Annotated in this window: 53 protein-coding genes and 1 tRNA gene (1 of these 54 running past the window's edge); 22 read left to right on the forward strand and 32 right to left on the reverse strand. The window is 64.0% G+C overall.

The features are described from left to right. Positions 1-3,460, reverse strand: partial view of an NAD-glutamate dehydrogenase gene (locus A6B35_RS02635; protein ID WP_006201226.1) — the 5' portion only. The gene continues 1,340 nt to the left of window position 1, outside the view; only the first 3,460 of its 4,800 coding nucleotides appear in the window; the start codon lies at positions 3,458-3,460; its stop codon lies beyond the left edge, outside the window. Positions 3,461-3,597: 137 nt separating this feature from the next. Between A6B35_RS02635 and A6B35_RS02640 the strand changes: the two genes are divergently transcribed. Both A6B35_RS02640 and A6B35_RS02645 read left to right on the forward strand, forming a co-directional pair. After that, complete coding sequence (locus A6B35_RS02640) at positions 3,598-4,161, forward strand: peroxidase-related enzyme (RefSeq protein WP_006201225.1); 564 nt, start codon at positions 3,598-3,600, stop codon at positions 4,159-4,161. Positions 4,162-4,309: 148 nt separating this feature from the next. Next, positions 4,310-4,633 carry a YciI family protein gene (locus tag A6B35_RS02645; RefSeq protein ID WP_006201224.1) on the forward strand — a complete coding sequence of 108 codons (324 nt, stop codon included), beginning with the start codon at positions 4,310-4,312 and terminating at the stop codon, positions 4,631-4,633. 108 nt (positions 4,634-4,741) lie between these two features. On the opposite strand, the gene A6B35_RS02650 is transcribed toward A6B35_RS02645, so the two are convergent. Then, complete coding sequence (locus tag A6B35_RS02650) at positions 4,742-5,356, reverse strand: LysE family translocator (protein WP_006201223.1); 615 nt, start codon at positions 5,354-5,356, stop codon at positions 4,742-4,744. Between the two features lie 681 nt (positions 5,357-6,037). Between A6B35_RS02650 and A6B35_RS02655 the strand changes: the two genes are divergently transcribed. Beyond that, positions 6,038-6,664, forward strand: a complete 627-nt coding sequence (locus tag A6B35_RS02655) for a DUF1062 domain-containing protein (RefSeq protein ID WP_006201222.1) — start codon at positions 6,038-6,040, stop codon at positions 6,662-6,664. A 44-nt stretch (positions 6,665-6,708) separates the two neighbouring features. Here the strand turns inward: A6B35_RS02655 and A6B35_RS02660 are convergent, their stop codons facing one another. The 7 genes from A6B35_RS02660 to A6B35_RS02690 form a co-directional block, all read right to left on the reverse strand. Further along, the gene (locus tag A6B35_RS02660) at positions 6,709-7,044 is read right to left on the reverse strand and encodes an EthD domain-containing protein (RefSeq protein WP_006201221.1); all 336 of its coding nucleotides are present in this window, start codon (positions 7,042-7,044) and stop codon (positions 6,709-6,711) included. A gap of 119 nt (positions 7,045-7,163) precedes the next feature. Next, complete coding sequence (locus A6B35_RS02665; protein ID WP_006201220.1) at positions 7,164-8,279, reverse strand: ABC transporter substrate-binding protein; 1,116 nt, start codon at positions 8,277-8,279, stop codon at positions 7,164-7,166. A gap of 46 nt (positions 8,280-8,325) precedes the next feature. Continuing rightward, on the reverse strand, positions 8,326-9,375 hold the full coding sequence (locus A6B35_RS02670) for an ABC transporter permease (protein ID WP_006201219.1): 1,050 nt from the start codon (positions 9,373-9,375) through the stop codon (positions 8,326-8,328). 18 nt (positions 9,376-9,393) lie between these two features. Continuing rightward, entirely contained in the window at positions 9,394-10,890 is a 1,497-nt protein-coding gene (locus tag A6B35_RS02675; protein ID WP_006201218.1) for a sugar ABC transporter ATP-binding protein, read from the reverse strand. 80 nt (positions 10,891-10,970) lie between these two features. Next, entirely contained in the window at positions 10,971-11,858 is an 888-nt protein-coding gene (locus A6B35_RS02680; protein ID WP_006201217.1) for an NAD(P)-dependent oxidoreductase, read from the reverse strand. A gap of 1 nt (position 11,859) precedes the next feature. Next, complete coding sequence (locus A6B35_RS02685; protein ID WP_006201216.1) at positions 11,860-12,435, reverse strand: gluconokinase; 576 nt, start codon at positions 12,433-12,435, stop codon at positions 11,860-11,862. Next, entirely contained in the window at positions 12,404-13,141 is a 738-nt protein-coding gene (locus tag A6B35_RS02690; protein WP_244425902.1) for an SDR family oxidoreductase, read from the reverse strand. The genes A6B35_RS02685 and A6B35_RS02690 overlap by 32 nt, the downstream gene beginning before the upstream one ends. A 176-nt stretch (positions 13,142-13,317) precedes the next feature. On the opposite strand from A6B35_RS02690, the gene A6B35_RS02695 reads away from it, so the two are divergent. Both A6B35_RS02695 and A6B35_RS02700 read left to right on the forward strand, forming a co-directional pair. After that, positions 13,318-14,238, forward strand: a complete 921-nt coding sequence (locus tag A6B35_RS02695; protein WP_040582440.1) for a 2-hydroxyacid dehydrogenase — start codon at positions 13,318-13,320, stop codon at positions 14,236-14,238. A 15-nt stretch (positions 14,239-14,253) separates the two neighbouring features. Further along, the gene (locus A6B35_RS02700; RefSeq protein WP_006201213.1) at positions 14,254-15,285 is read left to right on the forward strand and encodes an L-idonate 5-dehydrogenase; all 1,032 of its coding nucleotides are present in this window, start codon (positions 14,254-14,256) and stop codon (positions 15,283-15,285) included. Between the two features lie 18 nt (positions 15,286-15,303). On the opposite strand, the gene A6B35_RS02705 is transcribed toward A6B35_RS02700, so the two are convergent. Beyond that, positions 15,304-16,344 (reverse strand): LacI family DNA-binding transcriptional regulator, encoded by a 1,041-nt coding sequence (locus A6B35_RS02705; protein WP_040582439.1) that lies wholly within the window; start codon positions 16,342-16,344, stop codon positions 15,304-15,306. Between the two features lie 233 nt (positions 16,345-16,577). Here A6B35_RS02705 and A6B35_RS02710 point away from each other — a divergent pair, with 233 nt between their 5' ends. After that, positions 16,578-17,504, forward strand: coding sequence for an SMP-30/gluconolactonase/LRE family protein (locus tag A6B35_RS02710; RefSeq protein WP_006201211.1), 927 nt, complete (start codon positions 16,578-16,580; stop codon positions 17,502-17,504). 66 nt (positions 17,505-17,570) lie between these two features. On the opposite strand, the gene typA is transcribed toward A6B35_RS02710, so the two are convergent. Further along, a complete protein-coding gene (gene typA / locus A6B35_RS02715) occupies positions 17,571-19,400 on the reverse strand; it encodes a translational GTPase TypA (RefSeq protein WP_006201210.1) in 1,830 nt (609 codons plus the stop codon). A gap of 196 nt (positions 19,401-19,596) precedes the next feature. Here typA and A6B35_RS02720 point away from each other — a divergent pair, with 196 nt between their 5' ends. Continuing rightward, positions 19,597-19,875, forward strand: coding sequence for a hypothetical protein (locus A6B35_RS02720; RefSeq protein WP_006201209.1), 279 nt, complete (start codon positions 19,597-19,599; stop codon positions 19,873-19,875). A 24-nt stretch (positions 19,876-19,899) separates the two neighbouring features. Here the strand turns inward: A6B35_RS02720 and A6B35_RS02725 are convergent, their stop codons facing one another. Together A6B35_RS02725 and A6B35_RS02730 are read right to left on the reverse strand one after the other, a co-directional pair. After that, positions 19,900-21,468 carry an alkaline phosphatase D family protein gene (locus A6B35_RS02725; RefSeq protein ID WP_006201208.1) on the reverse strand — a complete coding sequence of 523 codons (1,569 nt, stop codon included), beginning with the start codon at positions 21,466-21,468 and terminating at the stop codon, positions 19,900-19,902. Between the two features lie 140 nt (positions 21,469-21,608). Next, complete coding sequence (locus A6B35_RS02730; protein WP_040582437.1) at positions 21,609-22,892, reverse strand: MFS transporter; 1,284 nt, start codon at positions 22,890-22,892, stop codon at positions 21,609-21,611. A gap of 78 nt (positions 22,893-22,970) precedes the next feature. Here A6B35_RS02730 and A6B35_RS02735 point away from each other — a divergent pair, with 78 nt between their 5' ends. Both A6B35_RS02735 and A6B35_RS02740 read left to right on the forward strand, forming a co-directional pair. After that, positions 22,971-23,588 carry a TetR/AcrR family transcriptional regulator gene (locus A6B35_RS02735; RefSeq protein ID WP_006201206.1) on the forward strand — a complete coding sequence of 206 codons (618 nt, stop codon included), beginning with the start codon at positions 22,971-22,973 and terminating at the stop codon, positions 23,586-23,588. A gap of 43 nt (positions 23,589-23,631) precedes the next feature. After that, the gene (locus A6B35_RS02740) at positions 23,632-24,222 is read left to right on the forward strand and encodes a hypothetical protein (protein ID WP_006201205.1); all 591 of its coding nucleotides are present in this window, start codon (positions 23,632-23,634) and stop codon (positions 24,220-24,222) included. A 6-nt stretch (positions 24,223-24,228) separates the two neighbouring features. On the opposite strand, the gene ppa is transcribed toward A6B35_RS02740, so the two are convergent. The 6 genes from ppa to A6B35_RS02770 form a co-directional block, all read right to left on the reverse strand. After that, a complete protein-coding gene (gene ppa, locus A6B35_RS02745; protein WP_006201204.1) occupies positions 24,229-24,762 on the reverse strand; it encodes an inorganic diphosphatase in 534 nt (177 codons plus the stop codon). 99 nt (positions 24,763-24,861) lie between these two features. After that, positions 24,862-25,368, reverse strand: a complete 507-nt coding sequence (locus A6B35_RS02750) for a GNAT family N-acetyltransferase (RefSeq protein WP_006201203.1) — start codon at positions 25,366-25,368, stop codon at positions 24,862-24,864. 114 nt (positions 25,369-25,482) lie between these two features. Further along, entirely contained in the window at positions 25,483-26,121 is a 639-nt protein-coding gene (locus A6B35_RS02755) for a TPM domain-containing protein (RefSeq protein WP_006201202.1), read from the reverse strand. Between the two features lie 6 nt (positions 26,122-26,127). Continuing rightward, the gene (locus tag A6B35_RS02760; RefSeq protein ID WP_006201201.1) at positions 26,128-27,009 is read right to left on the reverse strand and encodes a TPM domain-containing protein; all 882 of its coding nucleotides are present in this window, start codon (positions 27,007-27,009) and stop codon (positions 26,128-26,130) included. Positions 27,010-27,013: 4 nt separating this feature from the next. Next, positions 27,014-27,820, reverse strand: a complete 807-nt coding sequence (locus A6B35_RS02765; protein ID WP_006201200.1) for a TPM domain-containing protein — start codon at positions 27,818-27,820, stop codon at positions 27,014-27,016. A gap of 195 nt (positions 27,821-28,015) precedes the next feature. Continuing rightward, positions 28,016-28,654, reverse strand: coding sequence for a LemA family protein (locus A6B35_RS02770; RefSeq protein ID WP_006201199.1), 639 nt, complete (start codon positions 28,652-28,654; stop codon positions 28,016-28,018). A gap of 164 nt (positions 28,655-28,818) precedes the next feature. Between A6B35_RS02770 and A6B35_RS02775 the strand changes: the two genes are divergently transcribed. The 6 genes from A6B35_RS02775 (at position 28,819) to A6B35_RS02800 (ending at position 34,253) form a co-directional block, all read left to right on the forward strand. Further along, on the forward strand, positions 28,819-29,064 hold the full coding sequence (locus A6B35_RS02775; RefSeq protein ID WP_006201198.1) for a hypothetical protein: 246 nt from the start codon (positions 28,819-28,821) through the stop codon (positions 29,062-29,064). A 12-nt stretch (positions 29,065-29,076) separates the two neighbouring features. Further along, positions 29,077-29,958 carry a pyridoxal kinase PdxY gene (pdxY, locus tag A6B35_RS02780; protein WP_006201197.1) on the forward strand — a complete coding sequence of 294 codons (882 nt, stop codon included), beginning with the start codon at positions 29,077-29,079 and terminating at the stop codon, positions 29,956-29,958. Further along, positions 29,955-30,710 carry a DUF429 domain-containing protein gene (locus A6B35_RS02785; RefSeq protein WP_006201196.1) on the forward strand — a complete coding sequence of 252 codons (756 nt, stop codon included), beginning with the start codon at positions 29,955-29,957 and terminating at the stop codon, positions 30,708-30,710. The genes pdxY and A6B35_RS02785 overlap by 4 nt, the downstream gene beginning before the upstream one ends. Positions 30,711-30,859: 149 nt before the next feature. Further along, positions 30,860-31,504: a carbonic anhydrase gene (locus tag A6B35_RS02790; protein ID WP_006201195.1), complete on the forward strand. Its 645-nt coding sequence runs from the start codon at positions 30,860-30,862 to the stop codon at positions 31,502-31,504. Positions 31,505-31,590: 86 nt separating this feature from the next. Continuing rightward, positions 31,591-32,004: a hypothetical protein gene (locus A6B35_RS02795; RefSeq protein WP_006201194.1), complete on the forward strand. Its 414-nt coding sequence runs from the start codon at positions 31,591-31,593 to the stop codon at positions 32,002-32,004. A 194-nt stretch (positions 32,005-32,198) separates the two neighbouring features. Beyond that, positions 32,199-34,253, forward strand: coding sequence for a M3 family metallopeptidase (locus A6B35_RS02800; protein ID WP_006201193.1), 2,055 nt, complete (start codon positions 32,199-32,201; stop codon positions 34,251-34,253). A 38-nt stretch (positions 34,254-34,291) separates the two neighbouring features. On the opposite strand, the gene A6B35_RS02805 is transcribed toward A6B35_RS02800, so the two are convergent. The 4 genes from A6B35_RS02805 to A6B35_RS02820 form a co-directional block, all read right to left on the reverse strand. Beyond that, positions 34,292-35,767, reverse strand: a complete 1,476-nt coding sequence (locus A6B35_RS02805; protein WP_006201192.1) for a M81 family metallopeptidase — start codon at positions 35,765-35,767, stop codon at positions 34,292-34,294. Between the two features lie 23 nt (positions 35,768-35,790). Continuing rightward, entirely contained in the window at positions 35,791-36,618 is an 828-nt protein-coding gene (locus A6B35_RS02810) for a carbohydrate ABC transporter permease (protein ID WP_006201191.1), read from the reverse strand. Further along, positions 36,615-37,484 (reverse strand): carbohydrate ABC transporter permease, encoded by an 870-nt coding sequence (locus A6B35_RS02815; protein WP_040582434.1) that lies wholly within the window; start codon positions 37,482-37,484, stop codon positions 36,615-36,617. The genes A6B35_RS02810 and A6B35_RS02815 overlap by 4 nt, the downstream gene beginning before the upstream one ends. Before the next feature lie 76 nt (positions 37,485-37,560). Then, complete coding sequence (locus A6B35_RS02820) at positions 37,561-38,796, reverse strand: ABC transporter substrate-binding protein (protein WP_006201189.1); 1,236 nt, start codon at positions 38,794-38,796, stop codon at positions 37,561-37,563. 179 nt (positions 38,797-38,975) lie between these two features. On the opposite strand from A6B35_RS02820, the gene A6B35_RS02825 reads away from it, so the two are divergent. Genes A6B35_RS02825 through A6B35_RS02835 form a run of 3 tightly spaced genes read left to right on the forward strand, consistent with a single transcriptional unit; the run spans position 38,976 to position 41,723 of the window. Further along, the gene (locus A6B35_RS02825; protein WP_006201188.1) at positions 38,976-39,746 is read left to right on the forward strand and encodes an SDR family NAD(P)-dependent oxidoreductase; all 771 of its coding nucleotides are present in this window, start codon (positions 38,976-38,978) and stop codon (positions 39,744-39,746) included. Positions 39,747-39,748: 2 nt separating this feature from the next. Beyond that, complete coding sequence (locus tag A6B35_RS02830; protein ID WP_006201187.1) at positions 39,749-40,831, forward strand: ABC transporter ATP-binding protein; 1,083 nt, start codon at positions 39,749-39,751, stop codon at positions 40,829-40,831. A gap of 10 nt (positions 40,832-40,841) precedes the next feature. Then, complete coding sequence (locus A6B35_RS02835; protein WP_006201186.1) at positions 40,842-41,723, forward strand: MurR/RpiR family transcriptional regulator; 882 nt, start codon at positions 40,842-40,844, stop codon at positions 41,721-41,723. A gap of 121 nt (positions 41,724-41,844) precedes the next feature. Here the strand turns inward: A6B35_RS02835 and A6B35_RS02840 are convergent, their stop codons facing one another. Both A6B35_RS02840 and A6B35_RS02845 read right to left on the reverse strand, forming a co-directional pair. Then, positions 41,845-42,156 carry a DUF167 family protein gene (locus A6B35_RS02840; protein ID WP_006201185.1) on the reverse strand — a complete coding sequence of 104 codons (312 nt, stop codon included), beginning with the start codon at positions 42,154-42,156 and terminating at the stop codon, positions 41,845-41,847. A 12-nt stretch (positions 42,157-42,168) separates the two neighbouring features. Continuing rightward, the gene (locus A6B35_RS02845; protein ID WP_006201184.1) at positions 42,169-42,459 is read right to left on the reverse strand and encodes a YggT family protein; all 291 of its coding nucleotides are present in this window, start codon (positions 42,457-42,459) and stop codon (positions 42,169-42,171) included. A gap of 161 nt (positions 42,460-42,620) precedes the next feature. Here A6B35_RS02845 and A6B35_RS02850 point away from each other — a divergent pair. Continuing rightward, positions 42,621-42,696, forward strand: a tRNA-Ala gene (locus A6B35_RS02850). A 544-nt stretch (positions 42,697-43,240) separates the two neighbouring features. On the opposite strand, the gene A6B35_RS02855 is transcribed toward A6B35_RS02850, so the two are convergent. Both A6B35_RS02855 and rtcR read right to left on the reverse strand, forming a co-directional pair. Further along, complete coding sequence (locus A6B35_RS02855; RefSeq protein WP_040582424.1) at positions 43,241-44,635, reverse strand: multicopper oxidase family protein; 1,395 nt, start codon at positions 44,633-44,635, stop codon at positions 43,241-43,243. A 378-nt stretch (positions 44,636-45,013) separates the two neighbouring features. Continuing rightward, entirely contained in the window at positions 45,014-46,609 is a 1,596-nt protein-coding gene (gene rtcR, locus A6B35_RS02860) for an RNA repair transcriptional activator RtcR (RefSeq protein ID WP_006201182.1), read from the reverse strand. A 208-nt stretch (positions 46,610-46,817) separates the two neighbouring features. Between rtcR and A6B35_RS02865 the strand changes: the two genes are divergently transcribed. After that, entirely contained in the window at positions 46,818-48,377 is a 1,560-nt protein-coding gene (locus A6B35_RS02865; RefSeq protein ID WP_006201181.1) for a vWA domain-containing protein, read from the forward strand. Between the two features lie 1,086 nt (positions 48,378-49,463). Continuing rightward, a complete protein-coding gene (locus A6B35_RS02870; RefSeq protein WP_006201180.1) occupies positions 49,464-50,879 on the forward strand; it encodes an RtcB family protein in 1,416 nt (471 codons plus the stop codon). An 86-nt stretch (positions 50,880-50,965) separates the two neighbouring features. Here A6B35_RS02870 and A6B35_RS02875 read toward each other — a convergent pair whose 3' ends face one another. Genes A6B35_RS02875 through A6B35_RS02890 form a run of 4 tightly spaced genes read right to left on the reverse strand, consistent with a single transcriptional unit; the run spans position 50,966 to position 54,203 of the window. After that, on the reverse strand, positions 50,966-51,946 hold the full coding sequence (locus tag A6B35_RS02875) for an energy transducer TonB (RefSeq protein WP_006201179.1): 981 nt from the start codon (positions 51,944-51,946) through the stop codon (positions 50,966-50,968). Beyond that, positions 51,943-52,434 (reverse strand): TonB system transport protein ExbD, encoded by a 492-nt coding sequence (gene exbD / locus A6B35_RS02880; RefSeq protein WP_006201178.1) that lies wholly within the window; start codon positions 52,432-52,434, stop codon positions 51,943-51,945. The genes A6B35_RS02875 and exbD overlap by 4 nt, the downstream gene beginning before the upstream one ends. A 6-nt stretch (positions 52,435-52,440) precedes the next feature. Further along, entirely contained in the window at positions 52,441-53,400 is a 960-nt protein-coding gene (gene exbB, locus A6B35_RS02885; RefSeq protein ID WP_006201177.1) for a tonB-system energizer ExbB, read from the reverse strand. A gap of 17 nt (positions 53,401-53,417) precedes the next feature. Beyond that, positions 53,418-54,203: an ATP-binding cassette domain-containing protein gene (locus tag A6B35_RS02890; RefSeq protein ID WP_006201176.1), complete on the reverse strand. Its 786-nt coding sequence runs from the start codon at positions 54,201-54,203 to the stop codon at positions 53,418-53,420. Between the two features lie 388 nt (positions 54,204-54,591). On the opposite strand from A6B35_RS02890, the gene A6B35_RS02895 reads away from it, so the two are divergent. Continuing rightward, complete coding sequence (locus A6B35_RS02895; protein WP_006201174.1) at positions 54,592-55,269, forward strand: cysteine hydrolase family protein; 678 nt, start codon at positions 54,592-54,594, stop codon at positions 55,267-55,269. A gap of 66 nt (positions 55,270-55,335) precedes the next feature. On the opposite strand, the gene A6B35_RS02900 is transcribed toward A6B35_RS02895, so the two are convergent. Beyond that, the gene (locus tag A6B35_RS02900) at positions 55,336-56,271 is read right to left on the reverse strand and encodes an LLM class flavin-dependent oxidoreductase (protein ID WP_006201173.1); all 936 of its coding nucleotides are present in this window, start codon (positions 56,269-56,271) and stop codon (positions 55,336-55,338) included. Positions 56,272-56,305 lie beyond the last annotated feature (34 nt).

Genomic DNA, 56,305 nt, shown 5'->3' on the forward strand with positions numbered 1-56,305 from the left:
TGGCGTCGGAATTGCAGCGGCCGCCGGCAAGCCCGAACTCGATGCGCGCCCGCTGCGTCACGCCAAGATTGGCGCCCTCGCCGATGACCTTGGCACGCACATCGAGCGCGGTGATGCGGATGGCGTCATTGGCGCGGTCGCCGACATCGGCATTGGTTTCGGTGGAGGCCCTGAGATAGGTGCCGATGCCGCCGAACCACAAAAGATCGACCGGCGCCTTGAGAATGGCGTTCATGATCTCGACCGGCGTCGCTGTGGTCTTGCCAAGGCCGATGGCCGCGGCAGCCGCCGCCGGCAGCGTGATCGACTTCTGGCTGCGCGAGACGATGACGCCGCCTTCCGACAGCTTGGTCTTGTCGTAGTCCTGCCAGCTCGAGCGCGGCAAAGCGAACATGCGCTGGCGTTCCGCCATCGAGGCTGCCATGTCCGGGTCGGGATCGATGAAGATGTCGCGATGGTCGAAGGCAGCGATCAGCCGCGTCTGCGGCGACAGCAGCATGCCGTTGCCGAACACGTCGCCCGACATGTCGCCGACACCGACGACGGTAAAGGGCGAGGTCTGGATGTCGCGGTTCATCTCGCGGAAATGCCGCTTGACCGCTTCCCAACCGCCCTTGGCGGTGATGCCCATCTTCTTGTGGTCGTAGCCGGCCGAACCACCGCTGGCGAAGGCATCGTCGAGCCAGAAGCCGTGCTTCTCCGAGATGGCATTGGCGGTGTCGGAGAAGGTCGCCGTGCCCTTGTCGGCGGCGACGACGAAATAGGGATCGTCCTGGTCGCGCCGGATCACCCCGGCCGGCGGAATGACCTCGTCGATGCCGATATTGTCGGTGATCGACAGCAGGCTGGAGACGTAGTTCTTGTAGGCTGAGGTTCCGGCCTCGAAGATGGCGTCGCGGCCGGCGCTCATCGGCAGCTTCTTCGGATAGAAGCCGCCCTTGGCGCCGACCGGCACGATGACGGCATTCTTGACCTGCTGCGCCTTGACCAGGCCGAGCACCTCGGTGCGGTAGTCCTGGGCGCGGTCCGACCAGCGCAGGCCGCCGCGCGCGACAGGGCCGAAGCGCAGATGCACGCCTTCGACCTCCGAGCCATAGACGAAGATCTCCCGCCACGGCCGTGGCGCCGGCAGCCCGTCGACCGCCTGCGAGTCGAGCTTGATCGCCAGCGACTGGCCCTTGGCTTTCGTATCGGCAACGAAATGATTGGTGCGCAGCGAAGCTTCGATCAGGTTGAGGTAGCGGCGGATGATGGTGTCGTCATCGATGTTGGGCACCTCTTCCAGCGCATCCCTGATCTTGGCCTTGAGGTGCTTGGCCGCCACCACGCCTTCCGTTTCGGCCGTTGGCCCGAGGCGGGCGACGAACAGCGCATGCAGGCCGCGCGCGATATCCGGATAGCGGTTGAGCGCTGCGGCGATGAAATCCTGGCTCTGCGGGATGCCGGCCTGCTGCAGATAGCGACCATAGGCGCGCAGGATGGTGACCTCGCCCGACCACAGGCCAGCGGTCTGCGCAAGGCCGTTATAGCCGTCATTGTCGATGTCGCCGCGCCAGACTGACAGAAATGCGTCCTCGAACAGCCCGCCGCCGTCGCCAAGGTCGATCGGCTTGCCGTAGCTGTTCTCCAGCTCCATGTCGTGGATGAAGACCTTGTCGGCGGCGTCCTCGCCGACCTCGAAGGTGCGCTCGCTGATGACGCGGAAGCCGATGTTTTCCAGCACCGGCACCCGCCGCGACAGCGCCACCGGGCTGCCGTGGTGATAGATCTTCAGCGCCGCCTGGTTCGGCTTCTGCTCGGCATGCCGGTAATAGTCGATGGCAATCGGATTGGCTGCGCTGATTTTGGCGATGCGCCCGGCATCGGCCAGCGCCACCGTCGGCGGGAAACTATCGCGATAGCTTTCCGAAAAGCGCGAGGCGATCGCGGTGAGCGCCGCTTCCGTGCCGGTCTCGGCCGCGGTTTCACGCAGCGCGTCGTCCCAGGTGCGCACGATGTCGCGGATCGCTGCTTCGATCGCCGCCTGCTCGACCTTCGGCGTCTTGCCGCCGGATCGGCCGATGATGAAATGCACGCGCGCCAGCCCGCCTTCCGGGAAGGCCGGGTAATAGGCCGACAGCCGGCCTTCAAACGCCGTCTTGAGGTACGCACCGACCTTCTCGCGCACGACGCTGTCATAGCGATCGCGCGGCACGAAGACGAGGATCGAGACGAAACGGTCGAACTGGTCGGCGCGCACCAGCGCCCTGACGCGCGGCCGCTCGATCAGTCCGAGGATCGCCTCGGCGTGCTTCCTGAGGATCGGAATCGGCACCTGGAACAGCTCGTCGCGCGGATAGCTTTCCAGCACGTTGATCAGCGCCTTGCCGGAGTGATCGCCGGGATTGAAGCCGGATTTGGTGATGACGGTCTCGGCCTTCGACCTGAGATAGGGGATTTTCATCACCGAGCGCGTGTAGGCGGTCGACGTGAACAGGCCGACGATGCGCAGTTCGCCCGAAAGCGTGCCCTTGGCTGTGTAGGTCTTGACGCCGATGTAATCGAGATAGATGCGCCGATGCACGGACGACTTGGCGTTGGCCTTGGTGACGATCAGCGGTTCCGGCCCATGCAGGAAGGCGCGGATCTCGGGCGTCGTCGTCACCGCTTCGGTGCCGCGCCTCAAAACCAGCACGTCCGGATCGGACAGGATGCCGAGGCCGGGCTTCTCGGCGCGCTCCAGCGTGCCGCTCTTCTCGCCGCCGGTATATTTGAACTCGCGCATGCCGAGGAAGGTGAAATTGTCGTCGCGCAGCCATTCGAGGAAGGCGATCGCCTCGGTGACATGCGCCTTGTCGAGCGGCACCGGCGCGTAGCGGAACTCCGAGATCGCCTGGTCGAGGCGGGCCAGCATCGGCTTCCAGTCGGTGACCGCGGCGCGCACCTGGCCCAGCAGCTTCCTCAGCCGTCCGGCCAAAGCCTCGGCCTGGTCAGCGGACATGCGACCGATATGGACATGGACGACGCTCAGCCGGTCATGGCTGAGATCGCCCTTGGCAAAACCGCCATCGCCGAGGATTTCTTCGACGCCGCTCTTACCGTGCCTGACGACGACGACCGGATGGGTGACCAGCAGCGGCTCGCCGGCGCCCTCGGTGATCTCGCCGAGGATCGAATCGAACAGGAACGGCATGTTGTCGTTGACGACGGTGATGACCGTCAGCGGCCGGCCCTGGCGCACAACCCCGGACTCGACGTCAATGGCAACGACGCAGTCGCCCTTCCTGTGTCTGGCGACGGCGCGGCCGGCCAGATCGGCGGCACGTTCGAGGTCGGCGGCATCATAGGCGGCGACGTCTTCGGCCGGTGCCCGGGCAAGCAGGTAATCGGCAAGCTTGCCGGCTTTTTCGCCCCCTCTTGCCGCGTCCTTCTTGGCCGGACTCGCCTTTTTCGACTGGCTTGCTGTTTTGAGGCTGGCCATGGTGTCAAATCCCTCCCGTCATATGCTTTTGCGACTATGGTAGCAGATGACCGGTATTTGGCGACAAAGGTTTGACGGCTTGCGAAGAAATATCGCAGCGCCGAAACTGACCGTCGAATGCATGAGGAGGAATGCCGATGACCGGCAAGATTATGGCGCTTGACCTTGCGCAGGCGGAGCTGAGCGAGACGACAAAAGCCTACTTCGCCAAATGCGAGGAGAAGCTCGGCCTCGTTCCCAATGTGCTCTTGTCCTATGCCTTCGACGAGAAGAAGCTGCGCGCCTTCACCGATACGTACAATGATCTGATGCTGGGCGACTCCGGCCTGTCGAAGCTGGACCGCGAGATGATCGCGGTCGTCGTCTCCTCCATCAACCATTGCTACTATTGTCTGACCGCGCATGGCGCGGCCGTGCGCCAGCTTTCCGGCGACCCGAAGCTCGGCGAGATGATGGTGATGAACTTCCGCGCCGCCGACCTGTCGGACCGGCAGCGCGCCATGCTCGAATTCGCGGTCAAGCTGACCGAAGAGCCGGCAAAGATCGTCGAGGCCGACCGGGCAGCGTTGCGCAAGGCCGGTTTCTCCGACCGCGACATCTGGGATATCGCTTCGACCGCCGCCTTCTTCAACATGTCGAACCGGGTGGCGGCGGCCATCGACATGCGGCCCAACGACGAATACCACGCCATGGCGCGGTAACGATCTCGCACCCGCACATTAGAAGTTACGCATTCTCGTTGCGTGTTCGCCGGTTTGGTCCGATGATCAAAGATTGCGGCATGGCCGCATATCAGGAGGCGGCATGGACCGCATGCCGGTTCGATGCCGCCGATCAAGGGAGGAGAACATGGCGAAGTTTCTCTATGTCTATCATGGCTCGGGCAAGATGCCGACCGACGAGGCCGAGCGGAAGGCCGCAACCGACGCCTGGACCGGCTGGTACGGCAAGCTCGGCTCGGCCGTGGTCGACGGCGGCAATCCGGTCGGCATGTCGAAGATGGTGCTGCCCGGCGGCAAGGTCGAGAACAATGGCGGCAGCAATCCGACTGCCGGTTACACGATCGTCGAAGCCAAGGACATCGACGATGCCGTCGCCAAGGCCAAGGATTGCCCGATCCTGATGGACCCGGCCTTCAGCGTCGAGATCGCACCGATCATCGAAATGATGTGACGCAAGGTTCAGGTCAGGCCGAGCCGAAAGTGGTGGTTTTCGAGAACCGGAGCGGAAGCGCAGAAAACTGCCATTTGCAGGCCGGCCTCACCTGAATATCAATACACCTCAGGAGCGCGCCGCGATCGCCGCGGCGGCGCCGGCCATGGTGCCGGCGCTGACGCGGTTGGCGATCTTCATCGCCCGCCTGCTCTTAAGCAGCTTGCGCGCCTGCGCCGCTGCCAGCACCCAGGCGAGGTCGATGGCGACCAAGACCACGGCCATGGTCGCCGTCAGCTCGACCCAGCCGACGACGCTGACCGAGGCAAGGTCGATGATGGTCGGCAACAGCGCCAGGTAGAACATCATGATCTTGGGGTTGCCCAATGTCACCGCCATACCGGCGAGGAAGAGCTTTGCCGGTGAATCCTCTCGCGGCATCTCGCCTTCCTTCGCCTCGACCGGTGCGGTCCACATCTTCCAGGCCAGATAGACGAGATAGGCGACGCCGATCCATTTCACGATGACGAAAGCGAAATGGAAGGTCTGCGCCACCACCGCCAGCCCGAACACCGCCAGCGACAGCCAGATGCCTTCGCCGATCCACATGGCGAGCAGAAACGGGAACACATCGCGAAACCCCTTGGCGATCACCCGCGCCACAAGGGCGGCGATCGACGGTCCGGGCGAGCCGGCAGCGACGAATAGAGCGGCGGCAAAGATCAGGAGCGACGTGAGCTGCATGGCGGGATCTCTGTTCCGAGGTTTGACTGTTACACTAACCAGCACAGCAGCATTGGCAAAGACAAGAAAAACGCATTGGTCAGCGCTGCCCCTCATTGCCCTGCCGGGCATTTCTCCCCGTATAGTGACGGGGAGAAAAAGCGCCGTCACGAATGGTTTCGCCAATCTCGAGCGTTGCAGATCAGGCGCGGCGTTGCGGCCAGCCCTCTTCTCCCCGTCACTATACGCGGAGGTAAGAAGTGGTCCGCGCAGCGGACGAAAAGCCAATTGCTTGGCTTTTCGAACGACGAACGCCGGCAGGCGGACGAGGGGCGGCACCGACGTCCGCGACTCGAGCCCGATGCGCCCTGCCGGCCGAGCAGGCCCCTTGCCGGCCCGGCGCAGCGCGGCTAGAAATGCCGCCCCGACACGATTTTCGAGTTTCACTTTGCCTACGTAACCGCCGGTCTCGTCAACTCCCCCGACACAGTGCATGGCACCGCATTCGCGGCGCCTGTTTTCATTTCATGTGTTCCTCAGGGTGGCGGTTCGAGACCGGTTTGGCACTGCTGAACCGCTGTCGCGCGCAAGCCGCCCGTGACGCCTGTTTTCCAATCGCCGCAGCCTCTCGCCACGCCGTGCCCGCATGGGCTCTCGACATCGCCGGTCTGACGAACTTCCCGACGGGAAGGGCTTATCGGCATGTCCGGACTATTGCGTATCCGCTGGGCGATCGCGCCCAAATTCGCGCCTCGACCTCTCATCAACTGCAACCGCTGCGGCGGCACCAGGCCGTATCAATGCAGCGGCAAATTCCGCGTCAACGCCAACGGCAAACGCATCGACGCCTGGCTGATCTATCGCTGCATCGATTGCGACAATTCCTGGAATTTCGGCATTCTGGAGCGCTGCAATCGCCGCGACATCGAACCGGCCGTGCTGCAGGGTTTCGAAAGCAACGATCCGGCACTGGCGCACCGCCATGCCTTCGATATCGTGGCGCTGCGCAGCCGAACTGGGCATGTCGAGGAGTTTGCCGAGGTCGCCGTCGACAAGCGGAGGCTCGGCGACGCGCCCGAAACGCCATCTGCTCTCGAGCTTCGGCTCGCGCTCGAAACGCCAACGTCGTTGCGGCTTGACCGCCTGCTCGCCGGCGAGCTCGGCATCTCCAGGTCGCGCCTTCAGGCGCTGGAGGAGCGGCGCTCGCTGAGCGTCGACCCGGGCGGCGCAAAGGCTCTGCGCAAGCCGGTCCGAACCGGAACGGTTGTCCGTATCGATCTGTCCAGCGAACCCGACCGGCAAGCCATCATGACAGCCGCAGGCGGATGAGCCGGCAAGCACACGGGAGTACGCGGCCGCATCGCCCGGCAGGGTCATCCCGCCGGCGCGTATTCGTTCATCTCGAAGACATGGTGGTGAACGCGGCCGGTGAACATCTTCAGCAGCTCGCCGGTCACTTCGCGGCTCTCGAACCGAACCGGGGATTGAAGCGCCTGTTCGCACGTGGCCATGTCGGGATAGCGGATCGCGAGCACCATTGCGTAAACCGGCGCGCCTTCGTCGCGGGCCATGCCGTCGAGGACGCGGATTTCCTGCGCGCCGGGAAACTGCGTCCACAGCGGCACCAACCTCTCCTTCACGAAGCGACGAAACGCGGCCTCGCTGCCCGGATGAATCTCGCCCTCGAACAGGGCATAGCGGACGATCATGGTCTCTCCTTGCACGACAGAATTCCGCGGCCGTACGGCGAACAACCGTACGGCCTGCAGGACCGGTTGGATTTGGGCAGGGACGCGGGCACCTGTGATGCGCCCGCTTCGGTGGAAGCCTACTTGCCCCAGATCTTCTTGTACTGGTCGCGATAGCCGTTGTCGGGGTCGAAGGCGTTCTTCGGTCCGCCGTCGAATTCGACATTGTCGGCCGTCACGACATGCAGCGGCGACAGATAGCCGGACCATTTTTCCCCGGCGATAGCGCGGTTCAGCTCGTCGACCAATTGCCAGCCCTGCAGGTTGAGCGGTTCGGCGACCGTGACCTTCTGGAACTGGCCGGCGCGGATGCGCTGATAGGCCGATTCCGAACCGTCGCCGGCGGCGACATTGATCGGCGCGTCGGTGCCGGCTTTGCCCGCCGCGGCGAGCGAGGGTCCCATGAAGTCGAAATAGAGGTCGTTGATCGCCAGCGAATGCGTCCAGGCATCGCCGTATTTCTGCAGCAGCGAGGTGGTGAGCTGTGGCATGCGCTGCGAGGTCTCGGCGATCGGCGTGTCGACATATTCGAGCACCTTGCCGCCCAGCCGCTCGATCTCGGCCTTCATCTTGTCGGCCTTGGCGATGGCGATGGCATAGGTGGAATCGGTGAAGATGATCACGCCCGGCTTGCCCTTGGCATCGGCATAGGCCCAGTCGGCCGCGGCCGTGGAAACCTGCATCGCGTCGGTCGAGACGTTGGCGAACACGCCGTTCTTGTCGTCGGGCCCGATCACCGGCCCGGCATGCCAGGAAACCAGCGGAATGCCGGCCGCCTTCGCCTGTTCCAGCGCCGGCGCCTGCTCGACCGCGTCGAAGCCGTTGATGACGATGCCGCTCGGCTTCAGTGCCATCGCCTGGCCGAAGGCCGCGGTGCGGCCGCCGATCGAGCCGGCACCGTCGATGACCTTGACCTCCCAGCCGATCGCCTTTGCGGCCTCCTCCACGCCGGTGGTGACGCCGAGAATGCCGCCATTCTTGAGATCGCCGGCGAGCACGACGATGGTCTTGCCTTCCTGCGCCTTCGGACCGGTGGTCGGACCGTCCCACGACGTGACCTTCTGGGCGTATTTCTGCACCACCGCCATGGCGTCTGCCATCGCGTCTGCCCGTGCCTGGCCGGCGAACAGGGCCGGTGCGGCGATGGCCACCGCCATCAGGGCGGCGGACGATTTCAGGAATGTTCTGCGCTGCATGTTGGGTTCCTCCCTTGGTTTTTGAAACAGATTGACCGTCCGGTATTCAGCCTCCGGACGGATCTGGTTTGCGGACAATTCTGGCCGCGCCGCGCTTGCGCTGGGCGTAGCCGGCGATGCCGATGGCAACCAGCAGCGTCACGCCGTTGAACAGCGGCTCGACGAAGAATGAGCCGCCGAATTGCTGGATGCCGGAAATGCCAACGGCCAGGATGATGACGCCGGTCATCGTGCCCCAGACGTTGACGCGCCCGGGCTTGATGGTGGTCGAACCGAGAAAGGCGCCGACCAGTGCCGGCAATAGATATTCCAGCCCGACGCTGGCCTGGCCGATGCGCAACTTGGAGGCCAGCAGCACGCCTGTCAGCGCCGTCAGGAAGCCGGACGAGACGAAAGCTCCTATGACGAAGCGGCGCACCGGAATGCCGTTCAGCGCAGCCGCCTTCGGATTGGCGCCGATGGCATAGACGTAGCGGCCGATCGGCAGATATTCGAGGATGACCCACAGCGCGACGGCGATTGCCAGCACATAAAGGCCGGTGACCGGCAGCCCGAACACCATCGTGCCGTTGAGCGCATAAAAACCTTCCGGCAGCACGCCGACGACCTGCCGGCCACCCGTGTGCCAAAGCGCCAGCGCATAGAGCACGGTGCCAGTACCCAGCGTGGCGATGAAGGAGTCGATACGGGCGACTTCGACCAACAGGCCGTTAAGGAAGCCGGTGGCGGCCCCGAGCGTGAGCACGATCAGCACCGCCAGCGGCCACGGAATGCCGAACATGGTCTGCAGGCTGATTGCCAGGATGTGCCACAGCACGATGCCGTAGCCGACGGTCAGATCAATGCGACCTGAGGCCATCGGGATCATGGCGGCCAGCGACAGCAGCGCGATGATCGCCTTGTCGGAGATGATCGAGCGCAAATTGAGCAGCGTCGGAAATGTATTCGGCAGCAGGATGGAGAACAGCAGGATCAGCAGGACGGTCAGGATCACGAGGCCGTAGACCGGCAGCAGCCGGGTGATCTTCTGTCGTGCCGGCAGGCTGGCCATTTCACCGCGGGTCGGCTCGAGTGCGCTGGATTCGATCGATGGCATGGAAATCCTCCGGGACGGTCAGGCGGCTTCGGAAGCCGATGCCGCGGTGATCACCGCGGACGTGGTCAGTTCGGGTCCGGCGAGTTCACGCACGATCCGGCCGCGCGAAAACACCAAAGCGCGATGGCAGATATGGGCGATCTCCTCGAAGTCGGTCGAAACGACGACGACGGCGAGGCCGGCTTCAAGGGCGCGGCCGATCAGCCGGTAGATCTCGGCCTTGGCGCCGACATCGACGCCGGCGGTCGGGTCTTCGGCGATCAGCAGCTTGCGGCCGGTATGCAGCCAGCGTCCGACCACCACCTTCTGCTGGTTGCCGCCCGACAGCGCCTCGATCGGAAGGCCCGGATCATTGGGACGCAGCCCGACCGATCCGCCGATCTCGCGCGCCAGCGCGGCCTCCTTGTAGGGCGCCAGGAACGAGAACAGGCCGCGCTTGCCGGCGCCGGGATTGAGAAAGCTGTTCTCGCGGATCGACAGCGAGGCCGCGATCGATTCCTCGGTCCGGTCGCGGGCTATCAGGCCGACGCCCGAGCCCATGGCGGCGATCGGGCTCGACAAATCCGGCACGACGCCGTTGATCGTCACCGAGCCGGAAAAGCCCTGACAGCCGAACAGCGCCCGGCCGACCAGTTCCTGCCCGGCGCCGCGCAGTCCGACCAGGCCGAGCAGTTCGCCCTTGCGCACGTCGAACGACACCGGCCCGGCCCCGGCACAGACCAGGTCGCGGACAGCACACACCGTCTCGCCGGCCTGCGTCTCTGCCTTGGTGAAGACCTGGCTGACCGGGCGGCCGACGATCATCTCGACCAGCTGGTCCGGCCTGGTGTCGGCGACCTGCTTCTGGCCGACCAGCCGGCCGTCGCGCAGCACGGCAACGCGATCGGCGATGCGAAAAATCTCGTCGAGGCGATGCGAGACATAGATCATGCCGACGCCGCGCTGCTTGAGCGGGCGGATGGCGTCGAACAGGCGATCGACCTCGTCGGCCGGCAGGCTGGCAGTCGGCTCGTCGAGCACCAGCACATCGGCTTCGGTGGCCAAGGCGCGCGCGATGGCGACCAGCGATTTCTCGGTGCGGGTCAGGTCCTGGACCCGCGTCGTCGGATCAAAATCGCAGCCGACCAGCTTCAGCGCCTCGCGGGCCCGCCCTTCGGTTGAGCGCCAGTCGATCAGGCCGGAGCGCAGCGAAAATCCCTGGGCGAGGCCGACATTCTCGCCGACGGTCATCCATTCGATCAGGCCGAGATCCTGGTGAATGAAGGCGACGGGCTGGCGCTCGTTCGGCTGCGGCGGGCGATGGTGATAGGGCTCGCCGCGAAACAGGATGCTGCCGCCATCCGGCCGGTAGATGCCGGCAAGCGTCTTGATCAGCGTCGACTTGCCGGCGCCGTTCTCGCCGAGCAGGGCAAGGATCTCGCCTTTGCACAGATCGAGCGTTACGTCGGAGAGCGCGCGGGTGCCGCCGAACTCCTTGGTAATCGCCTTGAACTCGATCAGTTTCTCTTCGGTCAAGATGCGTTCCTCCCGAGATCGCCAAATGATGTTATCGATAACATTTCTGAGCGTCAAGCAACAAAATCAGGGGCGGCCAATCAGCCGATCTTGCCGTCGAGCAGGCGCATCATTTCGGCCGAATCCTTCGGCCCCAGGCCAGCCGCGCAAAGCAGGCGATGGATCTCGACCAACTGGCCGGTCATCGGCAACGGCGTCTTGGTCTTCAGCGCAAAGGACTGCAAAGAATCCAGGTCCTTCAGCATGTTGTCGATGCGGCCGGTCGGCGAGAAGTCGCGGGCGGCGAACTTCGCCATGAACTCCTGCATGATGCTGGAATCGGCACGCCCGCCCTTGAGGGCCGCGGGGATCGCCTTGGGATCGACGCCGCCGGCTTCGGCGAGCTTCACCGCTTCGGCAACCGCCTGGAACTGAACCGCGCAAAAAAGCTGGTTGATCAGCTTGGTCGTCTGCCCGGCGCCGCTTGGCCCCATCAGCGTGTAGTTGGCGCAAAGGTGCTGCATCACCGTGCGGGCGCGCTCGAAGTCTGCCGTTTCGCCGCCGGCCATGACCGTCAAGCGGCCGGCGAGCGCACCGGGAACGCCGCCAGAAAGCGGGCAGTCGACCCATTTCATGCCGGTCTCGGCCGCTAGTTTCTTGGCCATCTGTGCGGTGTCGGCTGGGTCGATCGACGACATGTCGATCAAGAGCTTCTCCGGCGAAGCAGCAATCGCGACACCGCCGTCGCCGAACACCACCGAACGCACGATATCGGCATGGTTGAGGCTGAGGATGACGAAATCGTTCGCCCGCACTGCTTCGGTGACCGACGCGGCAGCGGCAGCGCCTTTCGCGGCCAGCGCAGCAACCTTGGCCTTGTCGAGGTCGAACACCGTAACCGCTTGGCTTGTCTCGATCAGCCGGGTGGCGATTGCCGATCCCATGATACCGGCGCCGACAAGGGCGACCTTTGCTGGTGCTTCACTCATCTCAACGAGCCTCTTTCCTGGTTCTGGCAGCGGATGCGGCGCCGAGGTCGCCAAGCCCGTTCAGCGCCCGATCGACGATCCTGTCGACTGGAGCGTCGATGTCGACAGTGACCACCAATTCCTCGCCGGTCGGATTTTCGAGCGCCGCCAGCTGACTGTCGAGCAAGGCCGGCGGAAAGAAGTGCCCGCGACGATCGGCCATCCTGGACCGCAGGACACTGCGCGATCCCTCGAGGAACACGAAGAACACCGGCCCGCCCGCCGCATGGCGAAGCCGATCCCGATAGGATTTCTTCAGCGCCGAGCAGCTCACGACGAGCCCGCTTCTCTCCTCATGCGCCTGGCGCAAGGCGGCGCCCACCAGATCGAGCCAGGGCCATCGGTCGTCGTCGGTCAGCGGGATGCCCAGCGACATCTTCTCGACATTGCCGCGCGGGTGCAGCGTGTCGCCTTCGACGAAGGCAAAGCCAAGCCGTGCGGCGATATCGATGCCGACGCTGGTCTTGCCGCAGCCGCTGACGCCCATCACGACGATGAGCGAAGCCTCAAAGGCAGGTTGTGATGCCGCCATCGACATAGAGCGTGTGTCCGTTCACAAAGGATGAGGCCGGGCCGGCCAGGAACACCGCCGCGCCGACCAGTTCGCCGACATCGCCCCAGCGCCCGGCCGGCGTGCGGTTGGTCAGCCAGGCCGAGAACTCGGGATTGTCGACCAACGCCTGGTTGAGCGGCGTCTTGAAATAGCCCGGTGCGATGGCGTTGACCTGCAGCCCGTGCTTGGCCCAGTCCGCGCACATGCCGCGCGTCAGGTTGCGCACGGCGCCCTTGGTTGCCGTGTAGGGCGCAATGTTCGTACGCGCCAGTTCGCTTTGCACCGAAGCGATGTTGATGATCTTGCCGCGCTTGCGCGGGATCATATGCCGCGCCACCGCCTGGCCGACGAAGAACACGCTCGAAATGTTGGTGCGCAGCAATTCGTCCCATTTGTCGGCGGGAAAATCCTCGAGCGGCGTGCGGAATTGCATGCCGGCATTGTTGATGAGGATATCGATGGCACCGATGGTGGTTTCGATCTCCTCTACACCTTTGGCCACCGCCGCGTGATCGGTCACGTCGAAGACCGCGCTGTGCGCCTTGTGCCCCTTGGCGACCAGCGCTTCGGCTGCGGCCGCGACCTTTTCAGCGCTGCGGCCGTTGAGCACGATCTCGGCGCCGTGCTGCGCCAGCCCTTCCGCCAGAGCCAGGCCGATGCCTTGCCCCGAGCCGGTAACCAAAGCCCGCATGCCGGACAAATCGAACAAAGAACCGCTCACCTGCTCCTCCTGAGGACATGTCGCCCGAAGCGGATACGATTTCCGCCGCGCCACCGCCAGTGCCTATTGACATGAATGTTATCGATAACATAGTCAATGGAAAAATTGCCGCTGCTGGAGGAGACGACGCCGTGACCGAGATCTTGATGACCGGCCCCTACCCGGATTGGGACATGGCGGACCTGGAAGCGAGGTATCGCGTCCACAAACTGTGGCAGGTCGAGGACAAGGATGCGCTGATCGCAAGCCACGCCGATGAAATTCGCGCCATCGCGACACGCGGCGAGCTCGGCGCGAGTGCCGCGCTGATGGCAAAGCTGCCGAAGCTGGAGATCGTCTCCTGCTATGGCGTCGGCACCGATGCCATCGACCTTGCCTATGCCAGGGAAAACAGCATCCGCGTCACCAACACGCCCGACGTGCTGACCGAGGACGTGGCCGATATCGGCATCGGGCTGCTGCTCGCCGTGGCGCGCAAGATCCCGCAGGCCGACGCCCATGTGCGCAATGGCAGCTGGCGCAAGGGCAACATGCCGCTGGTCACACGCGTCTGCGGAAAAAAGCTTGGCATTGTCGGCATGGGCCGAGTCGGCGCCGCGGTGGCCAGGCGCGCGGCTGCGTTCGATTGCACTGTCGCCTATTTCGACCGGCAGGAGCGCGACGACCTGCCCTATGCCTTCGTCGGCGATCTGGCCGAGCTGGCGCGGCAGAACGAGTTCCTGATCGTGACGCTCGCCGGAGGCGACAGCACCAGGCACATAATCGACGCGGCGGTTCTGGCCGCGCTCGGAGCGGACGGCATCCTGATCAACATTTCGCGCGGCAGCACAGTCGACGAGACTGCTTTGCTCGCCGCCCTGGAAACCGGCGCCATCAAGGGCGCCGGGCTCGACGTGTTCTGGAACGAGCCGACCATCGACGAGCGCTTCCTGCAGCTTGCCAATGTCGTGCTACAACCGCACCACGCCAGCGGCACGGTGGAGACCCGCAAGGCGATGGGCCAGCTCGTGCGCGACAACCTTGCCGCCCATTTCAGCGGCCAGTCCTTGCTGACGCCGGTGGTTTGAGAAAGGATCGCGGCCATGAAGTCGATCGTCATCCACGCGGCAAAGGATCTGCGGATCGAAGAGACCGACCCGGGCATCGTTGACGCCGGACAGGTCGAGATATCAGTCGAGGCCGGAGGCATCTGCGGCTCGGACCTGCATTACTACAACCATGGCGGCTTCGGCGTGGTCCGCTTGCGCGAGCCGATGATCCTCGGCCACGAGGTCGCCGGCACGGTGAAGGCGCTTGGCGCCGGCGTCTCGAGCCTCGCCGTCGGCGACCGAGTCGCCATCTCGCCCAGCCGGCCTTGCAACGCCTGCCGCTACTGCCTGCAAGGCATGCAGAACCAATGCCTCAACATGCGCTTCTACGGCAGCGCCATGCCGATGCCACATATCCAGGGCGCGTTCCGCCAGCGTCTGGTCGCCGAGGCTTGGCAATGCCACAGAATCGCCGACCATGTTTCCATCAACGAGGCCGCCTTCGCCGAGCCTTTCGCGGTCACGCTGCATGCGGTGAACCGCGCCGGTTCGCTGCTTGGCAGACGGGTCCTGGTCACCGGCTGCGGCCCGATCGGCGCGCTGTGCATCCTCGCCGCACGCGCCCATGGCGCGCGCGAGATCGTCGCCACCGATGTCATGGACGGCGTGCTGGCCAAGGCTAGTGAGATCGGCGCCGACCGCACCATCAATGTCGCCACCGAGGCTGACAAGCTCGCCGCCTACAATGCCGACAAGGGTAGTTTCGACGTGATGTTCGAGGCCTCCGGCAACGAGCGCGCCGTGCGGGCGGGGCTCGATGTCCTGAAGCCGCGCGGCGTGCTCATGCAGCTCGGCCTTGGCGGCGATGTGTCGCTGCCGCAGAACCAGATCGTCGCCAAGGAAATCGAGATGCGCGGCAGCTTCCGCTTCCACGACGAATTCGCCCTTGCCGTCGACCTGATCAATCGCCGTCGCGTGGACGTCAAGGCGCTGCTGACCGGCATCTATCCGATGGACGAGGCGGTCGCGGCGTTCGAGATCGCCGGCGACCGCAACAAATCGATGAAAGTCCAGATCGCGTTCTGAAAGAGCATGATCCCGAAATCAGGTGCTCTCGCGCTCGACGATGCGATAACTGGTCAGGACGATCTCCTGCCCGCGCTGCTTCTCGCCGCCGCGGATAAGCTGGATGAGACGGCGCGCCGCTTCGCGGCCGATCCCATAACAATCCACATTCACGGTGGTGATGCCGGGATGGCAGAAGGCGGCAACCTCATAGTCGCCGAAGCCGGCAATGGCGATGTCTTGCGGCACCCGCATGCCCCGGCGCTTGCATTCCATCAGCGCGCCGAAGGCCGAAAGATCCGATACGCACAGCACCGCCTCGGTGTCGGGCCAGCGCTCGAGCATGGACACGACGGCCTGGCCGCCCTGCTCGATGGAGATGGGCGGCACGCCGAAGGAAACCAGCCGGCCCGGCGGCAGTCCAAGCTCCTCGATGGCCCTGACAAAACCCTCGCGCCGCTGGCTGCCGCGCGTATCGCGCGACGTCGTGCCGCCGATATAGCCGAACTTGCGGTAGCCCTTCCTGGCCAGCGTCTTGACCAGCAGCCCCATCGCTTCCTCGTTGGAGAACCCGACCACCTGGTCGATGGGCTTGGCCGGCAATTCCCAGGTTTCGACCACCGGGATGCCGGCGCTCTCCAGCAGCCGGCGGGCGCGGTCGGTATGGGCGCCACCGGTCAGGATGATGCCTTCCGGCCGCCGCCGCAGCATCGCCTCGATCAGTCTCTCTTCCTTCTCGACCGTATAGTCGGTGTAACCGAGCAGCAGTTGCAAACCGGTACTTTCCAACTCGTCCGTAATGCCACGCGCCGTATCGGCGAAGTTCGAATTGTTGATCGAGGGAACGATCGCGGCGACAAATCCGGTCTTGCGCGACGACAGGCTGCCGGCCGACTGGTCGAGCACGTAACCGAGCTCGTTGACGGCGGCCATGATCTTTTCGCGTGTCGCCTTGGACACCCGGCTGCCTTCCTTCAGCGCCCGTGAGACCGTCATGGCGGAAACACCCGCCCGCTCGGCCACATCGGCCATCGTCGGCGCCTGGTTCTCTCCTGGTCTCGGCGATGCTGCCCTGCCCATCAGTGTTCCTCGCAACCTGCCGGCGTCGCCCTGGTCCAGACGGACGCCACGCCACTGGACGGCAGTTGCATCGGGCGCCCGGCGTCGTTCATGCATCCCCCTTGGAAATCGAATTGTGTTAGATATGTTATCGATATCACATCGATCTGACAACAACCACGCCGCGAAGTTCGATCCCGGATTAGCAAAGCGCTCGGCGCCGGGAAGTGAAACGCGGCAGAGAGGCAATCGGAATGTTCGGAGAAATCGAGGGGACGGGATTCGAGGTGCTGGATCCGCGCTTCAGCAGCTGCTTCGTCGGCCATGCACGGGTCGAGCGGCTGTGGACGGGCGGACGCTGGCACGAAGGGCCGGCATGGTTCGCGCCCGGCCGCTATCTGATCTGGTCCGACATTCCCAACAACCGCATGCTGCGCTGGGACGAAACCTCCAGCGCCGTTTCCGTGTTTCGCCAGCCCGCCAACAACTCGAACGGTAACACCGTCGACCGGCAAGGGCGGCTCGTCTCTTGCGAGCACCTGACACGGCGGGTGACACGCACCGAATTCGACGGTTCGGTGACCATTGTCGCCGACCGCTTCGAAGGCAGGCGTTTCAACTCGCCCAACGATGTCGTGGTCGCGAGCGACGGCGCTATCTGGTTCACCGATCCGTCCTACGGCATCATGCACGACTATGAGGGCGAGTATGGTGAGGAGGAGATCGGCGGCTGTTACGTCTACCGGGCCGATCCGGCGAGCGGCGAGGTGGCGCGTGTGGCAGATGATTTCGCCAAGCCGAACGGCCTCGCCTTTTCACCCGACGAAACGCTTCTCTATGTCGCCGACACCGGCGCCTCGCATCTGCCGGACGGGCCGCGCCACATCCGCCGCTTCAAGGTCGGCGATGACCGCAGGCTGAGCGGCGGCGAGGTTTTTGCCCAATGCACGAACGGGTTGTTCGATGGGTTCCGCGTCGACACCAAGGGGCGCCTCTGGTGCAGCGCAGGCGACGGCGTCCATTGCTACGAACCGGACGGAACGCTGATCGGCAAAGTCCACATCCCCGAAGCAGTCTCCAACCTGACCTTCGGCGGTGCCCGCCGAAACCGGCTCTTCATCACCGCAACGACATCGCTGTATGCGGTCTACGTCACCGCAAACGGTTCAACGCTGGGGTAACGGCAGACAAAACAAAGGCGGGAGCACGCGCGTGCTCCCGCCTTGAAAATGCTTCGACGAAAAGACTTACGCCGCGCCGACCACCTTGGCCGATTTCTCGAAACGCTTGCGTTCGTTCGGGTCGAGATAGAGCTTGCGCAGGCGGATGGTCTTCGGCGTCACCTCGACCAGCTCGTCGTCCTGGATCCAGGCCAGCGCGCGCTCGAGCGTCATGCGGATCGGCGGCGTCAGCTTGACCGCCTCGTCCTTGCCGGCGGCGCGGATGTTGGTCAGCTTCTTGCCCTTCAGCACGTTCACTTCAAGGTCGTTGTCGCGGCTATGGATGCCGATGATCATGCCCTGATAGACCTTGACGCCCGGGTCGATGACCATCGGGCCGCGGTCTTCCAGGTTCCACATCGCATAGGCGACCGATTCGCCCTGCTCATTGGAGATCAGCACGCCGTTGGTGCGGCCAGCCAATTCGCCCTTGTAGGCCTCGTAGGCATGAAACAGCCGGTTCATGACGGCGGTGCCGCGCGTGTCGGTCAGCAGTTCCGACTGGTAGCCGATCAGGCCGCGCGTCGGCGCGTGGAACACCAAGCGCTGGCGGTTGCCGCCGGACGGGCGGAGTTCGACCATCTCGGCCTTGCGCTCCGACATCTTCTGCACGACGACGCCGGCATGCTCCTCGTCAACGTCGATGACGACTTCCTCGATCGGCTCCAGCAATTCGCCGTTGTCGCCCTTCTGCATGACGACACGCGGCCGCGACACGGCGATCTCGAACCCTTCGCGGCGCATCGTCTCGATCAGCACGGCAAGCTGCAATTCGCCGCGCCCGGAAACGAAAAACGAATCCTTGTCCGGCGATTCCTCGATCTTCAGCGCGACATTGCCTTCGGCTTCGCGCAGCAGGCGGTCGCGGATGACGCGGCTGGTCACCTTGTCACCTTCGGTGCCGGCCAGCGGGCTGTCATTGACCAGGAAAGACATCGTCACCGTCGGCGGATCGATCGGCTGCGCATGCAGCGGTTCGGTCACCGCCGGGTCGCAGAACGTGTCGGCGACGGTGCCCTTCGACAGGCCGGCGATCGCGACGATGTCGCCCGCCTGGGCCTCGTCGATCGGCTGGCGCTCGAGACCGCGGAAAGCGAGGATCTTCGAGACGCGGCCGGTTTCGATCTGGGTGCCGTCATGGTGCAGCACCTTGACCGCCTGGTTGGATTTCAGCGTGCCACTCTCGATACGGCCGGTGATGATGCGGCCGAGGAACGGGTTGGCCTCCAGGATGGTGCCGATCATGCGGAACGGTCCGGGATGAACCGTCGGTTCCGGCACATGCTTGATGACGAGATCGAACAGCGGTGCAAGCTGCTGATCCTTGGGACCTTCCGGATTTTCCGAAACCCAGCCGTCGCGGCCCGAACCGTAGAGGATCGGGAAATCGAGCTGCTCGTCGGTGGCGTCGAGCGCGGCAAACAGGTCGAACACCTCATTGACCACCTCGACATGGCGGGCATCCGGGCGGTCGATCTTGTTGATGACGACGATCGGCTTCAATCCGACCTTGAGCGCCTTGCCGACGACGAACTTGGTTTGCGGCATCGGCCCTTCGGCGGCGTCGACCAGCACGATGGCCGAATCCACCATCGACAGGATGCGCTCGACCTCGCCGCCAAAGTCGGCGTGGCCGGGGGTGTCGACAATGTTGATGCGGGTGTCCTTCCAGTCGACCGAGGTCGCCTTGGCCAGGATGGTGATGCCGCGTTCCTTTTCGAGGTCGTTGGAATCCATGGCGCGTTCGGCGACGCGCTGGTTGTCGCGGAACGAGCCGGACTGCTTCAGCAACTGGTCGACGAGGGTGGTTTTTCCATGGTCGACGTGCGCGATGATCGCGATATTACGAATTTTCATTTTACGGTCTCGGGAGCGTTACAGGCAGCAGGCCCAAAGGCGCAGCCTCTTTCGGTTGCGCGGCTCATACAGGGTTTTTCGCATTTGCGAAAGAGGAGGCTCGTCACCAAATACTCATCAAATCTTAAACATCCGCGTGTGAAATGATTTTGTTAACCAAGGCGGAACCTTTCGGGTCCCGGGCAGTTCGAACGTCATGACCGATCAAGTCAGCAAATTCCGACCGATTCTCGCTTGGGCGGCGCTCGCCGTCGTCCTTGCGGCAGGTGGCGCGCAGTCCGCCGCGACCCTCAAGGGAAATCCTGCCTTGCCGCCGGAAACCGAGACGGCCGAGCAGCTCTACGCCGACGCCCCCGATGGCGTCGATCCGATCGTGACCGGCCCGGTCAGCGCCGCCTTCAAGCAGCAGCAGAAGGCCGCCGGCTGCGACACGGCGGTGTGGCCGAAGATTCCCGTCGCCTGCTATCCGGATTGACGACCGCCACCTGCGGCCGGTCCCTTATGCCGACCGCACCGGATCGAGCGTCACCTTGTAGAGCTCGTTGTCGTCACGATCCATCAGCCGCACCGTCATCTGTTCGCTGGCGCCATTGATGTCGACGAGGCCGAAGAACTGCAGGCCGGCCGACGGCGGCAGGTTCTGGCCTTGCTCGGCGGTCGGCGCCTTGATGAACTTCAGCTCCGGCCCGAAGGTCATGTCGAAATCATTGGGGCCGAACGTGCCGGCGTGGATCGGCCCGGAAACGAATTCCCAGAACGGGTTGAAATCCTGGAATTGTGCCTTGTCCGGGTTGTAGTAATGCGCCGCCGTGTAGTGCACGTCGGCGGTCAGCCACACCGTGTTGCTGATGCGGGCATTCTTGATATAGCGCAGCAGGTCGGCGATCTCGAGCTCACGACCCTTTGGCGCACCATTGTCGCCATTGCTGATCGCTTCGGCGCCGGCCTTCTTGGCAGCATCGTCCCAGACGACGAGGCCGAGCGGCATGTCGGCGGCGATGATCTTCCAGGTCGCGTTGGAGTTGGCCAGTTCGCGCTTCAGCCACTTGGTCTGCTGTTCGCCAAGCATGCGCGACTGCGGCGTCATCGTGTCCTGCATGTCCGGGCCGTTCGGGCCGCGATAGGAGCGCATGTCGAGGAAGAACACGTCGAGCAGCGGTCCGTAGGCGATCTTGCGATAGACGCGGCCGGGCTCAGACGGCTCGTAGCGGATTGTCGTCATCTCATGGAAAGCGCGCGCCGCGCGCGCCGCCAGCACATGGATGGACTTTTCCGAGTAGCGGTTGTCGGCGCTCAAATCCTTCGAATCCGACCAGTTGTTCAGCACCTCGTGGTCGTCCCACTGGTAGAAGGTCGGGCAGATGGCGCTGAGGCCGAGCACGTGTCTGTCCATCATGTTGTATTTCCACTGGTCCCGGTATTCGTCGAGCGTCTCGGCCACCTTGCGCTTGCCGTCGATGAGCACGACGTTCTTCCACTTGCCGCCGCCGGGCAGGTCGACCTCGTCCTTCATCGGGCCGTCGGCATAGATGGTATCGCCGGAATGCAGGAAGAAGTCGGGTGTGTGCTTGCCGATCGTGGCGTAGGTCTTCATGCCGGTCTCGTCGATACCCCAGCCCTGGCCGGCGGTATCGCCCGACCAGGCGAACTTGATATCGCGCTTGGAGGCAGGTGCGGTGCGGAAGCGGCCGGTAATCGGCTCGGAAACGGCGTTGATGTCGGCGAGATCGGCGGCCGTCATGCGGTAGAAGATGTCCTGGTCGGAGGCCAGCTCGGCGAGCAGCCGCTTCACCGTGTAGTCGCTGGCCGGCGACGTATCGAGTGGCGCAAGCCGCGTCGTATTGGCGAAACTTTCCGTCGTCGAGACTTCGAACATGACGCGCGCCGGACGGTCGGTGCGCGTCCACACCATGCCGCTGGTGGCGTCGACGTCGCCCGACTGGACGCCATGGGTGAAGCCCGGCCGCTGGTTGGCGCGCGAATAATAAGGCATCGCGAGACCCGAGGCGCCGACCAGGCCGAGGGCGCTGGCGGAGGTGACGAAAGCGCGGCGGGAAATCGTGTTCATGGCTGTCTCCTGGATGGCTGCGAACGGTGCCACCAAAGTCCAGCCTCAATGTTTCAGGCGCATCTCGGAACCATGAAGGTTTCGTAACAACTGACAAGCCTCTCCCCCTTCTCCCCCCTGGGGGAGAAGGAAGAGCCGCCTTAGGCCGCCTGCGGCTCCGGCTCGAATGCCGGCTTGCTGGTGTTGATCAAGAGCGAAATACAGGCCGCGGCGATCGCGGTCATGCCGGCGATCATGAAGGCCAGTTCGTAATTGCCTTGCAGTTCGCGCATCGTACCGCCGAAGAAGGCGGCACTTGCCGCACCCACCTGGTGGCCGGCGACGATCCAGCCGAACACAATCGGGCCGCTGCGATCGCCGAACGCCTCGTTGGCGAGCCTGAGCGTCGGCGGCACGGTGGCGATCCAGTCCAGACCATAGAGCACGGCGAAGATGATCAGGCTGGTCGCCGAGAAGCCGGAATAGGGCAGGTAGATCAGCGACAGGCCGCGGATGGCATAGTAGACGCCGAGCAGCTTGCGCGGATCGAAGCGGTCGGTGAGCCAGCCCGACAACGTCGTGCCGATCAGGTCGAAGATGCCCATCATCGACAACAGGCCGGCAGCCTGGATCTCGCCGATGCCCATGTCGCCGCAGAAGGCGATCAGATGCGTGCCGACCAGTCCGTTGGTGGTGAAGCCGCAGACGAAGAAGGTGGCGAACAGGTACCAGAACACGCGGGTGCCAGCGGCACGCCGCAGCGTGCCCAGCGTGTGCGCGAGGAAATTGCCCTGCGATGCCGGCGATGTCGGCGGCACGTCGTCGGCCTCCGCGCCAAAGCGCACCATGCCGATCGAGGCCGGACGCTCGGGCACCAGCAGCCAGACCAGCGGCACCAGAGCGGCGGTTGCGATCGCGATGGCGATGGCGACCGGCTTCCAGCCGCCCGACTGGGCGAGCGCGGCGAGCAGCGGCAGGAACACCAGCAGGCCGGTGGCGCTGGAGGCCGACATCAGCCCCATCACCAGGCCGCGATTGGTCTTGAACCAGCGGTTGACGATGGTGGCGCCGAGTACGGTGGCGACCGCACCCGAGCCGACGCCGGAAAACACGCCCCAGGTGAGCAGCAGATGCCACGGCTTGGTCATCAGCAGGCTGAGCGCCGTCGAGCCCGACATGATCAGCAGCGCGGCGAGCAGCGTGCGGCGCAGGCCGATGCGCTCCATCAGAGCCGCGGCAAACGGCCCGGTCAGGCCGTAGAGGAAGATGCCTATGGCAGCGGCCAGCGAGACGACATCGCGCCGCCAGCCAAAGCTCTCTTCCAGCGGCAGCATCATGACGGAGGGCGCCGAGCGCAGACCGGCCGCGATCAGCAGGCAGAGGAAGATGACGCCGACCACGACGAAAGCGTAGCGCTGGCCAAACGGACGGGATTGAGCTAGCATGTTACTGACCGGTACGTTGCAATTGGATGGCAATACCCATACGTACCGGTCAGTAACATTGTCAAGCGAGTCTTTTGCATGCCATCGGACAATAAAATTGAACCGTCAATCAAGGACCCTCACGCGTCGGTCCTGCCGAGAGCCGCCGAGAAGATCCTCGACGTGGCCCGCGACCTGTTCTACCGGCAAGGCATCAGGGCGATCGGCGTCGACGAGATCGTCAAGCGCGCCGGCGTCACCAAGCCAAGCCTCTACCGCAGCTTTCCGTCCAAGGACGAATTGGCCGCATCCTACCTGCGACAATACGACCTTGAGTTCTGGGAGCGCTTCGACGAGGCGGTGGCCGCCCATCCCGGCGACCCGCGCGCGCAGATCAATGCTTTCCTCACCCGCGTCGGCAAGCGCACACAAAGACCCGACTATCGCGGCTGCGGCATGACCAATGCGGCGATCGAATATCCCGAGCACGGCCACCCGGCCCGCGTGGTGAGCGAGGCCAACAAGCAGGAACTACGCCGCCGCCTGCGCACCATGGCGACGGCCATGGGCGCCACTGATGCCGACACGCTCGGCGACGGACTGCTGCTCCTGATCGAGGGCGCCTATATCAGCGGCCAGTTGTTCGGCCATGGCGGACCGGCGGCGTCGGTGGCCCGCAACGCCGACCTGCTGATCGAAGCCAGCTTGAAGAAATAGCGTTTGACGATACGCTGCGGCAGCTCGAAACGGAGTTGTCCGCATGCGCTTTCTTCTGATCCCGCTTGCTCTCGCCGGCCTCTGCCAGGCGGCGCATGCCGACGGCATATCCAGCGCCTACACCGATCTCGACTGGAAGAAAGATTGCGTCACCTATGCAAAGGCCGAGGAAGGCGAAGGCGACTGGGCCAATCTCGCCTGCTCGGGCTATCGCGGCTATCCGGTGCTGGTCGCCTATGACGACGCCCGCGAGTCGCTTTACTACGGCTTTCCGTCCGACGACATGACCGCGGTCTGGGAGAGCTTTTCCGGCTTCAACTCGGCCGGTCCCAAGATCGAATGGCGCATCGAGACCAAGGGCGACATCGCCATCCCCTTCGCCGCCATCCACCGCCGTTCGATCGGCAATCCCGAGGACGAGAACAAGCCGACCGAGGTGCTCGTCGTCGCCAAGGTCGCGCAACCGGAGGCTCATGACGGCTGCACCGTCGGGCTGGTGCTGGCCACCGGCAATCCACAGGCCAACGATCAGGCGCGCAAGCTGGCCGACGACAAGGCAAGGAGCTTTGCCTGCGGCAAGGACAAGCGCGTTGTGATCGGCGACGCGCCCGATTTCGGTCGCGTCGATAACTGACCCGGCTTACTTGCTCGCCTTCGCCCGCGCGATCGCGTCGACGATCATCTTCTTGGCGTACTTCGAATCGTGCCAGCCTTCGATCTTGACCCATTTGCCGGGTTCGAGATCCTTGTAGTGCTCGAAGAAGTGCTGCACCTGCTGGCGCGTGATGTCGGGCAGCTGCGTGTATTCGGTGACGTTCTCGTAGCGCAGCGTCAGCTTGGGTGACGGCACGGCGATGATCTTCTCGTCCTGGCCGGCATTGTCTTCCATGATCAGCACGCCGATTGGCCGCACATTGATGACGCAGCCCGGCACCAGCGCGCGCGTGTTGCAGACCAGCACGTCGATCGGGTCGCCGTCGCCCGACAGCGTGTGCGGCACGAAGCCGTAATTGCCGGGATAGCGCATCGAGGTGTGCAGGAAGCGGTCGACGAACAGCGTGCCGGCCTCCTTGTCCATCTCGTACTTGATCGGTTCGCCGCCGATCGGCACCTCGATGATGACGTTGAGGTCTTCCGGCGGGTTCTTTCCGGTGGCTATCGCTTCGATACGCATGGTTTTCCCTCTCTCGATTTCCGAGATCGATAGCGGGCGACGCGGCATGGTGCAATGCGGCGAATGGTGCTCAGGACCTGGCGGCAGGCTTTCAGGCCGTCATTCCCAGACGAAAGCGACCTTCTTCAGCGCCTTTTGTTCGAAAATCTCGACGCCTTCGGCGACATCGCGGCCGCCGGCGCCGGCATAGAAGGAGAGCGCGTTCTGGTTGTCCTCCAGCGCCCACACCACCATGCCTTTCAGGCCGTGGTCGGCGAGGCGCGCGCGTGCCGCCTTGAACAGCCGGCTGCCGAGCCCGATGCCCTGGTATTCCGGACGCAGGTAAAGCTCGTAGATCTCGCCCTGCTGCCTGAGTTCGCGGGCGCGGTTCTTGCCGATCGTGGCATAGCCGGCGATCTTGCCGCCGATTTCGACCACCAGCACGGTGGCGGCGCGGCGGATGGCGTTCGCCCACCAGTCGGCGCCGCGGCGGTTGATCATCGACGTCAGCGTGCGGTGCGGGATGATGCCGGAATAGGCGCCGCGCCAAGCCTCCTGGTGGACGTCGGCGATGGCGCCGGCGTCGCGCGGCTCAGCTTTCCTGATGTCGATGGTCAGCGTGTTCATAATTGCTTAACCATAAACCCGCATCGCCCGATTGCAAAGAGTCCGGTCGCCGGCTGCAACGCTTTCGCACAGACGATCGGCAGGCAAAAAGCCGCGGTTGAGCGGACTGAAGCGTTAGATTTCGACCAGATGATCGTCCAACTCGTTGCCGTCGCCGGCCGTGACCGGAAAATGCTCGGCCAGCACGGCGCCAACTGATTCGATCGCCTTTACGAAACCATCGGCGAGCCGGTCGTCGCTGGCGTGCGCGGTAAGGTCGCGCACCACGCCGTCCCAGACATGCTGGCCGACCTTGGCGTCGATGCCGCTGTCGGCGACCACTTCGGCATAGCGCTCGGCGATCGAGACGAAGACAAGCACGCCGGTGCGCGCCGTGGTGCGGTGGACGTTGCGGGCGAGGAACTGCTTGATCGCGTTGGCATGCGCCGCCTGGTAGCGCAGTCGCCGCGGCACGAGATGGATGCGCAAGCCGGGCAGCGCCCACAGCAGGACAAGCACCGAGGCCAGCGCCAGCAACTGGTCGAAGACGAAATGCGGCAGGCGGATCGACAGCCACCAGGCCTCCAGCCCGTAGGCGACGGCGAGGCTGACGATCAGCATGGCCAGCGTCGCCATGAAGGCGGCGGGAAAGAAATAGCCGTCGCTGGCCCGAGCCACGACGCAATAGATCTCGCCATCGGTCTTCGTCTCGGCGGCGCGGATCGCCTCGGCGATACGGTCATGGTCCTGCGGGCTGATCGGTCGTGTTGCCATCTCGTCTCACCAGCTCCCTGAAGACCCGCCGCCGCCGGACGAGCCGCCGCCACCTGAAAACCCGCCACCGCCGCTGCTCGAGCCGGAAGACCAGCCGCCGCCGGAACTGCCCGACGACCAGCCGCTGCCGGATGAGGATCCCGTCACCCAGCCACTGCCGGAAGACGAAGAACCATAGCGGAAGGTCATGCCGAGCCATTTATACACGCCCGGCGACAGCTTCGTGCCGAAGATCGGCGGCAGGAAGGCCATCGCCAGGCCGCCGAAGAACATCGTCGCCCACAGGATGAGGAACAGCGCCACGATGGGGTCGACGGGCGAGCTGTCGTCGGCCGGATTGCGCTTGCCGCGCGCCTCGAGCTCCTCCGGATTGCCTTCCAGCACCATGATCATGTCGTCGACGGCTTTGGAGATGCCGCCGGAGAAATTGCCGGCGCGGAAGGCCGGCACCATGTCGTTTTCGATGATCAGCTTTGTGTGCAGGTCGGTCAGCGTACCTTCCAGCCCATAGCCGACTTCGATGCGCATCTTGCGGTCGTTCTTGGCCACCAGCAGCAGCACGCCGTTGTTCTCGCCGCCCTGACCGAGCTTCCAGAAGCGGAACAGGCGGTTGGCGTAGGGCTCGATCTCCTCGCCGCCGAGGCTGGGAATCGTCGCGACGACGATCTGGTCCGAACCTTTCTTCTCGAAATCCGCGAGCTTCTGCGTCAACGGCGCCTTGGTCGCGGCATCGATCATGCCGGCATTGTCGACGACCCGCCCGGTTAGTGCCGGCAGCTCCGCGGCGAAAGCCGTGAAGCCGAGGAACAACAGCAGCGCCAGGGCCAGCAGGGCGGCATCGATCCGCGTGACGACAGAGCCGGATGTTGCGAGGGCGCGTCCCGTCATGCCGTCACCAGCTTCCCGAGGAGCCGCCGCCGCCGGACGAGCCGCCGCCACCGGAGAAACCGCCGCCGCTTGACCCCGACGACCAGCCGCCGCCGGAACTTCTCGAGCCGCTGGACGAGCGCCGGCTGGGTTCGAAGGTCATGCCCAGCCAGCGATAGCGGCCGGGTCCGATCCTCTGGCCGAAGATCGGCGGCAGGATCGAGGCGGCCAGGCTGCCGACCAGGATGGTGATCCAGATGGCGATGAAAATTGTGAAGAACAGGTCGTCGGAATTGAACGGCGCCTGCTGGTTGCGCTCGCCGCGGGCTTCCAGTTCCTCCGGATTGCCTTCCAGCACCATGATCATGTCGTCGACGGCTTTGGAGATGCCGCCGGAGAAATCGCCGGCGCGAAAGGCCGGCACCATGTCGTTTTCGATGATCAGCTTGGTGTGCAGGTCGGTCAGCGTGCCTTCCAGCCCATAGCCGACCTCGATACGCATCTTGCGATCGTTCGGCGCCACCAGCAGCAGGACGCCGTTGTTCTCCTTGGCCTGGCCGAGCTTCCAGAAGCGGAACAGGCGATTGGCGTAGGGCTCGATCTCCTCGCCGTCGAGGTTGGGAATTGTGGCGACGACAATCTGGTCGGAGCCCTTTTTCTCGAAGTCAGCGAGTTTTTGCGTCAGCACCGCCTTGGTCGCTGCATCGATGATGCCGGCATTGTCGACGACGCGGCCGGTGAGGGCGGGGAGATTGGCGGCGAAGGCGGCGAGGGGGAGGAAAAGGAAGCTTAGAATGACCGTCAGAAGCGTCAGAGTTGCGTTCCGTCCCACCCCCCTCTGGCCTGCCGGCCATCTCCCCCTTGAGGGGGGTGAGGAGTGGTCCGCGCAGCGGACGGGAAGCCAATTGCTTTGCTTTCCGAACGACGAACGCCCGGAGCGGAGGGCTGGGTCCGGCAGGACAGAGGGGGGTGTGGACACGCCTGCGGTCCGTCTCGTCGCAAGTATTGGATTTGCCGGCTTTGCCGATCACCCGCCCTGTTTCGTTCCGAAATCGACCTTGGGCGTCTGCAGCTTGTCTTCCTCGATGGTGAAGTTCGCGAACGGCTCGTTGCTGCGGAACCAGAAGGTTGCCCACAACACCGACGGGAAGGTCCTCAGCGTCAAATTGTAGTCCCTGACCGCCTGGATATAGTCGCGCCGCGCCACCGCGATGCGGTTCTCGGTGCCTTCGAGCTGCGCCTGCAGCGCCAGGAAATTCTGGTTGGCCTTGAGGTCGGGATAGTTCTCCACCACCGCCAAAAGCCGCGACAGCGCGCTGGTCAGGCCGGACTGGCTATCCTGGAATTTCTTGAAGGCTTCCGGGTCCTTCAATGTTTCCGGCGTCACCGTCACCTGCGTCGCCTTGGCGCGCGCTTCGACCACGGCGTCGAGCGTATCCTTCTCATGCGCCGCATAGCCCTTGACCGTCTCGACCAGGTTGGGGATCAGGTCGGCGCGGCGCTGATACTGGTTCAGCACCTCGCTCCAGGCCGCCTTGGCATTTTCCTCCGCCGTCGGAATGGTGTTGTAGCCGCAGCCGGCAAGCAGCGGCAGCACGATCGCCATCATCAGGAAGGCCGGCAGCTTGCGGGCAATGGAGGGTGAAGAGAGGCGCTGGGCAAACATGATTCGGATCCCTCGTCGAAAGTTGCACGCGAAGCATTACCACAATCTGCGCGCAAGAAAATGACCTCGGCCCGGACGCCTCCGCTGGCATCTCCGCGTCCGGCACGAGGCCCTGTGAATGGCCTCGCGAACAGGCTAAGCTCCCGGCGAAACAGGATTTTGCCATGGCGAAACGCCAGGACAGCGACACCGAATCGCGCCGCATTCTCGAGCGTGTGGAGCATGAGACCGCGCCGGACAGCACCTCGTTCGTCGCGCGGACCGCGAAGAGCGCGAGCGACCACGTCACGGCCGCGGACGCCGACCGCGCGGACCCTATCGAAGTTTGGGGCACCCGCATCGGCAGGGGGCTGGGGCTTATCATTGCAATCGGCCTGTTGGCATGGCTCGTGTATTTCGCCACCCGTTAGGAATCAGGATCAATGAACGAAAAAGCCGACGCGCCGCGTGCGGTCATCGTCATTTCCAGCCATGTCGCCCGCGGCTCGGTCGGCAACCGCGCCGCCGTCTTCGCGCTGGAGACACTCGGCTTTCCGGTATGGGCGGTGCCGACCATCGTGCTGCCCTGGCACCCCGGCCATGGCCGCGCCACCCGCATCGTGCCGCCGCTCGACCAGTTCAAGGCGTTGATGGCCGATCTCGAGCGCGCGCCCTGGCTGGGTGAGGTCGGCGCGGTGCTGTCGGGCTATCTCGGCGAGGCCGGCCAGGCCGAAGCCGTCGCCTCGCTGGTCGCCGCGGTCAAGGACAGGACGCCGGATGCCGTCTATGTCTGCGATCCGGTAATGGGCGATTCGGGCGGGCTCTATGTGCCTGAAGCGACGGCGATCGCCTTGCGCGACCAGCTGATGCCGATCGCCGACATCGCCACCCCCAATCGCTACGAGCTGGAATGGATGGCCGGCGCGCCGTTGCCCGACCTCAAATCGGTGATCGCGGCGGCCCTTCATGCGGGGCCCGGGACCATGCTGGTCACCTCGGCGCCGTCGATGATGGCTGGCGGCACCGGAAATCTGCTGCTCGACGCCAGACAGGCGCTGCTCGCCGAGCACCGCCTCATCGACAAACCGCCCAACGGGCTGGGCGACCTGACAGCGGCTGTCTATCTGGCGCGCATCCTCTCCGGCCAGCCGGCGATCAAGGCGCTGCAGTCGACCACGGCGGCGGTCTACGAGATTCTGGCGCGCACGGCCAAGCGCGGCGGCGACGAGTTGCAGCTCGAGACCGACGCCCAGAGCCTGTCGCACCCGATGGCAATGGTGCAGCTTCGCCACCTCCTGCATCCGGGGCGGGACAAAAGGGCGTGACTCTTGTCGGCGTCGACGGCTGCAAGGCCGGCTGGATCGCTGTCCACCGCGATCCGGGCGCTTCGCCGTCGGTCTCGGTCTTTCCAACCTTCGCGATGCTGGTCGACGCCTTGCCTGCCGATGCCGTGGTCGCCGTCGACATGCCGATCGGCCTGCCGGATCATTCGCAAAGAGGCGGACGCGGGCCGGAATCGCTGGTGCGGCCTCTGCTCGGGCAGCGCCAATCCAGCGTCTTCGCCATTCCCTCGCGCGCCGCCCTTTACGCAGACACGGATGACTTCACCACGGTCGAAGCCTGGTATGTCGCGCATCGCCGCGCCAGCGAAGTGGCCAAGACGACCTCCGATCCGCCACGCGGCGTCTCGATCCAGGCTTTTGGCATCTTCGTTAAAATCCGCGAGATTGACGCCCTTCTGATCTCCCGGCCGGAGCTGCGCGGTCGAATCTTCGAATCACATCCGGAAGTCGCCTTCTGCAGGCTGAACGCCGGTCAGGCCATGTCGCTGCCGAAGAAGATCAAGGGCGCCGTTAATCCGGCCGGCATGGAGGAGCGCAAGGCGCTGCTTTGCCGGCATGGCTATGAAAAGAGCTTTCTCGACCGGACGCCGCCGAAAGGTGCTGCCGCCGACGATTTCCTCGACGCAGCAGTGATGATGCTGATCGCCGGCCGCATCGCCAGCGGCGAGGCACGGCCGTTTCCGGACCCGCCGCTGACCGACCGTTTCGGCATTCCCGTCGCCATCTGGGCGTGAAGCGACGCCTGAGCTATGCGCGCCGCATCGCGTTTTGCGACGAAACCATCCGCAATTCGGCATTGCTCGCGACGGGCTTTTGCCGTTAGAGCCATTCCAGACTGAAACGTGCCGCCGCATCCAACCCGGAAAGGGTCCCGACGCCGCCCATGCCTCACCTCCCAGAACACTTGCTCGCCGGCTATCGCAATTTCATGAGCGGTCGCTATCTCGCCGAAAGCGGACGCTACCGCTCGCTCGCTCGCGAGGGCCAGGCGCCGGAAACCATGATCGTCGCCTGTTGCGACTCGCGCTCGGCGCCGGAGGCGATCTTCGATGCCGGACCGGGCGAGCTGTTCGTGCTGCGCAATGTCGGCAATCTGGTGCCGCCCTATGCTCCGGACGGCCAGTTCCATTCGACCTCGGCAGCGCTCGAGTTCGCCGTGCAGAGCCTCAAGGTGAAAAACATCGTGGTGATGGGGCACGGCCGCTGCGGCGGCATCCGCGCCGCGCTCGACCCCAATTCCGCGCCACTGTCGCCTGGCGACTTCATCGGCAAATGGATGAGCCTGATCGCGCCGGCCGCCGAAACCGTTTCGTCCAGCACCTTCATGACGGCAACGGAGCGCCAGACTGCGCTGGAGCGCATATCGATCCGCTATTCGATCGCCAATCTCAGGACCTTTCCTTGCGTCTCGATCCTTGAAGGCAAGGGCCGGCTGTCGCTGCACGGCGCCTGGTTCGACATCTCGACCGGCGAGCTTTGGGTGATGAACAAGGAGACCGGCGACTTCGAGAAGCCGGAGATGGGATAGACCATGATCCCGGATCCGAAGGTCCGCGTCAGCGAAAAGCGGGACCCGGTTTTCGGATAGGATCATGGTCAAACATGGAGGTGGCAATGCGGAATTGGCGTGCGATCACTTTCGTCGTGGCGGCACTGATGCCGACGCTCACCGCTGCACGTGCCGATGACGGTGCGATCATCGACCGCTGGTATTCGGCGTTGCTCGTCGCCGACCGCACCGAATTGTCGGACCTGCTAGCCGACGACGTGCGCATCAAGCTCGAAGACCTCGGCGTCGAGCAGAACAAGCAGGAGTTCATCGCCTCGATCGATAACTGGCAAGGTGCTGTCGCCGGTGCGGCGATCCGGCATCGCATCGCCAAGAGCGAGGGCGGTGTTACCACGGTGATCGCCTGCTACGACTTCCCCAACAACGACATGCTGATGCAGGAGACGTTCTCCGTCACCGACAACCGCATCACCGCCAGTTCGCAGGCCGCGATCGCGGAAAGCTGCGACGGTTACTAGAGCGACGTGCGTCCAATTGGATGCACAAAGTACGCTCTAGCATTTTGAATCTTCGCATCGTGCTTTTCCGAGAATCCGATTTTCGGGCAGATGCGAGCGAAAACCTGACGGGCCGCGATGTTGCGCGCGACAGGCCCGCGCCCTACATCGGTGGCGACCCACCCTGCTTGCCGTCAACAGCCGAAAGATCATCCATGCCATCCACGAAGACCGTCGACCTCGCCGCTCATCCGCTGACTTCATGGCAAGGGCCGCTTGGCCTGCCCGACTTCTCCCGCATCGGCGACGGTGACTTTTCCGGAGTGTTCGACGCGGCGCTGAAGGCGCATGAAGCCGAGATCGAGGCGATATCAGGCAACGCAGAGGCGCCGACGGTTCACAACACGCTGGCCGCGCTCGAACTTGCCGGCGAGCCGCTCGACCATGTCTCGTCGATCTTCTGGTGCCGGGCCGGCGCCCACACCAACGAGGCGATCCAGGCGCTGGAGCGCGACATTTCACCGAAGATGTCGAGGCATTTCTCGGCGATCTCGATGAACGAGAAATTGTTTGCCCGCATCGACGACCTCTACCAGCGCCGCGAGACGCTCAAGCTCGACGCCGAGACGCTGCGCGTGCTGGAAAAGACCTGGAAGGGCTTCGTTCGTTCCGGTGCGAAACTCGACGCCGATGGCAAGAAGCGGCTGGCCACGATCAACGAGGAATTGTCTTCGCTCGGCACCAGTTTCGGCCAGAATGTATTAGCCGACGAGCGCGACTGGGCGCTGTTCCTCGACGAGGCCGACCTTGCCGGCCTGCCGGATTTTCTCAAGAGCGCGATGGCCGAGGCCGCCGAGATGCGCGGCCAGAAGGGCCGCTATGCCGTCACGCTGTCGCGGTCGATCTACGAGCCGTTCACCACCTTCTCCGAACGCCGCGACCTGCGCGAGACCGCCTTCCGCGCCTTCATCATGCGCGGCCAGAATGGCGGCGCCACCGACAACACGTCCGTGGTGCGCGACATGCTGAAGCTGCGCGCCGAGAAGGCAAAGCTGCTCGGCTACGGCTCGTTCGCCGCGCTGAAGCTCGATGACACGATGGCCAAGACGCCGAAGGCGGTGCACGCGCTGCTCGATCCGGTGTGGGAAAAGGCGCTGGAAAAGGCGGCGAGCGACCAGACTGAACTGCAGCGCCTGGCGACCGCGGCCGGCAGCAACGAACAATTCGCCGCCTGGGACTGGCGCTTCTACCAGGAGAAATTGCGCGCCGAGAAATTCGCCTTCGACGAGGCCGAGCTGAAACCATATCTGCAGCTCGAGCGCATTATCGACGCCTGCTTCGACGTGGCGACAAAATTGTTCGGCATCACCTTCGAGGAGAAGAAAGGCATCGTGGCCTGGCATCCCGATGCCCGCGCTTTCGTGGTGAAGAACGCCGACGGCAGCGAGCGCGGCCTCTTCCTCGCCGACTATTTCGCGCGGCCTTCGAAGCGCTCCGGCGCCTGGATGAGTGCGCTGAAATCCGGCTACAAGCTCGGCCACGGTTCGAAGCCGGTGATCTACAACATCATGAACTTCGCCAAGCCGCCGGCCGGCGAGGCAGCCCTTTTGTCGGTCGACGAGGCAAAGACGCTGTTCCACGAATTCGGCCATGCGCTGCACGGCATGCTGACCGACGTCACCTGGCCGTCGGTGTCGGGCACTTCGGTGAGCCGCGATTTCGTCGAACTGCCTTCGCAGCTCTACGAGCATTGGCTGACGGTGCCGGCGGTGCTAGAAAAGCACGCGCTGCACGTCAAGACCGGCAAACCGATGCCGAAGGCGCTGCTCGACAAGATGCTGGCGGCGCGCACCTTTGGCGCCGGCTTCGCTACCGTCGAATTCACCGCCTCGGCGCTCATCGACATGGCCTATCACGCACGGCCGGACGCTCCGGAACAACCGCTTCGTTTCGAGACCGAAACGCTCGACAAGCTCGACATGCCAGACACGATCGCCATGCGCCACCGCACCCCGCATTTCGGCCACGTCTTTTCCGGTGACGGCTACTCGGCCGGCTACTATTCCTACATGTGGTCGGAAGTGCTCGATGCCGATGCCTTCGCTGCCTTCGAGGAGACCGGCGACCCGTTCAATCCGGCGCTCGCCGAGCGGCTGAGGAAGAACATCTACGCCGCCGGCGGCTCGAAGGACCCGGAAGAGCTCTACACCGCCTTCCGTGGCAAGATGCCGTCACCGGACGCTATGATGGTCAAGCGCGGGCTGGTGTAGCGCCCTTCCCTTCTCCCCCTGTGGGAGAAGGGATAACCCTACGCCTTCCACGGATCAGCCACCCGCGGCCACACCGGCCGCGTCAGCTTGGTGTAGTTGGTTACCACCGGATTGCTGGGATACGAACTCGGCGCCGAGACATAGATGATCTCGGCGGCGATCGGGGCGAAGCCGGCGTAGAAATGGTTGGTCGATTTCACCAACAACAGGTCCTTGCTGAGTGGATTGACGCCGAGATTGGCGAAAATATCGGGTTCGAAGGTCTGTGTGCGGTTGGTATTGAGGATGATATCGACTTCGGATCCTTCGATGCGGACCAGCGCTGTCGGTCCGAGCGTCACCCGGCTCGGCCCAAAACTCTGCCACCCTTCCGTGACCGCTCTCAGCACCCGCACCCGCGCGTCGATCGGCTCGCCCGCCAGCGGACCGGCCTTGCCACCAAAACGCAGATCAATGACGGCGCCCTCGCCCGCGGCTTGACAGAACGTCACCGCGATCGGATCCCAGATCGTCGCCACGCCGACATTGCTGACGCCTCGCTCCAGCATGGCGCGCAGCACGACGGTGCCGTCGCCGGCGACACCGCCGCCCGGATTGTCCCAGATGTCGGCGATCACCACCGGTTTGTCCTGTCTTTCAGCGCGCACGGCCAGCGCCCGCTCGATGCCGTCGCTGGCGTTCAGCATCGTCATCGCCGTCTCTTCGCGCATGGCATAGAGCTCGCGTCCCAGGCTTTCCGCCAGCGCATCGCCCTTCGCCTTGTCGTTGTCGGTGACGACCAGGATGCGCGTGCCCATTTCCGGCACGTCGGCGGCCATGAAGCCGTGGATGACGGAGACCGACAGCACGCCGTCCTTGCCGTGCATCGCCTTGATGCGGTCGACGAAGGAGCGCATCGGCTCGCGGCTGGTTGGCAGCACCTGGATCATCCGGCAGTCGAAGGTCGAGATCACAGGCTTGATCTCGCCGCGCGCCGCGGCCAGCCCGAGTTCGACGACATGTTCGCCGCGCTCGTAGAAGTCGGTGTGCGGGAACTCGAGAAAGTAGGCCATGATGTCCGACGCCGCCACGCGCTTCGGCGTCAGATGGCTATGCGGGTCGAACTCCGAGGCGATCACCACCTGCGGACCGACGATCGCGCGCACGCGTTCGAGCAGGTCGCCTTCGCAGTCGTCATAGCCTTGCGCCACCATCGCGCCATGCAGGCCGAGGATCACCGCATCGACCGGCAGCGCCGCCTTCAGCTGATCGAGGATCTCGTCGCGCAGCGCCTCGAAAGTCTGCCGCTGCACCAGCCCGCCAGGCTCCGCCCAGGTGGCGGTGCCTTCGATCACCGTCAGCCCTTCCTTCACGGCCCGCCGGCGCAAGGCGACGATCGGCGACGAGCACAAAGTCGGCGTTTCCGGGTGCTTGCCCGGCCCGGCATAGAAGGCCATCTCGAACGAGGTCCGGTCGGTCGGCACCGGCGAGAAAGTGTTGGTTTCCGTCGCCAGCGAGGCGGTGAAGATGCGCATGAAAGCTCCGTGGAAAGTGAAGGCTATTTGACCGCCCCGAGCGCCAGCCCCCGGACGAGGTAGCGCTGCAGCCAGATGAACAGGATCGCCACCGGCAGGGTGGCAAGCAGCGTCGCCGCCATGACGTGGTGCCATTCGATCGTGTAGCGGCCTGCGACCAGCGAAAACACCTGGATCGGCAGCGTGTAGCTTTCCTGGCTGCGCAGCATGGTGAGCGCGACGACGAATTCGTTCCAGGCATTGATGAAGGTGAAGATGGCCGTCACCGCGATCGCCGGCAGGCAGAGCGGCAGGAACACCTTGCGCAGGGTCAGCCAGCGGCCGGCGCCCTCCATCCATGCGGCCTCCTCGAGATCGCGCGGGATGGTGTCGAAATAGCTCTGCAGCATCCACACGGTGAAGGCGACGTTGAAGGCCATGTAGATGAAGCCGAGCGCCGTCGTTGATTCGACCAGCCCCCAGGCCGCCATCAGCCGGAACAGGCCAAGCACCAGCACGATCGGCGAGATCATCTGCGACACCAGCAGGAACTGGCGGAAGGCACTGTAGCCGGCAAAGCGAAAGCGCGACATCGCATAGGCCGCCGGCACCGAGATCAGGATGGCACCTACGGTGGCGATGACCGAGACATAGAGCGAATTGGCCAGCGCCCGGCCGAAACCGGTCGCCACCCACATGTCGGCAAAATTCGACCAGCGGAATTCGCTCGGCCACCAGGTCGGCGACAGCACTTCCGAACGCGGCTTGACCGCGGTCAAAAACATCACCGCGAAGGGAAAGATCGTCACCACGATCAGCGGCGAAAGCAGCAGCCAGGCGATGATTGAACGCTTCAGCTTGCCATTCCTCATGCGCGTTGCTCCCGCATCGCCAGCCGCACATAGATCATGGTGAAGACCAGCAATATGGCGAACATCACCAGCGACACGGCTGACGCCTCGCCGAGTTTGCCGATGCGGAAGGCGAGCTTGTAGAGGTGGGTGACCAATATGTCGGTGGAATTCGCCGGCCCGCCCTGCGTCATCACCCAGATGATCGGAAAGGAATTGAAGACGTAGATGGTGTTGAGCACGATGGCGATGTTGATGAACGGTTTTAAGAGCGGAAAGGTGATCTCGCGGAACTGCTGCAGCGGCGTCGCACCTTCCAGTGCTGCCGCCTCGTAGAGGTCGTCCGGGATCGACGACAGCCCGCCGAGGAAGATCGTCGTCGTGAACGGCACCGTCACCAATATGCCGATCAGCACCTGCATCGGAAACGCGGTCTCGGCGCTCGCCAGCCATTGGATGTTCTGGTCGATCAGGCCGAGCCCGAGGAGCGCCGAGTTGAGCATACCGCTTTCGCCGTTGAGCGCCCAGCGCCAGACCACCGCCGTCATGGTCAGCGACACCGCCCAGGGCAGCATGATGATGACGCGGGCAATGCCGCGGCCATAGAAGTCGGTGTTGAGGATGATCGCCACCGGAATGGACAACAGCAGCGCGCCGCCGACGACCAGCACCGTCCACAGGCCGGTGCGCCAAAGTGCTGCGGTGAAATCGGGATCGGCGGTGAGCGCCCAGAAATTGGTCAGGCCGCTGAAGTCGCGCAGCTGGCCGAAGCGGCTGACATCGTGGGTCGAGATCTGAATCAGGTCCCAGACCGGCCAGAAGATGACGACAGCCGCCAGAAACAGGCTGGGCAAGGTCAGGAGATAGGGCAAGAATCGATTTTGCATCGGCTGACCTGAGGGCGTCGGGGGGTGGCGCGCCCCGACGGGTGGGGCGCGCCACGGGGCGTCGGGAGTGAACGCCCTATTTCTTCAGCACCGCATTGGCCTTGTCCGCCGCCTCCTTCAGGGCGGCCTCCGGCTCGGCGCTGCCGAGATAGATCTTCTGCATGGCATCCGAAGTGATCTGCGCGATCTCCTCCCAGCCCGGGATGACCGGCGCGAAACGGGCGTCGGGCAGCAGCGCCGTGAACGCCGCCAGGTCGGCATTGTTGACGTAGTAGTCCATCTTCGCCTCTTCCTTGTTCACCGGCAGGAAGCCTTCGCCTTGCGTGAACTTGGCGCGCTGCTCCGTGGTGAACAGGAAGTCGAGCAGCTTCCAGGCCTCATCCTTGTTCTTGGAGTTCTTGAACATGATGATGGAATCGGTGACGCCATAGGTGCCGCGCGCGCCGGTCGGCCCTGCCGGAATCGCCGCCACGCCATATTTCAGGTTCGGCGCCTCATCCTTGATCTGGTTGGACAGGAAGGGGGCGGTGATCATCATGCCGACCTTGCCCTGCTTGAACAGGTTCTGCACGTCCTCGCGGTTGTTCGAGGTGACGCCAGGCTCGGTCAGGCCTTCGTCGATCATCGACTTGTAGAGCTTGGCCGCTTCGAGCGCGCCTGGTGTGCTCAGGCCCGACGTGCCGTCCTTGTTGAGGATCTCCGTGCCCTGGGACCACATCGCATAGTAGTAATAGACGTCGGTCTCGATCTCCTTGCCCTGCAGGCCGAAGCCGAACGTGCCGGATCCCAGCGCCTTGATCTTGCGGGCGTCCTCCTGCAGGTCGGTCCAGGTCGCCGGCGGCTGGGCGATGCCGGCCTTCTCGAACAATTCCTTGTTGTAGTACAGGGCGCGCGCCGAAGCCGCGATCGGCAGGCCGTAGGTCTTGCCCTCCATGATCGACGGCGACAGGAACGTGTCGATGAAGCGGCCCTTGAAGTCGGGCGTGATGTAGCTGTCGAGCGGCTCGGCGACATCCTGCTGGACGAAATCGATCAGCCAGCGCGTACCGATGATCGACAGGTCGGCATTGGTGCCGGCGGTGATGTCGGTGGTCAGCTTCTGCAGGAGAACGTCCCACGGCACGATCTCGAACTTGACGGTGATGCCCGGGTTGGCCGCCTCGAAATCCTTCTTGACGCTTTCGAAATAGGGGCCTGTCTTGGCGCTGTATTCGGCGACGGTGACGCGCACCTCGCCGGCATTTGCCTGCGCTGTGAGCGTCAGCATGCTCATTCCGGCCATCAGGCCGACAGTCCATGTCCTCAGACTCATCTGCTCTCTCCCTTTGATGTGCGCTTGCGCGCATCCCATGCTGTGAGGCAGCATAGGTTTATGTGACTTTCCTACATTATCCATCATTTTCCGCTTCGCAAGCAGATTAATCTGTTGCTAAATTACATTTCGGCGAATAGCCTCACAGCCCCGACCGGGATCAGGGAGGAACGCGCGCGGTGGTTTCGAGAGCCGAGTTCGAAGGCAAGACGGTCGTGGTGACGGGCGCCGGCGGCGGCCTCGGCTCGGCTATCGTGGCGTTGCTCAACGAGCGCGGCGCGCGGGTCGTCGGCTGCGACCAGTCGAACGAGGCCTTGGCCAGCCCGCACCTCGCCTCGCACCACGTCTTCAACCTTCTCGACCGGGCCTCTGTGCAAACCGCGATCGCTGCGATCCTCGACAAGGACGGCGTTCCCGACATCCTCATCAACAATGCCGGCTGGACGCGCGCCGAGACGATTGCAGCGCTGACCCCGGACAAGATCGAGCATGAGCTCGACCTCAACCTGACCGGCGTGATGATGTTCGCCGACCCGCTGGTCAAGGCGATGGCCCGGCGCGGCTCGGGCAACGTCGTCTTCATCTCCTCGGTCAATGCCATCGCGCATTTCGGCAATCCGGCCTATGCTGCGGCCAAGGCAGGCATCAACGCCTATGCAAAATCGATCGCGGTCGAACTCGGTCGCAGCGGTCTGCGCGCCAATGTCGTCTGCCCGGGATCGATCCGCACCGCGGCCTGGGATCATCGCCTCGCCAAGGACCCGGAAATCCTCGGCAGGCTGCAGCGGCTCTATCCGCTCGGCCGCATCGTCAACGCCTCTGAAGTGGCTGAAGCCGTGGCCTTCCTTGCGTCCGATCGCGCATCGGGCGTAACAGGCGTGGTGATGCCGGTGGACGCCGGGCTGACCGCCGGCTGCCTGCCCTTCATCGACGACATTTTGGGAGCGTGACCATGACCGATGTCCAGTTTCGCGACCTGTCGAAATCGTTCGGGCACCACAAGATCCTCGAGGACATCAACCTCGAGATCAACAGCGGCGAGTTCGTCGTGCTGGTCGGCCCTTCCGGCTGCGGCAAGTCGACCTTGCTGCGCATGCTGGCCGGGCTGGAGCCGATCACGTCCGGCGATCTCATCATCGGCGGCCTGCGCGCCAACGACTTGCCGCCGCAGCAGCGCAACATCGCCATGGTCTTCCAGTCCTATGCGCTGTTCCCGCATCTGAAGGCGTCGGACAATATCGGCTTTGGTCCGAAAATTCGCGGCGAGACCCGCGCGGCGATCGACGACAAGGTCAAGAAGGCGTCCGGCATCCTCAACCTGTTCTCCTATCTTGATCGTTACCCCCGGGAATTGTCGGGCGGCCAGCGCCAGCGCGTCGCCATGGGCCGCGCTATCGTGCGCGAACCGTCGGTGTTCCTGTTCGACGAGCCCCTGTCCAACCTCGACGCGCAACTGCGCGTGCAGATGCGTACCGAGATCAAGGCGCTGCACCAGCGGCTGAAATCGACGATCGTCTATGTCACCCACGACCAGATCGAGGCCATGACCATGGCCGACCGTATCGTGGTGATGAACCTCGGCCGGATCCAGCAGGTCGGGGCGCCGCTGGAACTTTACGACCGACCGGCCAACAAATTCGTCGCCAGCTTCATCGGTTCGCCCTCGATGAGCTTTGTTTCCGGCGCCCTCAAGGGGTCTGCGACAAAGGCCTGGTTCGAGACATCAGGTGGCGGCCGCCTGGCGCTGGTCGGCAAGGCCGTGCCGGCGGCCAATACATTGGAGACTGGCACTGTGGAAGCCGGCATCCGCCCCGAACATTTCGTCGTCGGCGGCGCCGACGATGCGATGGCCATCGATGTCGACGTGGTTGAGCCGACCGGCGCCGAAACCCATGTCTACGGCGCGATAGGTCCCGACACGGTGCGCGCTGTGTTCCGCGACCGGCTGCAGATTCGGCCGGGCGACCGCCTGCCGGTCAGTGTCGATCCCGCCAACATCCATCTGTTCGACAAGACGACGGGCCTGCCCCTGTGAGGACACCGGTATGAAGACGCCGGCCGACATCATCACGCGGCTGCAGCTTATGTCGCAGGACGGCACCAAGTCGGACCGCAGGCTGGCCGGCCTTGTGCTCTCCGATCTCGACTTCGCCTCCAAGGCGGCGATCTCGGAGATCGCCGCGCGCGTCGGCGTCAGCGAGCCGACCGTCACCCGCTTCTGCCGCAATCTCGGCTGCGAAGGCTTGCGCGACTTCAAATTCTATCTGGCGCAGGCTATCGCCATCGGCGCTCAGTACCTGTCGCCGGAACCGCTCAACCGCGACGTCCGCGAACAGCGCATCGCTTCGGCCATCACCGAGGCGGCAATATCGGCCATGCAGCGCGCCAGCGAGAACCTCGACATGAAGGTGCTGGTCGGCGTCGCAGCGCGCATCGCCGGTTCGGGCAACGTGCTGTGCATCGGTTCCGGCGGCATTTCCTCGATGATGGCGACCGAGATGCAGAACCGGCTGTTTCGGCTCGGCCTGTCGGCGCTGGCGCAGGTCGACGGCCAGCTGCAGCGCATGTATGCCGCCGTCGCCACGCCCGAGACGACTGTGGTTGCCTTCTCGGTGTCGGGCTACGCGCGTTCGGTCATCGAGGCCGTACAGGTGGCGCAGCAATATGGCGCCGCCACGGTCGCCATCACCGCGCCGGACTCGGCGCTGTCCAAGGCAGCCGACACGGTGATCCATTTCCAGCCGCTCGAGGACGGCAACATCTACAAGCCGACATCCTCGCGCTACGCGCTGATGGCGATCGTCGACATGATCGCCACGTCGGTTGCCGAAACGCGCGGACCGAAAGTCCTGGAAAACCTGCGCCGCATCAAGCAGAGCGTGAACACGCTGAAGGTCGACGACCCGCGTTTGCCCCTGGGGGATTGAGAGCCGGGCGGGCTGCCATACGGTGCAAAAAGCCCCCTCACCCGGAAATCACCAGCGCCGGCGCCAACCTCTTCTCCCCGCCGCGAAGCGGTCGGATGAGGGGCGCGCAGGGGAACTCGGGCTAACGGGCGAGTGCCTCGATACTCTTCGCCAGAGCCCCCGGGTCACCCGCAATACGCAGCGTCTTCAGCCGCGCCGTGCCGCCGGCAACCACCGACACAGCCGACACCGGCACGCCCAGTGCCTTGGCAACCAGCTTCTCAAGCGCCGCATTGGCGGCGCCATTCTCCGGCACGGCGCGCACGCGCGCCTTCAAATGGCTGCGCCCGTCGGCCGCCGTCTCGACGCCTTCGAGCCTGCTCAGCGCCGCCTTTGGCGTCAGCCGGACGAACAGGTCTACGCCATCGTCACGCAGGCGAAACGGCGTAGCCATCGAATGGCTGGCTCAGACGACCAACGACAGTACGGTGGTGAGCAGGAACTGGCGGAGGAAGAAGATGAGCAACAGCAGAATGATCGGCGAGATGTCGATGCCGCCGAGATCCGGGATGAACCGGCGGATCGGCCGCAGCGCCGGCTCGGTCAGCCGATAGAGCGTGTTGCCGATGGTGCCGACGAACTGGTTGCGCGAGTTGACGACGTTGAAGGCGTAGAGCCAGGAAAAGATCGCCGAGGCGATGATGATCCACCAGTAGATGTCAAGCGCCATGACGATGGTTTGAATAAGGGCGATCATGCCGGTCTCCAATTGTTGCCGACATGTAACCATTGCACGCCGAACCGGCAAGGGCCGGCTTCCGCCACATGCCGGACCCAAGGCCTGAAACGAGGTCATTTGCGCAAAACGCCGCCTTGACAGGAAACCGCTGCCTTCGATAAATGCGCCATCCGTTGGACGGGGCTGTAGCTCAGCTGGGAGAGCGCGTCGTTCGCAATGACGAGGTCAGGAGTTCGATCCTCCTCAGCTCCACCATCGGATCAATCACCGAAATGAACCCACGACCATCGATCGGGTCGAATTTCAGATGGCGGCAAGATGTCTGCCGCCGAAATCCCTGAGCACCAGTCTCGCTGTCGCATCGGTACGGTTCGATCAAGTGCATGGTCCGTGCGCGCCAATCTCGCGCCCATCGCTGCAGAACGTCTGAACGCCGTGTGAGGTATGTCATAGTTTATTGCTGCGCGAAGGTATTATTGGCACGGTCACATGTTTCGCCATGTGGGAGAAAGCGATGCCTTATTCACAAAGCGATGTGCGTGCTTATCTGGATAGCTATGGCGGTCTTTTGGGAACCCGCGTTGAGATGGTTGAGACGGACAGCCAATGCTTTGTGCGGGTAATCGAGGACGAAGAGGAACGCACCTACTCATTCGAGCCGGGATCCTTCGCCCTGGCCTTCGCTGAACGCCAGCGAGTGCGCCTTAAGCTGCCCGCAATCGAGCGCCCTTTGACACAGCCCAGATTTCGTGGCCCTGGCCGCGTCAATGCAAAATCCGGCGTATCGGACCAGGCCTCCTCAGGCCACCCGGACAAAGCTCGTCATTCCCGATTTCTGGTGCTCGATGATGTGGCAGTGCAGTAGCCAGTCGCCCTGGTTATCGGCGACGAAGCCGAGCTGAACCTTCTCGTTGGGCTGGATGAGATAGGTGTCGGAGATCGTCGGCTGCACCGGACGCGTCGAGGACGACAGCACCTTGAAGCTCATGCCGTGCAGATGGATCGGATGCGATTGCGGCGTCAGGTTTTCCATGTCGATGACATAGCTTTTGCCGAGCTTCAGTTCGGCCAACGGCGCGGTCGGATCGGACGTATCGCCTGGCCACGGCACCTTGTTGATCGCCCAGAAACTGTAGCCGAGCGAGCCGCAGATGCCGTCGCTCGGCACGTTTTCCGCCGTAGCACTGAGCGACAATGAAATGTGCTCGGCAGCGGCGAGATCGACTTGCTGGACCGGATTGATCTCCAGCGGTGCAAGGTCGCGAAGGTCGCGTTTGAGAGAAGTTCCAACGGCACGCAGCGTCGCCAGGATTTTGGGCTTGGTGCCCCTGACGTCTCCCAGGCTGACGACTGCCCCTTCATCGTCGGGCATGCGAATGGCGAGCTCCAGCCGCTGTCCGGGTCCGAGCTGCAAGGCATCGGGCGCAAAGCGCTGCGACACCGGATTGCCGTCAAGCGCGATCACCGTCGCTTCGGCGCCCTCGACGCGAAAAGCATAGACGCGCGTAACGTCGGTGATGGCGACTCTGAGCCGCACCAACCCTCCGGCCGGCGCGTCAAATTGCGGCTGGTCGAGCCAGTTGGCGGTGCGCACCGTGCCGTAAGTGCCGGATCTTGCGGCATCGCGCGGCCGGAACTGATCGATGAACTGCCCATCGTCGCCGAGCCGCCAGTCGCGCAGATTGATGACCACCTCGGCATCGAAATGCGGATCGTTCGGGTTCTCCACGACGATCACGCCGGTCAGTCCGTGGCCCATCTGCTCAAGCGTGTTGCAGTGCGGATGATACCAGAAGGTGCCGGCATCGGGCGGCGCGAAGGCGTAGTCGAAATGATCGCCGGTATAGACATAGGGCTGCACCAGGAACGGCACGCCGTCCATCTTGTTGGGAACGCGAATGCCGTGCCAGTGGATCGTTGTCGGATCGTCGATGCCATTGACCAGCCGGGCGGCGAAGGGCTCGCCCTTCTTCATCCTGAGCACCGGCGGCATGCCGGCGTCGCCATAGGTCAACACATTTTTGGTCTGGCCGACATCCATCAGCTTCGCCTGGATCCGGGTCGTCTTCAGCAGCACCGGCTCGGGCATGGCCGCGGCCCAGCTGCCCACTTTGCCCATGGCGGAGAGCCCGATCCCACCTGCGCCGGCAATCGCGGCAGTTCTCAAGAGTTTGCGACGTGTGAGGACCGTCATATTCGCTCCAGCTGAGAGGCCTCGGGGGGCCCGGCACCCACATGGCACAAGCGACGAACCGGCGCCATCGCGGCGCAGCGGATCGCTGTGATCCCCGATTGACCCAAACTCGGGAAGTCAATCAAGTCACATTCGCCTGACCGAAAGAGCCGCTCTTGGATACCGGCTCGTCGTCCAGAGGTTGAGCCTGCGGCAACGAGATGCCCGTTGCCGGCACCCGTCAGTGGCAATCGCGGCGGAGCCTCGCCGACCCTTCGCGTCGAGTTCGGGATTTCCCAGTCGCTAATCGCGCAGGCTGAAAACGAAAGGCGCCGTGCGGGTGACGCGCGCGCCGAGCTTGACGTTTGGCAAACAGATGTCGCATGCGGGCGATCTCGATCATCTTTGGACAACGTCCTCGAAGCTGAGGTCGAAACGCAGGAGATATTTGCGCAGCCGGTCGGCGTCGTTGCCACTGGTTTTCTGCAACCGCGAAACCGCGAATAGTCTTCGCCCGGCCGCGCTGATGGAATTGCTGTCACGGCAAACCTCGAGCACGGCAGCGAGCTGCGCCCGGTCGAACATATCGATCTGGCCTTGGCGGTCGGCGCCAAGAATTTCCTGTAGAATGCCGCCCCGGTCGCCAGTATCGCCGGCACGCCATAGCGCCGTCAGCCGGTCGATCTCGTCGCTTACGGTCTCCTCATTGATGCGGCCCAACGGTGCCAGCGTCGCCATGCGGGTCACCGAAGCCGAGAGATCGCGGAAATTGGCTCGCCACATCGCCTCCGGCGCGATGGCAAATTTCAAATAGAGGTCGCGCGCTTCCTTGTTGAAGGTGACGTTCTGCCCTTCGCGTTCGCCGAAGCGGCGCAGCTCGAAGTCCAGGTTCGGCTCTATGTCTTCCTTGCGGTCGCGCAGCGCCGGAAGCTGGAAGGTCCACAGATTCAGCCGCGCAAAAAGATCCTCGCGGAACTTACCCTCCTTCACGCCGATAGACAGATCGCGATTGGTGCCGGCGAGAAGCTGGAAATCCGACATCACGTCCTGATCGGCGCCGACCGGTAGGAAGCGCTTTTCCTCGATGGCGCGCAGGCACATGGCCTGCTCGTCCGGGCCGAGCTCGCCGATCTCGTCGAGAAACAGCACACCCTTGTTGGCCGATTTCATCAACCCGGCGCGCTCGTTCTGGGCGCCGGTGAAAGCACCCTTGACGTGGCCGAATAGCGTCGACATCGCCTGATCGCCGCGCAGCGTCGCGCAATTGACCTCGATGAAAGCGCCGGAAACCTGCCGCTGCGCCTTCTTGAGTTCGTAGATACGCCTGGCCAACTGCGACTTGCCAGCACCCGTCGGGCCGGTCAGCAAAACCGGCGCGCGCGAACGGATCGTCACCTTCTCGATCTGATCGATCATCTGGTTGAAGGCCGGATTGCGGGTGGCGATGCCCGATTTCAGGAACGACGTCGCCTCGTCGCGCTCGGCGGCAAAGCGCGTGGCGATGGCATCGTAGCGGGACAGATCAAGATCGATGATCGAATGGCTGCCCGATGCGTCGTCACGTCCCTCTTTGCGCGGCGAAAGCTGCAACAGCCGCGCCGGTATGAAGCGCGCCTCGGTGAGCAGGAACCAGCAGATCTGGGCGACATGGGTGCCGGTGGTGATGTTGACGAGATAATCTTCCCTCTCGGGATCGAATGTGTAGGCGCGGGCGAAGTCCCGCAGCCCCGTGTAGACCTCGCTGAAATCCCAGGGGTCCTTCATGCCGATGATGTGCGACCTGACCTCGGTGGCCGGCGAAACCTGTTCTATGTCGGCAATGATCTGCCTGACCAGCCGCTGCGATTGAACGTCATGGATGAGTTCCAGCCGATCGATGAACAATCCCGGCTGCTGACACAGCGCAACCGTCGGCCGCCACTTCTTCCAACGGTCGTCCCCCCGGCCCGCATCGAGCGTCGTTCCGAGGATACCAATCGCAACGCGTCTTTTCATTTTATCCTATATTATAACTACCGAGATTTTTGGATTACTATACAGGCACCCGTTCGAGAAGCACCAGTGCCAGGAAGCTTCGATGGTGATTTTTATTTTACAATAAAATCAATTATTTATGGAAAATAACACAAGCCACGGTGCGCTCATCCTTCAAACTGGCACGCCGCCTGCAATAATGCTGGTGTGAAAATGAAGGATGAGAACAATGGCGAACAAATCCGTGTTTGCGACGATTGCAGGAAAGCTGCTCCCGCCGGCTGACGCCAGGAACCGTGAAGGCGCCCAGGCTTATCGCCTGTCGCCCCATCAAGCCTTGGCGCAGCTGGCGGCGACGGGCACGTTCAACGCGACTTTCTATGCCGAGCCGCGCGAGCAGCTGGACGACGTGTTGAAGCTCGCCTGGCAGGTCGAGCCGGGATTCCTGGCGCGCACGGCCGTCCACGCTTTCGAGCAGGGCTACATGAAGGACATGCCGGCATTGCTGCTGGCCGTTCTCTCCTCAATGCAGGACGACGAGTTCGACCGTGCTTTCGGGCGCATCGTCAGGAACGGCAAGATGCTGCGCAACTTCGTACAGGTCATGCGTTCGGGCGCCACCGGGCGCAAGTCGCTCGGCACGCGGCCGAAGCGGCTTGTCCAGGCCTGGCTCGAGCAGGCGGCCGATTTCGAGATCATGCGGGCTGCGGTCGGCAATGATCCGTCGCTGGCCGATGTCATCAAGATGGTTCACCCGAAGCCGAAATCGGCATCGCGTGAGGCGCTTTATGGTTACCTGATCGGCAAGCCGCATGACGCTTCGGCACTGCCGGACGTAGTGAAGGCATTCGAGGCGTTCAAGCGCGATCCGTCGCTGCCCGTGCCGGAAGTGCCGTTCCAGATGCTGACCTCGATGCCGCTGTCGCGCGAGCATTGGGTGCAGATCGCCGAAACGGCCGGGTGGCAGATGCTGCGGCAGAACCTGAACACTTTTGCCCGCAACGGCGTGTTCGAAGTGGAAGGGTTCGCGGAGAAGCTGGCGGCGCGTCTGCGTGATCCGGAAGAGATCCGGCGCGCCCGGGTATTCCCGTACCAGCTCATGGTGGCGTTCACCATGACTGGTGCGGACGTGCCTGGCGTGGTCAAGGATGCGCTGCAGGATGCGATGGAAATCGCGCTCAGCAACGTGCCCCGGATCAAGGGCAATGTGGTCGTGTGCCCGGATGTTTCGGGTTCGATGGGTTCGCCAGCGACCGGCTACCGCAAGGGCGCGACGTCGGCCGTGCGTTGCATTGATGTGGCTGCCCTGGTGGCTGCCGCGATGCTGCGACGCAACCCGACGGCGAGGGTCTTGCCGTTCGAGAACGATGTGGTGGATATCCGCCTCAACGCTCGCGACACGGTGATGACCAACGCCGCCAAGCTGGCTGCCATCGGTGGCGGCGGAACCAACTGTTCGGCTCCGCTGGCACGGCTCGTCCGCGAGAAGGCAAAGGTCGACCTGGTGGTGTTCGTATCGGACAACCAGTCCTGGGTGGATGCGTCGGCGCATGCGCATCAGGGCACGGCGACGATGCAGGAATGGCAGAAGCTCAAGGGATTGAACCCTGGGGCCAAGCTGGTCTGCATCGACATCCAGCCCTACGCGACGACGCAGGCCAAGCCGCAGGTCGACATCCTGAATGTCGGCGGCTTCTCCGACCGCGTTTTCGACGTGGTCGGAACTATGCTGACCTCGAGCGGCGACCCCGACCATTGGGTGCGCACGATCGAGGCGATTGACCTCTAGACAATGGTCCCGGCAGTGCGTCTGCCGGGACCACCGGAACAAATTCAGGGCATGACGAATGCCGATGGAACTACAGGCTGTTCACCTCCAGGTCGCGGGTTCGAATCCCGTCGGGTCCGCCACTATGGACCCGTAGCTCAGCGGATAGAGCGGGACGTTTCGTCAAACCTTGTCGTCATGCCCGACGATTTTTTGCGACTTCGGTCGTACTTGGAAAGGAAAAGCATTGAAGGCGTGACGAATGCCTGTGGAACTACAGCACTTCCAGGTCGCGGGTTCGACCCCCGCCGGAGCAGCAGCTCCGTAGTTCAGCGGACAGTACGGGAAGATAGGTTTCACAACAGACTTGTCGTCACATCTCGCAAAAAACAGCCGCGGCGAATGCCGGATGGAACTACAGCACCATGAACGGGATGCTCCGTGAGGTTCGACTCCTCAACCTTGCAGGCGCTCTCTGGCACGAGCGGGACTCCCGGTGTTCCATCATCCCTTGTCGCCGCGGCAAATCAAATGGCGAATGCTGGCAGGACTACAGGTAGCGCGCCCGTCGAAAGGCGGGAGGTCGGGTGTTCAAATCACTCTCACGCTCTGCGGAGCGGGGTGGCGCAGTCACCGTCTTGCCAACCCTTGTCGCCAGCCGATTGAACAGGGCGAATGCCTGCGGGAATACATCTGCTAGCCAGGTGGTTCGAATCCATCCGTCGATCCTTGGATCGACCGGTTTCTCGCATCGACTTGTCGCCCGCCAGAGAGAAAGAGAATGAATGGCGAATGCAGGCAGGACTACAGGGATAGAGCGTCCGCGGCGAAAGTCGCGGAAGGTCGGATGTTCAAGCCATCCCTTCCGTCTCCGGATGGAAAGTAGCTCAGTAATTGTCCTGCCGACTCTTTTCGTCAGACCGAATGAATAGGACGAATGCCTGTGAGACTACAGGTAGACGCGGCCTGCTTAAGGCAAGCGGGTGCCGAAAGGCGTGAGGGTTCGTGTCCCTCCTTCGCATCTTCGCGAAGTGGCGGAAAAGACGTCTCGCATTCCCTTGTCGTCCGTTCGCAATACGCAGTGCTTCCTACCGAAAGTGAAAGAACATGACCGAGATTTTGAGTGGACAGGATTTGATCGACGCCGGCATGCCGCAGGGCAAGTGGTTCGGCAAGGCGCTCGCGGCTGCGAATGCAGTGCTGGAGAGCGGCGGCTCGCCGGGAGACGCGCTGGAAGCGGCGCGCACTTTCGCGCCGCCACCAGCGCTGAAGCTGCATGCGGCCCATTCCATGCCGCTGCATCTGAACATCGAGGCCGAAACGCCGGACGAGGCCGCCAACGTCGAAGCGGTTACGCGCAGCATGGCCGAATTGATGCGCACGCCGGTGATCCGTGCCGGCGCCATCATGCCGGATGCCTGCCCGGCCGGTCCGTCGGGCACCATTCCGGTTGGCGGCGTCGCGGTGTCCGAAGCGATCCATCCCGGCATGCATTCGGCCGACATCAGCTGCTCGATGGCGATCTCGGTATTTCCAGGCGTGGCGCCTGCCGCTCTGCTCGATGCCGTGCACGCGGTCACCCATTTCGGGCCGGGCGGACGTCCGCGCGGCCAGCAGATCCGGCCAGCCAAGGAGGTCTTCGAGCGTTTCGAGGCCAACCCCTTGCTGCGCGACCTGACCAGTGCGGCGATCGAGCATTTCGGCACGCAGGGCGACGGCAACCATTTCGCCTATGTCGGCACGCTGAAGTCGAGTGGCGAGACGGCGCTGGTCACCCACCATGGCTCGCGCTCGCCAGGCGCGCGGCTCTACAGCAAGGGGATGAAGATCGCCGAGGGCGTCCGCAAGACGCTGTCGCCGGAGACCTTGCCGCAGAATGCTTGGATTCCAGCCGACACCAGGGAAGGCGATGAGTACTGGGATGCCCTGCAGACGATCCGCGAATGGACCAAGGGCAACCATATGCTCATCCACGACCTGACGGCCGAAAAGCTGGCGGCGAAGTTGTCGGACCGGTTCTGGAACGAGCACAACTTCGTCTTCCGCCGCTCAGACGGGCTGTTCTACCACGGCAAGGGCGCCACGCCGGCCTTCGACAACTGGGCCGATGATGCGACCGATCTGACGCTGATCCCGCTCAACATGGCGGAACCGGTGCTGATCGTGCGCGGCAAGAACGCGGCGCACGGACTTGGCTTCTCGCCGCACGGCGCCGGGCGCAACTTCTCGCGCACCCAGCACCGACGTATGCAGGCGGGGCGCAGCGACGTCGATATCTTCGCGGAAGAGACGAAGGGCATCGATGCCCGCTTCTTCTCGGGCGTGACGGATATCTCTGAGTTGCCGAGCGCCTACAAGAACGCTGCGTCGATGCGCCGCCAGATCGAGCATTTCGGCCTGGCGGAGATCGTCGACGAGGTGGTGCCCTATGGCTGCATCATGGCCGGCGATTGGGAAGTCAATGCGCCGTGGCGCAAGAAGAAGGAAATGCGCGCACAGCAGAGGCAGCAGAGCGAGTCCTGACAAGAACGTCGCCGGGTGCGGGCAGTCATTTCCGCATCCGGCGGCTTCTGCGACCGGAACGATCAGCCCGCCGCCCCCGGCCCGGCCTAATTGCGCAGGCTGAACGCCAAGGGCAACCTGACAAGCCGGTTGGCGCCTTCCGGCGGTGCCGGCAGCTTGGCCCCGCTCAGCATGTCGAGGACGCTGCGGTCGATATCCGAGTCACCGGACGAGCCTGTGATGCGAACGGAGATCACCCGGCCGGAGACGTCGACATTGAAGGCGACGTTCACGGTTCCCTCCGCCCGCCGGGCTTTTGCGGCGCTCGGATAGCGCTTGTGCCGATTGACCCATGCAGTCAGCTGCGATTGCCATTTTTGGGAGTCGCCGGATCGTGAAGCCGATGCCGCCAACTTCGGCGCGGCGGTTTTGGCCGCCGCCTTGGCGTCGATGCTGGCCGTCGTTACCGTCTTGGGCGGTGCCGCTTTCTCCTTCTTCTTGCGCTGCTTCGGCTTTTCGACAGGCTTCTTTTCCGTCGTCTTCTTCGCTTCGACCGGCTTGTTCGCCTTGACTTCCGTCTGGATCGGTTTCGGCTGCGGCAGCGGGATGACCACGTCGGGCGCGACTGTCTCGACGATGTCGGGCACGACCTCTTCGAGTGGTGGCGGCTGCTCGCTCAGCGCCGCAACCGTCGGCTCCGCCGGCTCGGGCGCCGTGGCCTCTTCGGCTTCGACTGGCTGTTCGGCGACCGGCTCCGCTTCTTCCACGACCGGTTCCTCAACCGGCTCGGTCACCGGATTGACCTCGGCGATGGTCTCCTTGACCGGTTCGGCCTGGTCGGGCGTCACCACATCCGACATCGGTGTCTCTTCCTGAACGGCGGGTGCGATCACCATCGGCGACATTTCGATCGCCAGTGCCGGTGGCGGCCCGCCATCCGACATCTCGGACAGGCTGAAATTCTGCACGGCATAGGCGACCGCCACATGCGCGACCAGAACCAGGGTTGCCGCGCCTGCCCACAGGCCAGCCGCGCGCAGGCCGAAGCGCGGCGGATCGATCCTGGGCAGGGCGGCGGCTTCCGTCATTGGATTGGGTCGCTGTTTGGCGCCGGAGCCGCGCCTCCGCTCGTGGCCGGCGCGGTGGCATCGGCGGCGGGCAATGTCTCCAGCCCGACCAGCGCGATCTTGAGATAGCCGGCGCCGCGCAGGAGGTTCATCACCTCCATCAGCTCGCCATAGCCGACCGTTTTGTCGGCGCGCAGGAAGATGCGCGTCTGCTTGTCGCCCTTGGTCCTGCCGTCGAGCACGGCGGCGAAGGTGGGGCGCGGCACGCTGTCATTGCCGATCGCCAGGGTGAGATCGCTTTTCAGCGTCAGGAAGATTGGCGTCTCGGGCCGCGGCGCCGGCGTCGCCGTCGAACCGGGCAGGTCGACATTGACATCGACCGTCGCCAGCGGTGCCGCGACCATGAAGATGATCAGCAGCACCAGGATGACGTCGATGAACGGCGTGACGTTGATCTCGTGGCTTTCCTCGAGATCGTCGCTTGCCGTTTCGCGAATTCTAGCCGCCATGGCTGCTTACTCCGCCGCCATGGCACTTGCCGGCGGCACGGTGCGGAAATCGAGGTCGCGGCTGACCAGCCGCTCGACGCCGGCCGAGGCATCGGCAAGGATCTGCCGGTAGCCGGCTATGGATCGCGCAAAGACGTTGTAGATGACCACCGCCGGGATTGCCGCCACCAGGCCCATGGCGGTGGCGAGCAGCGCCTCGGCGATGCCCGGCGCGACAACGGCGAGATTGGTGGTCTGCGCCTGCGAGATGCCGATGAAGGCGTTCATGATGCCCCAGACCGTGCCGAACAGGCCGACAAAAGGCGCGGTCGAGCCGATCGTCGCCAGCAGGCCGGTGCCGCGCGACATGCGCCGCGCCGCGGCCGCCTCGATACGCGCCAGGCGCGACGTGACGCGCTCCTTCAGGCCCTCGCCCGAGACGTGATCCAGCGCGCCGGCCGAAAGCGCCGCCTCTTCCTCGGCTGCGCGCACCAGAAGGGCGCCGGGGCCGTTGTTGTGGCCGAGCGCGCGTCCGGCCTGCCTCAGCGTCGCGGCATTGCCGATGGCGTTGGCCGCGCGGCGGGCGCGCAGCTTGCCGCCAAAAATCTCCAGCGACTTGGCCAGCCAGATCGTCCAGGTGACAAAAGAGGCGAAGGCAAGCCCGATCATCACCGCTTTGACGATGATGTCGGCGGCCATGAACATGCCCCAGGGCGACAGGTCGTGCGGCAGCGTCAGCGAGATCGCCGTCGACGGCTCTGCCCCTGCCGCCGGCTGTGCCGGCTGAACGCCTGGCTGCGGCTCCGCCGGCGCGGCTGCGGCCGGCGCATTTGCGGCGGGCGCGGAGGGTGCCTGTGCCGCCGGGGCCTGGGTTACCGGCGCCTGTGCTGCCGGAGCCGGCGTTGCCGGCTGTTCCTGCGCCACGACGGCGCCGGCCGACAGGATGAGCGATGCGGCCAGCGCCGCTAGGAGACCGTTTCTGGACACGCTTCGTCCTCGCTTTGTCATTGCACGTAACCAATCGGCTGGCCGGTGACGGGATGCGCAAACACCCCCATCTCGACACCGAAAATACCCTTGAGCACGTCGCCCTGCATGATCTCGCCGGGCGTGCCACGGGTCAGCAGCCTGCCGTCCTTCAGCGCGATCAACTCGTCGCAATAGCGCGCCGCCATGTTGGGATCGTGCAGCACGACGACGACGCAAAGATCGCGCTTGCGGCTGAGATCCTTGACCAGCCGCAGCACTTCGACCTGATGCGCGATGTCGAGCGCCGAGATCGGCTCGTCGAGCAGCATGACGCCGGCATTCTGCGCCACCAGCATGGCGAGCCAGGCGCGCTGGCGCTCGCCGCCCGACAGTTCGTCCACCAGCCGGTCGGCGAAACCGGCCATGTCGGTCAGCACCAGCGCCTCCTCGACATGCCTTTTGTCCTCATGGCCGAAGCGGCCTAGCGCGCCATGCCAGGGATAGCGCCCGAGCGTCGCCAGTTCGCGCACGGTGAGGCCGGTCGCCGCCGGCGTCGTCTGCGGCAGGTAGGCCAGCGCACGCGCCAATTCGCGCGCGCCCCATCCGGCCAGCGGCCGCTCGGCGAAGCTGATCGCGCCGGCACTTGCCGGCTGCTGGCGCGCCAGGAGCTTGATCAGCGTCGACTTGCCCGACCCATTGTGGCCGATCAGCCCGTAGACGCGCGAACGCTCGAGTTCGAGCGAGACCGGGCCGAGCAGGGTCCGCTCGCCGACGGCGAAACGCACCGCTTCGATACGGAAGGCAGTCTGAATTCCAGCCACGCTCGGGTCCTTCCGCAATTCGGGCCTTTCTGCAACTCGGGCTTGCGGGTTTGTCGGAAACCCATTCCCGGCAGCCATCACCGGTTGACTATGAAACATGAGTTTACTAGTCAACTATGAAGATGACTTTTTAAATCAACAAAATGTCGAGTCGCGCTGGCGACACGTCGAAATCAGCGGCTGGCGACCATCCGTGGCGCCGACCGCATCGTCGTGGTCTCCGATTCAGGCATCGTCGAGCAGGGCTCGCACAGCGAACTGCTCAGCGCCGGCGGCATCTACCGGCGCCTACATGACGCCCAGCATTTGGCATCGGCGCACTGAGAGGGTGGACGGCGGCGCCATCGCCGGCCACCATGACGGGAAGCAGACATGAGGCAAGCGGCACATGATCAAGGCGACACCGTTCGATTTCCCCTATGACGGCAGGCTGCGGCCGGAAAGCACCGCCCTCATCGTCATCGACCTGCAACAGGATTTCCTGTCGACGACTGGCTATTTTGCCAAACAGGGCTACGACCCGGCTCCGCTGCGCGCCATCCTGCCGACGGTTAGCCGGCTGATCGCAGCCGCACGCGCGGCTGGCCTTAGCATCATCCACACCAGGCAAGGCTACCGGGCCGACATGGCCGACATCACGCCGTACGAAAAATGGCGCCGCAAGCGCGCCGGCCTCGACGGCACCGACATCCTGCTGCGATCCGGTTCCGGCTTCCAGATCGTGCCCGAGATCGACATCACGCCTGAGGACATCATCGTCGACAAGACCTGCAACGGCGCCTTCACCTACACCGATCTCGAGCTTGTCCTGCGCTCGCAGGGCATCACACATCTCTTGTTTTCGGGATGCACGACCGATGTCTGCGTGCACACCACGCTGCGCGAGGCTTGCGATCGGAATTTCCAGTGCCTGACGATTTCGGACGCCTGCGCCAGCGGCGACAGATACGCGCATGAGGCAGCGCTGCACATGGTTACGGTCGAGGACGGTGTCTTTGGGGCGCTGGCGGATTCAAGTGCTGTGCTGGCGGCGCTGTCGCGGCTGCCAGGGAAGGCGAGAGAATGAAAACGGCAGCGATCCTTCACACCCTCTGGTGAAGGATCGCTGCAGAAGGGCTCTCTTCTTCGCAGCTCACCCCGCCGCGCGAACTTCCGGAACAGCGCGCGATACAAACGCCTCCGGCTGCGCCACCTCGGCCTCGCGGCGCGCCAGCGTGTTAGTGAGCAGCGTCGCCGTTTCGCGGCCGACCGCGGCGATCTCGCGTGACCGGTCGATGCCGGCGATCATGAACTCATTTACACCCAGGGCCGCATAGGGCAGCAGCGACAGCGCGATCTGTCCCGGCGGACCTGAAACCTCGATCGCCTTGTGATCGGTGGCGGCTGCCTTGCCTTCGGAACAAATCCGAACCGGCAGCGCGAACCGCACCTTGCCGGCGCGCCCGTGTTCGGCAGCAGCACTGCGCACGCGCTGCATCAGCTGCCCAACCTCGTCCAGCGAGCCGGCGGTCAATTCGAAGACATCCGCATGCCGACCGACGACCTTGAGCGCCGTTCCGGATTGTCCGCCCATGCGGATGCTCACGCCGTGCGCTCCCTTGCGCGGCACGTAACCGCCTTTGACGCTGTAGAATGCGCCTTCATGGTCGAAAGGCCTGTCGTTCGACCACAGCCGCTTCAACAGCACCAGATATTCGTCGATGCGTTGCCAGACCACGGTGTGGCCGACCGGACGCGCCTCGGCATCGTCGTCGCTGAGCGGCTCGCTGAGCATCCTGAGCGACAGCCGCCCGCCGCTTTTCGAGCCCAGCGCCGCCAGTTGGCGCGCCGCCACCGTCGGCTCGACCACCCCGGCCCAATGTGTCAGCACCACTTCGAGCGACGAGGTGCGGTCCAGCGTCTGGGCAGCAATGTCCATATTGGTCAGCAGTCCGGCCGAATCGTCGACGACGATCTTCCTGAAGCCGGCATCCTCGATCAGCGACAGTTTTGTCGCGGTCTCGACGAAATCATAGAAAAAACTGGCGTCCTGCGTTTTGCCGGGAACATGCGTGAACTCGATCGGCATTGCCATCTCCTCCATCACGTTGGGAATCGCTGAT

This window comes from Mesorhizobium amorphae CCNWGS0123, from assembly GCF_001686985.1.
Lineage (GTDB): Bacteria > Pseudomonadota > Alphaproteobacteria > Rhizobiales > Rhizobiaceae > Mesorhizobium > Mesorhizobium amorphae.

Coding starts and splice junctions, on each gene's coding strand:
- A6B35_RS02665 (WP_006201220.1), bottom strand. CDS start 8,279: ATGCAGCGCAGAACATTCCTGAAATCGTCCGCCGCCCTGATGGCGGTG.
- A6B35_RS02740 (WP_006201205.1), top strand. CDS start 23,632: ATGCGCTTTCTTCTGATCCCGCTTGCTCTCGCCGGCCTCTGCCAGGCG.
- A6B35_RS02770 (WP_006201199.1), bottom strand. CDS start 28,654: ATGTTTGCCCAGCGCCTCTCTTCACCCTCCATTGCCCGCAAGCTGCCG.
- A6B35_RS02685 (WP_006201216.1), bottom strand. CDS start 12,435: ATGTCGATGGCGGCATCACAACCTGCCTTTGAGGCTTCGCTCATCGTC.
- A6B35_RS02805 (WP_006201192.1), bottom strand. CDS start 35,767: ATGCGCATCTTCACCGCCTCGCTGGCGACGGAAACCAACACTTTCTCG.
- A6B35_RS02670 (WP_006201219.1), bottom strand. CDS start 9,375: ATGCCATCGATCGAATCCAGCGCACTCGAGCCGACCCGCGGTGAAATG.
- A6B35_RS02645 (WP_006201224.1), top strand. CDS start 4,310: ATGGCGAAGTTTCTCTATGTCTATCATGGCTCGGGCAAGATGCCGACC.
- A6B35_RS02750 (WP_006201203.1), bottom strand. CDS start 25,368: ATGAACACGCTGACCATCGACATCAGGAAAGCTGAGCCGCGCGACGCC.
- typA (WP_006201210.1), bottom strand. CDS start 19,400: ATGAAAATTCGTAATATCGCGATCATCGCGCACGTCGACCATGGAAAA.
- A6B35_RS02855 (WP_040582424.1), bottom strand. CDS start 44,635: ATGACGGTCCTCACACGTCGCAAACTCTTGAGAACTGCCGCGATTGCC.
- A6B35_RS02720 (WP_006201209.1), top strand. CDS start 19,597: ATGACCGATCAAGTCAGCAAATTCCGACCGATTCTCGCTTGGGCGGCG.
- A6B35_RS02865 (WP_006201181.1), top strand. CDS start 46,818: ATGGCGAACAAATCCGTGTTTGCGACGATTGCAGGAAAGCTGCTCCCG.
- rtcR (WP_006201182.1), bottom strand. CDS start 46,609: ATGAAAAGACGCGTTGCGATTGGTATCCTCGGAACGACGCTCGATGCG.
- A6B35_RS02795 (WP_006201194.1), top strand. CDS start 31,591: ATGCGGAATTGGCGTGCGATCACTTTCGTCGTGGCGGCACTGATGCCG.
- A6B35_RS02810 (WP_006201191.1), bottom strand. CDS start 36,618: ATGAGGAATGGCAAGCTGAAGCGTTCAATCATCGCCTGGCTGCTGCTT.
- pdxY (WP_006201197.1), top strand. CDS start 29,077: ATGAACGAAAAAGCCGACGCGCCGCGTGCGGTCATCGTCATTTCCAGC.
- A6B35_RS02660 (WP_006201221.1), bottom strand. CDS start 7,044: ATGATCGTCCGCTATGCCCTGTTCGAGGGCGAGATTCATCCGGGCAGC.
- exbD (WP_006201178.1), bottom strand. CDS start 52,434: ATGGCGGCTAGAATTCGCGAAACGGCAAGCGACGATCTCGAGGAAAGC.
- A6B35_RS02655 (WP_006201222.1), top strand. CDS start 6,038: ATGTCCGGACTATTGCGTATCCGCTGGGCGATCGCGCCCAAATTCGCG.
- A6B35_RS02690 (WP_244425902.1), bottom strand. CDS start 13,141: ATGCGGGCTTTGGTTACCGGCTCGGGGCAAGGCATCGGCCTGGCTCTG.
- A6B35_RS02650 (WP_006201223.1), bottom strand. CDS start 5,356: ATGCAGCTCACGTCGCTCCTGATCTTTGCCGCCGCTCTATTCGTCGCT.
- A6B35_RS02705 (WP_040582439.1), bottom strand. CDS start 16,344: ATGGGCAGGGCAGCATCGCCGAGACCAGGAGAGAACCAGGCGCCGACG.
- A6B35_RS02640 (WP_006201225.1), top strand. CDS start 3,598: ATGACCGGCAAGATTATGGCGCTTGACCTTGCGCAGGCGGAGCTGAGC.
- A6B35_RS02820 (WP_006201189.1), bottom strand. CDS start 38,796: ATGAGTCTGAGGACATGGACTGTCGGCCTGATGGCCGGAATGAGCATG.
- A6B35_RS02835 (WP_006201186.1), top strand. CDS start 40,842: ATGAAGACGCCGGCCGACATCATCACGCGGCTGCAGCTTATGTCGCAG.
- A6B35_RS02680 (WP_006201217.1), bottom strand. CDS start 11,858: ATGAGTGAAGCACCAGCAAAGGTCGCCCTTGTCGGCGCCGGTATCATG.
- A6B35_RS02815 (WP_040582434.1), bottom strand. CDS start 37,484: ATGCAAAATCGATTCTTGCCCTATCTCCTGACCTTGCCCAGCCTGTTT.
- A6B35_RS02840 (WP_006201185.1), bottom strand. CDS start 42,156: ATGGCTACGCCGTTTCGCCTGCGTGACGATGGCGTAGACCTGTTCGTC.
- A6B35_RS02830 (WP_006201187.1), top strand. CDS start 39,749: ATGACCGATGTCCAGTTTCGCGACCTGTCGAAATCGTTCGGGCACCAC.
- A6B35_RS02845 (WP_006201184.1), bottom strand. CDS start 42,459: ATGATCGCCCTTATTCAAACCATCGTCATGGCGCTTGACATCTACTGG.
- A6B35_RS02760 (WP_006201201.1), bottom strand. CDS start 27,009: ATGACGGGACGCGCCCTCGCAACATCCGGCTCTGTCGTCACGCGGATC.
- A6B35_RS02755 (WP_006201202.1), bottom strand. CDS start 26,121: ATGGCAACACGACCGATCAGCCCGCAGGACCATGACCGTATCGCCGAG.
- A6B35_RS02735 (WP_006201206.1), top strand. CDS start 22,971: ATGCCATCGGACAATAAAATTGAACCGTCAATCAAGGACCCTCACGCG.
- A6B35_RS02700 (WP_006201213.1), top strand. CDS start 14,254: ATGAAGTCGATCGTCATCCACGCGGCAAAGGATCTGCGGATCGAAGAG.
- A6B35_RS02790 (WP_006201195.1), top strand. CDS start 30,860: ATGCCTCACCTCCCAGAACACTTGCTCGCCGGCTATCGCAATTTCATG.
- A6B35_RS02875 (WP_006201179.1), bottom strand. CDS start 51,946: ATGACGGAAGCCGCCGCCCTGCCCAGGATCGATCCGCCGCGCTTCGGC.
- A6B35_RS02710 (WP_006201211.1), top strand. CDS start 16,578: ATGTTCGGAGAAATCGAGGGGACGGGATTCGAGGTGCTGGATCCGCGC.
- ppa (WP_006201204.1), bottom strand. CDS start 24,762: ATGCGTATCGAAGCGATAGCCACCGGAAAGAACCCGCCGGAAGACCTC.
- A6B35_RS02730 (WP_040582437.1), bottom strand. CDS start 22,892: ATGCTAGCTCAATCCCGTCCGTTTGGCCAGCGCTACGCTTTCGTCGTG.
- A6B35_RS02870 (WP_006201180.1), top strand. CDS start 49,464: ATGACCGAGATTTTGAGTGGACAGGATTTGATCGACGCCGGCATGCCG.
- A6B35_RS02900 (WP_006201173.1), bottom strand. CDS start 56,271: ATGCCGATCGAGTTCACGCATGTTCCCGGCAAAACGCAGGACGCCAGT.
- A6B35_RS02775 (WP_006201198.1), top strand. CDS start 28,819: ATGGCGAAACGCCAGGACAGCGACACCGAATCGCGCCGCATTCTCGAG.
- A6B35_RS02725 (WP_006201208.1), bottom strand. CDS start 21,468: ATGAACACGATTTCCCGCCGCGCTTTCGTCACCTCCGCCAGCGCCCTC.
- A6B35_RS02800 (WP_006201193.1), top strand. CDS start 32,199: ATGCCATCCACGAAGACCGTCGACCTCGCCGCTCATCCGCTGACTTCA.
- A6B35_RS02895 (WP_006201174.1), top strand. CDS start 54,592: ATGATCAAGGCGACACCGTTCGATTTCCCCTATGACGGCAGGCTGCGG.
- A6B35_RS02695 (WP_040582440.1), top strand. CDS start 13,318: ATGACCGGCCCCTACCCGGATTGGGACATGGCGGACCTGGAAGCGAGG.